The sequence below is a fragment of the Bradyrhizobium ottawaense genome (assembly GCF_900099825.1).
GTDB lineage: Bacteria > Pseudomonadota > Alphaproteobacteria > Rhizobiales > Xanthobacteraceae > Bradyrhizobium > Bradyrhizobium ottawaense_A.
The window spans coordinates 2,451,926-2,506,783 of record NZ_LT629693.1; the positions used below are offsets into that span (position 1 = coordinate 2,451,926).

The following is a 54,858-nucleotide window of genomic DNA, read 5'->3' on the forward strand; positions in this document are numbered from 1 at the left end:
TCTCCCGGCAGTTCGTGCCGAACTGTTGGTTCGAAGATGAGCGGGACAGCATAGGAAATCGAGATGCCCTCCGGCCCTCGCTCATAAGCGCGGCATAAATGCCCGCCGGGAAGACGGCTGCGCAAATACCTCTCCCCGGATTCCTATATTTTTCCTATGCGATCCGAGGCCATTCCGGCTCGCATTCCTATGACGTCGCAGGCACATCATGCGTGGGGACTCAATTCATGGGATCGGGGCAGATGGGCGCCATGCCCGTTATGCCGATCACCGGCGCGGACCCAACGCAGGGGCAATGCCAAACAGTTTGACCAACGCGATCGAGCCGCAGAGCGAACAGCCCGGTATCTCGCCAAGGGATACGCCCGCGATCGCCGCCACGCCATTTCAGGCGCTCGATTCCGGGATCGTGAACAAGGCGATCCCGACATTCTTCATCGGCCGCAACAGGGATGGCTTCTGGGTTGCCCGTGACGCCAAGGGAAGGATCGGCGGACTTTTCCTGTTTGAGAACTCCGCCCGTTCGTTCGCAAGAGCACATAGCCGGCCGACAGGTTGCGCGACGGTCTACCAATCCGAGCGGATCGAGCTCGACCTCGAAAACAGCGGCAATCCGATTGTCGGGCGTCTGGCGCTCTTGAAACATCTGTTGGTCGACCTTCAGCAACTTCTGATGTCTCGTTCGACAAGACGATGAAACGATGGAGGCTGGACTTGGCGCAGATAGCTCGACCAACACGTTAGCTCCGGCGAAAGCTGAAACTGACCCGACCGAGGGAGAGAAATGAGGATCGCTCTGGCACTGGTTGTTTTTACACTATCCGTACCCGCCATCGCGGAAGAGACGTCTTCCGACACCAAGCCGACCCGAATGCCCATCGTTTGCAGGAAATCGGCCGAACACGTCGCGGGTCTGAACAAGATCTGTCACTATAGCTGCGCGAAATCGGACGGTACCATGACGGTCCCGCCTTATGAGGCTTGTCCGCAATGGACGCCGCGCTGGCGATTGAGTCGGACCGCCCATTCCGAATCGGCCGGAACATCGCGACAATAATCCAAGGACCGCCTGACGTTGGTGTTCCACTGATTGCAAGACCAAATAGTTCGAGACGACCTGACCTCATTTTGAACCCGAGGCGGCTGGTAACCGATGATTTCTCCCTACGACCTCGCCATGGCATCCCTGCTCGGATTGGGGACGACCTCCTCTGCCCTGCTCGGGGCCGCTATCGGTCTCTACGCTCCATTCTCGAAACGTCCGCTTGCCTGCCTGCTGGCATTTGCGGCGGGCTCGCTGATCTCCGCGCTGGCGATCGAACTTGCCTACGAAGGTGCGCTGGCCCTTCACCATCAGGGCTACAACGCCTGCGCCGCCTGGGTATTCGTCAGCGCGGGATTTGCTGCCGGCGCCATCATCTACTATTCGGCATCGCTGTTTCTTGAACAGAAGGGAGCGGCCGTACGCTACGTCACCCAATTTCGTGAATATGCCCTGGCGCGCAAGAAGGCCGACGCGAGCGAGCGGATCAAACTGCTGGCGACCTGCGATCTGATGCGGCACTTGCCGGCCCAGCAAATCGAGCAAATCCTGCCGTGTATCGCCGATTGTCACCTGAAAGCCGGTGAAATTCTGTTCAACGCCGGAGACCCCGGTGATGCCCTTTACATCGTCGCGCGAGGGAAGGTGGATGTTCTGAGATCGCAGGGTGCTGGAACCAGCAGCGATGCGATCGCACAAGTCGGCGTGGGCCATGCGTTTGGAGAAATGTCTCTATTGAGCGGAGGCCCGCGCACCGCAACCATCCGCGCCGCCGAGGACACCGAGTTGATGAAAATCGGCAAGGACGATTTCGACCAGCTCGTTGCAGCCGATCCTCAATTGGCCGAGGTCGCAAAGCACATCAGCCACCAGCGGGCGATCAGCAATCTCAGCGCAGGTGGAACCGATGCCGTGCTATGGGCAAAAGTCGCCAGCCGAAGCCTCGATCATCTCAATCGGCATGAGACCGGAAAGATGCTGACCGAGGCCGGTCACGGCGCCGGGATGGCGATTGTGTTCGGAAATATTCTGGACACCATACCCGGCTGCCTCGTGATCGGGGCGAAATTTACCGCCTTCGGCAATCTGTCCCTGACGCTCATGCTGGGGATGTTTCTCGGCGGCATCCCGCCGGAATAGTCGCGGCAGCGGCCGGCAAGGCGTTCATCGGCAGCAGCGACGCGCTGACGGCCATATTTGCCCAGGCGCTGGCGGGCGGCGCCGCGCTGGCGCTGGTCGCCCACGGTATGATTCCGGTCGCCCTCGAAGAAGGCGGTTCGTTGGTGGTGCTGCCGACGGTCGCCGGTTTTCTGTTTGCACTGTATCTGGCTTTGGCCGAGTCGTTCGTTTGACCATTGGAGCCCGGAAGGATGCGTCGTTCATTGGGATGAGAACGAGACATGCATTTGACGAGGACTTTTTCAGTGCTAGCCTTTTTCGAAAACATTTGATCCGGAGCAAGGTTCCACCGCGAGCATTGAGGGACGGAAACCATGAACGTAGCTTCGCAAGCCGTCTTGACGACCGAGCCTATCACTTCGGAAGGCGTCGTTGCGGCCGGTGTCTATGTCGATGGCCGGCGTGTCGCCAACATCGCCATCGAGGAAGCCGCAAGCTGGCGCAGCCAACCCGGCCATGTGGTCTGGATCGGGCTGCACGAGCCGGACATGGCGCTGCTCAGCAGCGTGCAGCAGCAATTCCAGTTGCACGATCTCGCCATCGAAGATGCGGACCACGCCCACCAGCGGCCGAAGATCGAGCAATACGGCGACGCGCTGTTCATCGTGGCGCGCACCGCGCAGCTCGACGGCGACAGCATCGCATTCGGCGAAACCCATCTGTTCGTTGGCGAGGGATATCTTGTCTCGGTCCGTCACGGTGCCTCGACGTCCTATACGCCGGTCCGGGAACGCTGCGAAAGCTGCCCGCGGGCGCTGGCCCGCGGTGAGGACTATATCCTCTACGCCATCCTCGATTTCATCGTCGATAACTACTCGCCTGTACTGGAAATCATCCAGGATGAAGTCGAAGCGATGGAGGCGCAGGTGCTGGCGAGCGCGATGACCCGGGCGCAGATCGAGCGGCTTTATCTATTGCGACGCGATCTGTTGCGTCTGCGAAACGCTGTCGGACCACTGGTGGAGGTCTGCCGCAGGCTTGAACACGACAATCTGCCGATGGTTCGGCCCACCATGCAGCCGCTGTTCCGCGATGTCACCGACCATGTACGCACGGTTCAGGAGCAGATCGACTCGCTTCGCGAGGTGCTCGCCTTTGCTTTCGAGGCGAGTCTTCTGGTCGGACAGGTTCAGGAGACCGCGGTCTCCAAGAAGCTCGCCTCATGGCTTGCTATCATCGCTGTCCCAACGGCAATCGCCGGCATCTACGGCATGAATTTCAAAAACATGCCGGAACTGCAATGGGAGTACGGTTACTTCGCTGTGATGGGCGTGATCCTGACCGCATGCGTAGGGCTGTTCTGGCGATTCCGCCGCGTGGGGTGGTTGTAAGCGGCTCATTATCCCAAGACGCGCAAGGGCGCCGTCCGTTCCATAACCGTCATTCAGCGAATTGAGTCTTCGGAAAACATTCTAAAACCGTCGCTCCAATCTATCATTGGACGAACAATCCCGGCGCACAGGCGCCTGCCCTCCGAGTTGACGTTGAGATGCTTCGACCGTGCAGGCGAGGCAGCGATATCTCTTTCTTGCGGGGCACGGTGCCCAACAATCCAACCAACCACTACGTCGATCCCCGGGAATATATCATTTCTGTATTAACGAGGCACCCCATCAGGCTCGAATTCATATCCCCCGTGCGGCATCTCCCCCTGCGGGCGCGGGGGTTATGACAGAACAGGAAATAGAGCCATGACGACGAAAAATCTCGCTTTAGCCGCATCGATCATGATGCTGGCTACGACCTCAGGACAGGCGCTTGCGGGCACGGCCGCACCGAAAGCACAATATTGGCGCGCAGCGACCGGCCGCTCAGACCATCACGCGCTACGCGCTTTCAACGCTATCGATTTGCCGATGGCGCCACAGACGCTGGAGCCCAATGCGCACCCTTAACATGGCGGACCGAAATACAACGATTGATCGCACGACCTTGAACGGTTCGGGACGATTACCTTGGTTGGACTGCCCTCGTCGGCAGCAACGAATCGGCTCCAGCTTGGGCGTGGAAGCTGGGGCCGAAGCTTAAAAGTGCCGGCGGGGGGACCGGCACGATTCTGATGTAGGTTCGCAGTCCGCCGATCTCATTAAAATTCCGCGTGAAGGGTAGCCTGTTTCAGTTGGCGACCTCTGTTTTTATCGACCACTGTCAACCTGGATTTTGGGTGCTTCACGGGCCCTAGCGTTCAGTCATGCGATGACTATATCGCAGCCTTTTCGTCCATCTCGATTTTTTATGGCGTCTTTCGTATCTTGCAAACGCCGTCATCCGTGTCTGCTTTTCAAAAGCGAGCGGACTTCGCGACAGCGATCACTCAACGTTCGACAAACAGGCTCGGCTTGCGCGAGATGCCTGGCCGACACCACCGTCTAATTCCGCGCAGCTCCGGTAACTAGATCAGAATGGTGACGTCATGACTCCCTCTCGTGCCACTCCCGTAGGCGACCGCATCGTTGAACCGATGATTGCGCTTGCAGGTTGCTCCAAGCAGCACCGAATCGTCGTAGCGGGGTCCAAGGCCGTCGAGCTGATGTTGGAGCTGCATCGCCGCGGCTATGCTCGCACGGCAGCCACGGCAAACTGCGGCCATCCGGCCGGGCAATACGACGTAGCGCTGGTGGATTGGCGGCGGCGCACGTTCAAATCCCTCGAGATCGCGCTTGACTGGCTGGTGGACTTCCTGAGCCCCTCCGCTGTGCTGGTGGTCTGGGTTGACCCCCAAAAGGCCACGGCCAACGACGCCCTTCGGCTCTCGCTGGAACGACGCGGCTTCGTCATTGAGGGGGGAACCGTCCACGACTGCGGCTGCGCCGTTTCGGCACGGCGACGCGAACTGAAACCGGTCCGCAAAGCCGCGTAGCCTAACGTCATCCTTCTGCCGGCGCACAAGTGGCCTGACCGCCCGTGCCATCGCGAAAACGTGGTAGGCATGAGCCAGACTCAGCAAGGAATCGGCAAAAGCCGCGTCATGGAAACTAAACCGCCCGTTCCGCGCGCGATTCTCGTCGGCGTCCAGCTTCCGGGCGTGGACGACGTCGCCCATTCCGCGAGCATCGAAGAGTTGGGCCGCCTGGTGATGACGCTCGGTTACGAGGTCGTCGGAACATTGTCGCAGAAGCGAGACGAGATCGATGGCGGGACGGTGCTCGGCAAGGGGCGGCTTGAGGAACTCGCGGCGATTACCGGCGGGACGGGCGTCGTCGGCTCGATGGCATTACCCCGGAAGTCAAAGGCGCGCGAGCGCTTTGAAGACGTCGACGAGAAAAAGTCGAACGCCGTGCAGATCGAGCCTGATCCGAAGGCGCCGCCTAAGCCGGAGTTCGTGATCGTCGATCATGACATCTCGCCGAGCCAGGCGCGCAACCTCGAGCGTGCGACCGGCGCGCAAGTACTCGATCGAACCGGAGTGATCGTGGAGATCTTCCATCGTCATGCACATAGCCGCGAGGCGAAGTTGCAGGTTGAGATGGCGCGGTTGAAGTACATCGCGCCACGCCTGCGGGAATCGTCGGCGGGCGGCGAGCGGCAGCAGGGCTACGGCGCGGGCGAGTCCGATCTCGAACTGGATCGACGCAAGATCCGCGATCGCCTCGCGGAGCTGAAGGAGCAGTTGGAGGATATCCAGCGGGACAACGACGAGCGCCGTTCCGCTCGTCGCGATCAGCTCCGGGTCGCACTGGTCGGGTACACGAACGCAGGCAAGTCATCGCTCATGCGAGCGCTGACGGGTAGCGAGGTACTGGTCGCGGACAAGCTGTTCGCGACGCTTGACACGACGGTGCGCGCTCTGCAGCCCGCGGCAAAGCCGCGCGTGCTCATTTCCGACACGGTCGGGTTCATTAAGAAACTGCCGCACGATCTCGTTGCATCATTCCGATCCACGCTCGCCGAAGCGCTCGAAGCGTCGCTCCTCCTGTTCGTCGTTGATGCGTCCGATCCCACGCACGAATCGCAGCTGGAGGTGAGCCGGAACGTGCTGCGCGAGATCGGCGCGGACGTCGTCCCGTCGTGCCTGCTCCTCAACAAGATCGATCACGTGAGCGAGGCGGATCGTGCCGCCCTCCGCGCAGAGCACCCCGACGCAATCCTCCTCTCCGCGAAGTCATCCGGGGACGTGGCCGCGCTTCGCGAGACGATTGTCGCGTTTTTTGAGGCTGCAATGGTGGAGGACCAATTGGTGTTGCCGTATGCGAAGCAGGGGCTGCTCAGCGATGTGTACGAGAACGCGCGCGTGCTCTCCGAGGAGTACGACGTCACGGGCCGGATCATGCAGGTGCGCGGTTTGCCCGGCGCGATCGCCCGCCTGCGAAGAGCCCTCGCCGCGTCGTGAGTTCGAGGCCGATCGGTTGGCTACAAATGTGGGTTTTAGGCAAAAGTCGCCGGTGCTAAGTTGACGCAACGACGCAGGCGGTAGGCGCAGCGGCCCGCCGGCTGCGCGCCACGAGCAGGAGATGGGTGGCGCGATCCATGAATTCCTGGCGTGAGGCATGCGCCTCCTCAAGCCGCTCCAGTTCAACGGCAAGCTGGCCATCGCCTGGCGGAGAGACGGGATTCCACCGGGAATCCGGCATGAATCGACTGTGAAAGAGGTCGATGCCGCGCAAATCCTCGATGTCGAAACAGCCCGCGAAATAGTTTCGCAATTCGGCCGCTGTAAACTGGTGAAAGCTAAATGCAATATGTCGGCCATCGCTGAGGTCGATCTCGCATCGGTTCCGGACGTGATCTTGTTTCAATCGGCAGACTTTCTCGATCGAGTCCACAAAGGCCGTCGGAGTGCTACCAATCGGACGGACCGTCGTTATGCAATATCCCGACGTGACGCGTGCCATCTCCTTGGAGATTTCCGGCAAGCATGCAACGGGCAGATGGCTGAGCGCGCTGTACAGGCAAAGAGTCAGATCGACGGAGGCGTCGAGTTCCGGCAACCGGTCCGCAAGGTCTGCGACGTCGAACGTGAGATTCACTCCAGGAAGGCTGGAAGGATTTCCGGCGGCCAACCGCGCCCATTGTATTTGCGCTTCTGCGATGTCGAATCCACGCGCGGTAATGCTGCTGAATCCGAGCGCATGTGCGCGTATGACCAGTCGGCGCAGCCATGTACCGGGTCCGCAACCCGCATCGAGGAGCCTGATCGAGCTTGCACCGGAAGCCCGCAGGTCGGTTAGTTTCTTCTCCAATACGGCCCAGACGCAGCGATCCGCGTAAGCGTGCATTCCGTCAAAGGCAAATGGCTGCGACGGATCGCCATCGGCATAAGAGACATAATCGTCACCAGCCCGGTTGTAGATATCAGCAACGTCATCCGTTGTCTCGTTATCAACTGCGAGGATAGAATGCCCAACTGTATGTGAGATGGGCAAATTTGACGCCCATTTCCGCGCGGGAATTGAATCGTGGTCAAACATGTGAGGCCTGCCAGACACGAGGTATCTTAAGTTTCCATTTTTGCGGCTGATAAGGCTTAAGAGCCGGCCGACGCGCAGAAGATGGGCCCGGGGCTATATGAAGTCGAGACTGATTGCTGTTGCCGTTCATAAGCGCGCCATATGCAGCAATGACCGCTTTGCGCGCCACAACCAGACGTTCCCTTAGAGTCGATTTTTGACCGTTTCGGAAATCGCGGTGGACATGCCTTTTCGCCTTTATTGGCTTATCTGGGAGGCCCTTAGTAGTTTCTCATAGCGTTGGTGTCCGCTACTCTTGCACAGGCCGGGTCGCCGTCGTCCTCACGCCGCCCGTCGGCCCGATAGCTTCAGCCGTCTTGGTTGATTTCGCCGGCTGGGGATTTGTCTCGGTCGCAACCGCACTGCTTACGAAGCCATCCTGCACCGGTTTCTGCGTCAGCTCGACCACCGCTGCGTTCGGGCTGCCCGGCTCAGCAACCATATCGGTGGTGACAAGATTGGTCAGTCGCAATTCCTCCTGAGACAGTTCATGCAGATCTTCCCACGGCGGCACGTTCAGCGACAGCGATAACAGATCACCCGCGCCGCCCATGTCGAAGGTGTATTTGGCGAGACGCCCGATATCACGTTCCACAATCATCAGATCATCCGCGCTGTAGGTCGCGGCCTTGGCGTCGTCGGCGCGGTCGCCCATCCAGATCTGATGAACGCGGACATGCGCCGCCGGCGGCACGTAGCGGGTCTTGCCGGACAACAGCAGGAACACGCACATCGACTCGCAATAGGCTTCCGGGTTGACGTGCGTGCGTTCGCCCTGTGCGGTCTGAGTCCGCACCGTGGTGCCGACGGTGGTCAGTGCCCCGAGATTGCGCCAGCGCCGTCCGAGCGCGATCGAGTCGTTGACCGAACCGCCGCTGGAGTCCAGCACGATGGTCGCGCCACCGAGCTGTCGGCCGCGTGCGAATTCATCGAAGTCCCTTGGACTATCGGCGGTCACGATGCCGATCGCGCTGATCCAGCCCCGGCAATTCGGCTGGCAAGCGACCCAGCTAAACTTCATCGGCAATTTGCGTTCTTCGAGGCCGATGCGAGCATGCGCCGAACCGCACAGCAGAGGCATCAGGCCGGGCAACGCAATGTAAAGGGCGGCGGCGCCGAACAGCATCCAACCTCGCGTTGCCGCCCAATGAGCGCGAACAGAGGCTAGGTCGGTGATGCGGGCTGAGAGCGAGACTGCAAACAGGAACATCCGCATTATGAGCATGATTCCGCAACCTTCACCGGCTATCGGGCGCGGTTACCCGAGTCGCGAGGGCGCACATACACTGGCGACAGTTCGCGCTGTCCGCCCGGCCGTACGGCTTCGGACTCGAACCTTAACCTGGGCTGATGCTTGGCGCGCCATTTCGGGCCCGGGCCACGCATGTAGTGCAGCTCGGGCCGGTAGCTGTCGCGCACGTCCATGATCAGGTTGTGAACGACGCTGGCGAAGTCGGAGGCTGACTCAGCCGTCTTGCGAGCAACCCCTGACAATGCGGTTGCATCTATGATTCTCATCGGTGAACTCCTCCTGTTGTCTCGCCGCTCGCCACATCGGCGGTTACGCCCCAAGCCTAATCACAGAGAGATGGACCGGACCATTGCACGGAGGTTTGATCTGCACGTTACATTTGGTTGAGAAGGACATACCTAGGTTTAGGTGGGCCTGCATTCAGTACATCACCACCGAGGTGACAGAATGCGTAGGCACCCGGTTCCTAGATCGCAGCCTGTGCCAAAACGGGCATTTGACTGCCTATCGTTAGGAGCGCTCGCGTTCCAAGATTTCTCTGCATAGGCATTCGTGATCCTCCTCTAACTATTTCCAGAATAGCGATCTCTTCCAAACAGTCTTGATCATTCATGCGATGTCTTTGTTGAAAGTGCGCCGTTTCGCTCCGCACTTTCTGATGTCAAAGCCAAAGTTTCGGAATCCCTGCACGGTGAGGTCACCAAACAAACGACATAACGCCGGGCTGCGTAGTCGTGCAGAAGGGCGGTCATTCGCCATCGGAGCACTATCGTTATACGGGGACGCGCTGCAATCGCGTTTGAGCGCTCCAATTGAGACTGGTTCGCTGTGGCCTCAATGAGTCATCCATTTCCTGGCTGGGGTCGAACGAGATTAATTCTTGTGAATGAGACGCTCGCCGCTCTCAAGACCACTGATAGCCTTCCCAGACAGCGGCAAGCCCTTCGTCAAAGCTCGTGAAAGGATGACCGGACCTCGCGTTGATGAGCCCTTGGAAGCGCGAGAACGCCTCAAGGAAGGCGCGCGGATGTCGGCACGCCGCACAACATCAGAAGGTTCGCCAGGCTGCGAACCGTGTACGCGCCGCGGCTGAAGCCGAACAGAAAGATGCGGTCGCCCTCCTCGTAGTGATTGACGACGAATTCGTAGCAGTCGGCGATGTTGCGCTTGATCCCGTCGCCGGCGACCGACCCCAGCATCTTCTGCACGAAGCGAACCGGAGCGGTGAGGGCCGTCGCACCGACGTCGGTGCCGAGGCCGGCGTCGTAGAACACGACCTGCTGCGATGGACTGATGCCGGTGTCCGCGTGGTCGCGCGAGATGCGGTACATTTTGTAGATGTTGCTGATGCGTTGCTCCGGGCGGGCGCCGCCGTCCTGGCCGGTGCCGTCCGAGAACACCACGATGTTCTTGCTCATATCCACTCCCAGCCGTCAGGACTTCGAATCATGCGAGAAACCGTCGGATTTTTCCGGCGCGACATGGGTGGTCAGCCGTCTAAGGTTTTCCAGCAGACGATGTCGAGCTTCTTCGTCGGAGACACTCCAGATCTTAGCGAGCGCCTTCTCTGCCGCCTCCACGTCCCAAGGGAAAAGGGGACGTCCGTTGATCTGAGCGAAGGGTCCGTCCGATTCCGTGAGTATCCGATCGGGTGGCATGATGGCGGTCATCGCTCGCCCCTTTTCGCCAGCCAGCATCGCCGGCCCCACGCTGAACCAGCATCCTTGATCAACGGCTCGCTGGAGTTCTCGCCGTGTTCCGGAGAACCAGTGCAGGATGGCCGCCCCGGCTTCGCTTCTTGCGGCCAGGCTATCGAGGACCTGCGTTGCAGCCCGTCGACTGTGGATCGTCATGACCCGGCCGCCGGCGGCGCTGCACATGCGTAGGATCTCGTCGAACACCCGTCGCTGGACGTCCCATGTCCCCTTCAGTTCGGGGCCGCCATCCAGCCCGATCTCACCCACGTACCTTGTGCAGGGAAGCAATTCCTCGAAGAGCGGCAGCTCGCTCTGGCGCTCCTGCGCGATCTGAGGATGCAGGCCCAACGCTGTCCGAATGCGCGCGGCGTCCTTGGCGAGCGCGGCGGTACCGGACCAGGCGGAAGGCGTGGTGGTCACGGACAGGACGAACAGGTTGCGGTCGACACATTCCTTCGTCGTCGCGACCGGATCGGGGTAGAGGTCGATATGGGCGTGAAGGTCGATCACTTGACACCGTACTTGGCGTGCAATGCGCCGAGCTCGCCTAGGCCGCGGCGCAGCATGTCATCGAGCGCGTCGCGCTCCTGGATATGTGGCCATGTAAGCGCGCTGCCGAGCCATTCGTCGAAGCCGTCGCCCTTCGCGGCGGCCAGTGCCATGCCGACCGAACGCACGTCGTCGAAGCCGGCATGATCGGAGTCGTCGCGACCGAGCGCCTCGAAAACGTATTCGGTGGTGTCCTGGACTCCCCAGGCAAGGAACGCCGACGCGCCGTGCGGTATTCCTCGATCTCGAGACGACGGGTCTCGATCCCGTGACGGACGAGATCATCGAGATCGCCATGGTGCCGTTCGACTACTCCGCCGACGGCCGGATCTTCGCCGTGCACGACGCCTTCTGCCGCTTCCGCGATCCGGGCCGGCCGATTCCGGCGGAGGTGACGGCGATTACCGGCATCACCGACGCGATGGTAGGGGGTACGGCGATCGAACCTTCAGAGATCGAAGCTTTCGTGGAAAGCACGGTCCTGATAGTCGCGCATCACGCAGATTTCGACCGCCGCTTCGCCGAGCGGTTCTCGGGAGCGTTCGCGCGCCTGCCATGGCGTGCTCCTGGGCCGAGGTCCCCTGGGCGCACGAGGGCTTCACGGGCGGAACGCGGCTTTCCGACCTGGCCGCGGCCGGCGGATTCTTCCACGACGGCCACCGCGCCGAGCACGACTGTCGCGCCGCGCTTGAGGTCTTGTCGCGTCCGCTTCCGCGCAGCGGCCGTCTCGCTTTCGACGCGCTGCTCACGTCTGCTCGCTCCCCGCGCTGGCGCATCCACGCCGTCGGAGCTCCGTTCGAGTTGCGCGAGTCCTTGAAACGTCGCGGCTACCGCTGGGACCCCGGCGAGAACGGCCGGACCCGTGCTTGGTTTGCCGACGTCGCGGAGGCTGCGCTCGAAGCCGAGCGCGACTTCCTGATGCGGGAAATCTACCGGCGGGACGACGTCGAAATCGACGCGCGCCGCATCGACGCCTTCGACCGCTATTCGGACCGCTGCTAGATCGGGCGGACTACCCACGCCAATCGATTCGATCGAGTTGGTATCGATCTGTCGGCTATTTGCTTCGTGAAGAAAGGCAGCCACTCAATTTGCCTTTCGTAACGCGTTCGACGGTAAGGGACCGTGGCAGCCGACTCGCGTTTGCGGACCCCCCATCACTTACCGCTCGGGGAGAGATATGCTCAATATTCGTCGACGCTTCAACGAAGGGCACGACCCAGTCGCTCTCTGGCGGACCCTGGCCGAAACCGACTTCGACCAGACTATCAAAACCGAGGTCTTTGCGGCCCTAAAGAAACGGTGCCCGCTGAACTGCAACCGGTGGCGTGCGGCGCTGCGCGGGGATGCGCCGACCAAGATCGACCTTGCACTTGAAGTCTTGTCGGACGACGCCCGTCATGACCATCTCGACTTGTGCATGACTGCGGTCTTAGTCTGCGCTCTCGATGGTAATCCGGCCGCAAGGTTGGTTCTTTCACATGCCTTGAGAACGCAATTCTCGGACATTAGATCGACGCGCCTCGCCACTTCGTGGCTCATGGCAAACATCACTTGGGCTGCACGTAACGCGCGGCGCCGCAACCGGCCACATCGTCCCGAGGAGAGAGCCGCAAAAGCGAAGATCCAGATTCAGTAACTTGGCAAAGCCGCTGGACCAACCGCAAGTCCTTTGAAACGTGCGTCGATTGCTTCAGGCAGATGTCAGGCGCCCGAGCCGCATCAAAACGCGAGCCATTATTCTTTCGTGCGCGGATTCGGTCAACATCAACCAGCCGTTTCGATCGATGGCGACGAAGACTTCGCCGCGCCGCCAGCGACGATCCTGCAGATCGACTAGCAACCGATCTCCGATCGCCAATTTTCCGGCGCGGGGATCATTCGCGACCAACACTCGCAATTGGGCCCGATCGGCTCGCCACAATGCCTTCAACAGTTCGGCATCGAACGCCCAGATCGGCCCACTAGGCGGCGGCGTCTCGGGATCGAGCGAATCCTTGGACCACGAGCTTTCCCGCACGACGATCGCCTCCCGCCCGTCGAGCGAGAGCATCGTGAGTGAAGAAGCCGATGGAGACGAAGGAACGGGGCGCGGTGTGTAGTTCATTCCCTGTGCGACGCCAGCCACGGGAGGCGCAAACTTTCTATCCACCGCAATGCCGAGACCAGACGGCTGCGTTCCGTTAAGCAACCAAATCGCCGAAACGTCGTATGCCGCGGCATAGATCTCGGCCTGCTTAGCATCGATTTGGTTCGCTCCGCTTTCGTGACTATAATATGTGCTGCGATACCATCCAAAACGGGTGATCGCCTCCTGTCCCGACCTGTAGCCTCTGAAAGTTCTCGCGGTGAACAGCCTTTTCGCTTGGGCCTTACGATCGTCCGGGGCAATCGCGCGATAACCGACCGATTGGAACGCCTCCCGGTAGCGCTCGGCAGTGTCCGGATCGGCGGTTCGCGACCCGGTTTCGTGGCTGATGTAGGTGCCCACCTTCCAACCGAAGAAGAGCGCCGCCGCCTTGGCGGATGAGAATCCCGCCCGGATCCGTTCCGTCTTCAACCACTGCTTCTGATCAAATCGATGCATTCATTAACCATATCTGTTTCGAGCGTTAACGCAAATTAAGTCCATGCAAATATTTGCATGTACGCTAGTCGCGTTTCGGCTACGATGCCACCATTGCAATAGGTGCGAGGATCTTGATGACTGACCGGAACCATTCGGCCGAGGCAGCCAGACTGACGGAATACCTCGATCGCCGCGTGCGGGAAGACGGTGGAGTGCCGGCTTCGCGCGCTCGCCCAGAGAAGCCGTACATAGCGTTGATCGCCCGAGAAACTTCCGTTCCGAAAGGGTCCATCTCCAACCATGACGGCCGCCATCGGAAAATCTTGCAGACTTTCGTCAGCAAATACCCATTGGTGCCCTACGCTCACGCCAACGGCCGCGCATTCGAGGAGTCGGATCGTCTTCACGCTCGCTTGATCGAATGGCTGCACGCACGCGTCGCAGGCGGTCACGGGATTCCGGGGCTCGCCGGAAGGCCGAACTTCAAAATGATCGCACGCCTCGTTCCGATGGGCCGCACCAGCCTGACGACGGAGGGTCATCGCAATCGCTTGGCGGTGCAGGAAGCGTTCGAAGCCGCTGGCGCCGGTCCGGAGCGTTTGCGAGGGCCGATTCCCTAATGTCGATCAGTTCGCACAGCGGGGTCGCGACGATCTTCGCTTCGGTCAGGACGTCGCGCAGATTTTCCGCCTCGGGCCGCAGTTGGGCCTGATCGACGGCCTCCGACCGCGCCCTCCGCGAGAGATCCTCGCGCGCCTTCGATATCCGGTCCTCGCGGGCCGCCGCGGCGTTGTGGGCGCGTGTGAGCTCCCGCACCGCGTTGGCTCCGACCTCGTCGACGACGCGCTGCAGCGCGTCGGCGTCGGAAGCCATGGATTCGATCTCGACATCGTCCTGCGCCCGGCGGAAGTCGGCGCCGGCGTCCGCGACACGGCGGACGTTGCGGCTCTCGGCGTCCTTCATGTAGCCCACGGCGGTGCGGATCGCGTCGATGGCCTCCGCGCGGCGCTTGAGCTCCTTGCGGACCTCGCGCAATTTCGACTCGCTGCCGGCCAGATCGCGGTCGGCGTCGCGGATGCGGTTCTCGAGCGCAGCGGCGCCGGGGGAGTTGCGCGCCTCCTCGACGCGCCGGCCGGCCTCGTCCTTGCGGTCGCTCGCCGCGGTCTCGGCCTCTTCGGATCCCTCGGCCTGCGCCCGCAGCCCGGCCAGCTTCTCCTCGAGGGCGGCGATCTCGGACTGACGCTGGCCGACGGCGGCCTCGGTCGCCGCCGCCACGCGACCGCGGGCCTCGCGATCGTCCTCGGCGGCTTTCGAATAGTGATCGACGACGATTCCGAGCGACGCGATCTGCTTGTTGATGCTTTCGATGGTGCGCACGATCTCGCGGTAGAACGCCAGACGCTCGCGCATCCGGCCGATGTCGATGAATTCGGTTTCGAGGACATGGGCACGCATGAAGGCCGTGATGTCGCCGACCGGCTGGAAGACCAGCGCGCGCTTCACCGCCTTGTAGTAGGAGTGGGCGTCGGCGTGCCATGAACCGTAGGTGAGCAGGTTGAGGAGGTAGGTGGAGTAGTCGGAGGCGCTGTCGCATTCCTCCACCTTCCTGCCGGTCGCGCGCAGACCGTCCACTGCCTGGTCGAAACCCTTCGCCATCTCGCCCTCGTCGGTCGGGAACACGAGATCGGCGGTCGTCACGCCTCCTCCGGTCACGATCATGAAGCGCGTGTTGGGCCTTTCGCGGTGCTCGTGCGACACGACGTGCACGACGCCGGCGACCTCGACGCCCTCGCGGGTGCGGAACGACAGTCCGATCCAGGTGATGCAGTTCTTACGCACCACCTTGGCCTTCTCGTTCTCGTCGTGACGGACGACGCCGAGGCAGTATTCCTGCAGCGATCGGTGGGCATCCGGCCGGTTCTGCCGCACCGCTGCGGCATTGTAGACCACGAGATCGCCCGAGCCCCCCGTCAGTCCTGTCTGGATCGCGTCGATGCACGAACTCTTGCCGCTGCGGTTCGGTCCGAGGAAGACGGTGTTGCCGGAAAGCTCGATGTCCTCCCGTTCGATCAGGTAGAAGTTGATCAGGGAGAGACGGACGATCTCCGGTGCCCGGAGTTCTGGCTCGTTCATGCGTCGACCTTTTCCTCACCGGCGGCTTTGTCGCCGCCTTCGCCGGATTCGGGCAGCGCATCCCTCGCGTAGCGCTTCAGCGCCTGCAGCGGCTCTGACACCGCCACCAGGCTGATCGAAGGCCGGACCGTGAAGGCCATCCCCTCGTGGAAAGTCGGCGGCAGCGACACCTGGATGAGGCCGTGGTTCTTCAGGAACCGCAGGATGTCGAGCATCCTGACCTTGCCGGGCGGGTCCTTCCTGGTCTTTTCCTTCCAGAGGTCGTGGAGGCCGTCGGTATGCCATTCGGCGTTGCCTCACGAGCCCGGTGGTCTGGATCGCATTGTCGTAAAACGCCCGCAGAAGCAGGATGGCGATGTGGGCGCAAGCGTCAGATCCTTGCTTTCGAGGAAGGCCCGGACTTGCTCGCCGAACAGGAAGCGGCGGTGCTGAGCGGGCGTCAACGGAAATGACCGAAGCTGGCTGAGCGTCCGATCGCGCGCAATAGAGGATTCCCAATCGGCGGCCTTCCCGGGATTTCTGTGATGCTTCTCGACGGTCTCCTTGTAGAACTCGCCGGCGAGCGCGACGACCTGCCGGTAGTCCAGCTCGCGGCCCGGGGGTCGGCCTGCGGCGTGGTCCTGCCACATCCGCTCGATCTTGAGGTTCTCTTCGACGCAGCGCAGCTGCGCTTCCTCCGGATCCTTGATGCCGAGCGAGAACTTGACCTCGCGGCGGCCCATCAAGGCGACGAACCGCTCGGGCACGCGCTTCCTGAACCAGAGAAATTTGCTTCGCGGATTCTTCCAAGGCTCGATCATACGAAAACCCATCGTGGTGCCACCTTTGTGTACCACCGGTCGTTCTCGGAAGGCCCTATTTCGCGGTTAGGCCTGAGTTTTCAACGCTTTTCGGATCGAGTGGCGGAGAGGGAGGGATTCTCACCCTCGTTTGGCAAGCCTCCCACCAATCAGAAGACCCTTAGCTACGTCCTGAAAACTGCGAAGCACCGACGGCCCATTGGAAGCCACGCCCCTCAACATGTCGTAGCTGCCGCAACGGCTCGCCTGGATCGGCGCAGATTTGTACAGCCGTTGTATGGATTTCTCTGCGGGACGACTATGCGGCCCTGCGAAAATTGCGGAAGTGTCCATTTTATCGCGGTTTCTTGGGCTGGAGCGGGCGAAGGGAATCGAACCCTCGTATGCAGCTTGGGAAGAGCGGCATCGCACGCCCCAGGTGTGAAGCTGAATTCGACAGTTGCAGTGTCGAAGAACAATAACCTTGGGCGATACGCCCGACTAGTAGACACTCTCTTCCCGCTCCAGATGCGCGAGTCCTTGAGATTAGGTTGCTGCCAGTCGAATCATTGGAGGTACCGGACTTAAAGCTTCTTCCTTCACAAGACGCCTTCTAGGAATTCGAATGCTTGCAGAAAGGGCGAAACATCGTTCCGGTCGCCGACAACATTGGATTTTTCTCTCGTGTGACCCTGGCCTGCCCCCAAGAAACGACGGTTCGGTCCGTTCTGAGTTCGCAAGGGATTGGTGGAGGCACCAGACTCGAACCCATGCACCGATTAGGAGTCAGTTCGACTGAGGCAGGCACGCCCATCAGGAGGGGATCGGCATTCAAGTCGACGTGGCGAAGGATTCGAATACGCGAGTGGCTTGAAGGATTGAACTACCATCTTCAAGCCCGCGCGACGCTACGGATCTGATACCGCTGGACCGCGATCCGCGCGAGTGACAGCAAGCGGTTGATTTAATGCGGTTTTCTGGTAGCGAGAGAGGGACTCGAACCCCCGACCCCAGGATTATGATTCCCGTGCTCTAACCAGCTGAGCTACCTCGCCACGGTTCACCCTCACGGCACACCATGCCGTCGTCGCGAACGCGCGGCATATAAGGAGTGGCTCAAGGGCCTGTCAAGCAAAGCCCGCAGCGCCGCCAAGTGTCTGCAAACCGGGCTATTTCGGCCGGATCGTCGGGTCGCCGCCGGGGCTCCCGGGCGGCGGAATCACCGGGGTTTTACCGGCATCCGGCGTCGGCGCGCGCATTTCGGGATCAATCCCGGCGGGTGGGCACAATACGCCATCGGAACGAGCCAGCCTGTCACCGAGCGGCTCGGACGCTCTCCCGGTGGTCGTCCCCTCCGGAGCCGCCTCGCCAGGATGTTGTCCCGGCTGCATCGGGGCGCAGTTGACGGCAGGCGGTGGTGATGGCGGCGCGGTCTGGGCCGGGGGAGTGACCGGACCAGGCGGGGCCTGTGCGGAAGCCCCACCGGAGGCCGCCATCAATATACACGACAGAAAGATTGCGCGTTTTATTCCCATGCAGGGAAAACGGCGTGCGGCCGCGGATGTTCCCGGCCGAATCGGGGCGGTGTCAGATCTTGCGGAACCGGATCAACGAAAAATGCCCCATCGGCGGCATCGGCCGCCGCTCGGTCAGGCTGACCCCGCCATGTCTGGCGGCCCAGTCGGTCAGGCGGGCCCACGGAAATTCCGGGCGCCAGCCGAGCCGCCGCGCCAGTGGCGCGAACGCCAGCTCGAACAGGCGGCGCGGCCCGCTTTCGGCGCCGATGTGATTGACCAGGATGAGTTCGCCGCCGGGCTTCAGCACGCGGATGAAATCATCCAGTGTGCGTTCCGGATCCGGCACCGCGGTGATGACATATTGCGCCACCACCGCATCGAAAAACGAATCCCTGAACGCGAGATTCTTGGCGTCCATCACCGCCAGCGTTTCGACGTTGCTGAGACCCTGCGCGCGCACGCGCTTGAGCGCCCGGCGCAGCATCGGCTCGGAAATATCGACGCCGCATAATCTGGTGCTGCGCGAATAATCCGACAGCGACAATCCAGTGCCGACGCCGACGTCGAGAATGCGCCCGCCGATCTTGTCGGCTTCCACGATGGTCGACTGCCGGCCGGCGTCGAACACCTTGCCGAAGACGAGATCGTAGACCGGCGCCCAGCGCCCATAAGCCTTTTCGACCCCCTCGCGGTCGATGTCCCCAGCCATTTCCTGACGCCCCGAATTTTTAGCCGCGCATCGCCTCGGCCAGCGGCGCCGTTTCCTGCGCCCCTGCCCTTGCCACCGCATTCCTTGCCGTCGCGCTCTTGATGAATCCGCCGCCGAGCACGCGCGCCTGGCCTGCGGCCGCGTCGTAGAACACGCAGGCCTGGCCCGGCGACACGCCCTCTTCGCCGGCGACCAGTTCGACTTCGTAGCCGTCGTCGACCGCGCGCAGCCACGCCGGCTGCGGCGGGCGCGTCGAACGCACGCGCACGAACATCTCGATGCCGTCGCCGATGACGCGGTCCAAAGGACCGTCTCCGATCCAGTTGACGTCGCGCAACCTGATACGATCCATCCGCAGCGCCTCGCGCGGTCCCACCACGACGCGGCGGCTTAAGGCATCGAGCTTGACGACATAGAGCGGCGCGCTAGAGGCGATGCCCAGTCCCTTGCGCTGGCCGACGGTAAAATGAACGATGCCCTGATGCCGGCCGATAACGTTGCCGCCGAGGTCGACGATGTCGCCGGGCTCGATTGCGCCGGGCTTCAGCCGGCCGATGATGTCGGTGTAGCGCCCGGTCGGCACGAAGCAGATGTCCTGGCTGTCCTGCTTGTCGGCGATTTCAAGTTCGAAGCGCCGCGCCAGTTCGCGCACCTCGGGCTTGCTCATGTCGCCGAGCGGAAAGCGCAGATAATCGAGTTGCTCACGCGTGGTCGCGAACAGGAAATAACTCTGGTCGCGATCGCTGTCGGCGGCGCAAACCATCGCCCGCGATCCGTCGGCAAGCCGGCGCGACGCGACATAGTGCCCGGTCGCCAGCGCGTGGGCGCCGAGTTCGCGCGCGGTCGCCAACAGGTCGCGAAACTTGATCGAGCGGTTGCACTCGATGCACGGCACCGGGGTCTCGCCGAGCGCGTAGCTGTCGGCAAAATTGTCGATCACGGATTCGCGGAAGCGGCTTTCGTAGTCGAGCACGTAATGCGGGATGCCGATGCGCTCGGCAACGTTGCGGGCATCGTGGATGTCGCGGCCGGCGCAGCAGGCGCCCTTGCGATGGGTCGCGGCGCCGTGGTCGTAGAGCTGCAGCGTGATCCCGACCACGTCATAGCCCTCGGACTTCAGCAACGCGGCCGTCACCGAGGAGTCGACGCCACCCGACATGGCGACCACGATCCGCGTGTCCTGCGGGCGGCCTTCGAGATCGAGACTGTTTGGCATGGCAGGGGTCATCGGCTTCAATCGCGAGGATTAGCGTGGCGCACGCGGCCAGTAGCTAGAAAACCTTTTATATATAAGGCCTTATGGCAGTTTTCGGCCATCACAGGCCGGATCGGATGCCGCTCTTTAATATAGGCCGTATTCCCGCGAGGCAATCAGCCGGACCCGCATTTGGAGCGGCTCCAGACGGCAAATCTTGCCGCCGGGCAGAAAAGGCGGCCATGACGATGCCGCGGCGCTTTCCTTGATATTATTTAAGTGATTGAAATTATTGCAATATTTTTATCGGACATGGGTGGCCCGGTCCTTGCTGACTGATAGCCAGGGTTCAGCACGAGGGTTCGCCGGTGGTTGGTGTCACGTCAGAAGTATTGGCAAACGCGTCGGTGCAGAGCGCGTCGGCGAGGTCCGCCCGGCCGGATCCCAGCCCGCCGGCCGGAAACGACAGTTTCGCGGCGCTGATCGACAGCAATGCCAGTCATAGCGACAGCCGGGCCCAGGCGAATTCTCAAGACAATTCTCAGGCCCCGTCGCAGGCGCCCGCCCCGCGGCGCGCCGACAATTCGCAAGGACCCTCCGACAACCGGTCGCGCGACGCCGCCGCCGCGTCGGACAATTCGCCGCGCAACGACTCGAACGACCGCGGCACCTCCGTCAACGCCGACGCGAGCGCCAAGGCCGACGCGCCCCGCGCCAAATCGAAAGACGCGTCGAAGTCCTCCGACACCAAGGCCGATGACGCCAAGGATGCTTCGGCGAAATCTGCCAATGGTGACGCCTCCACCACCGATCAGACGGCGAAGCAGGATGCAACGGCCGCGGTGACCGCGGACGCCATTGCCGTCACCATTGCCGCACCCGCAACGCCCGCCGGCACGTCGCCCGCAACACCTGCCACCGACAAGGCGGCAGCGCCGCTCGCAATCGCCGCCGCTGGGCTCGCCGCTTCTGCTGCCGTGGTCAACGCTACGGCGCCCGGCACTGCCGACGCCGGTACAGCAGCTGCAGCAGCAAACGCGACCAAGGCCGACAGCACCAAGACCGATACACCGACCGCCGCCGGCGTGGCCGTCACCGGGCAGGCCACCACGGCCGAAACGACCGCTACCGCCGGCATTGCGCTCGCCGCATCCACGTCCGCCAAGCTGCCTGCCGCGCCGAAAGACGCTACGCCGATCAAGACGACCAAGGTCGTCAAGGAAGGCGTGACCACGGCGGCGGACAACACCTCCGACGCGCCGGCCGCCACGACCGGCGACGCAGCAACTATCGTTCCCGCCGGCACATCGCAGACGGCGGCAGCCAAGCCGAAAGCCGAGACCGGCGTCATCGATGCCGTGAAGGCCGACGCGTCAGGCAATGCCGCTCCGGCCGCCAACGCCGCCGCCCATGGACATGCGGCCACCGCCGATGCCGGGCAGACGCTGGCCAACACGTCGGGCAACGGCGTGCTCGGCGCCGGCGTCATCCAGGCGCAGCAACCGTCCGCGGCCATCACGCCGGCAACGGCGGCACAGTTGACCGCGACGGCGGCGACAAGCAACGCGGTGCCGCTGAGCGGCGTTGCGATGGAGATCGCAGCGTCGGCAAAGAGCGGCAAGAGCAGTTTCGAAATCCGGCTCGACCCCGCCGATCTTGGCCGCATCGACGTCCGTATCGATGTCGACCGCAATGGCCAGGTGACGTCGCATCTCACGGTCGAAAAGCCGGAAACGCTTTCGATGTTGCGGCAGGACGCACCCCAGCTGCAGCGCGCGCTGGACGACGCCGGTTTCAAGACCGGCGACGGCGGGCTGCAATTCAGCCTGCGCGACCAGTCCTCTTCCGGCCAGAACAGCGGCAACGACACCGGCCGCAATGCGCAGCGGCTGGTGATCGGCGAAGACGACACCATGCCTGCGACGGCAATCGCGGGACGAAGCTACGGCCGCATGCTCGGATCGAGCAGCGGCGTCGACATCAGGGTTTGAGGAGAACGACATGGCAACGACAGGCGCAGCATCAGTAGCCGCCCCGGTGGTCTCGGGAACGACGCCGCTACCGAAATCTTCATCGGGCGCGACGCTGAGTTCGACCACCGGCGGAACGCTCGCCGGCAACTTCCAGACGTTTCTGACACTGCTGACGACGCAGTTGCAGAACCAGAACCCGCTCAGTCCGCTGGACACCAACCAGTTCACCCAGCAGCTGGTGCAGTTCGCCGGCGTCGAACAGCAACTCAAGACCAACGACGAACTGGCCTCGCTGGTCACGCTGCAGCAGACCGCGCAATCGACGCAAGCGCTGGGCTTTGTCGGCAAGACCGCGGTGGTCGACGGCAGCACGGCGACGATGACCAACGCTTCGGCGACCTGGGATGTCAGCGTTCCCAAGGCCGCCAACTTGAATCTCACGGTCACCAACAGCACCGGGCAGACCGTCTTCAGCAACACCTACTCGGTCCAGGCTGGCGACAATCAGCCGTTTGTCTGGAACGGCAAGGGCACCGATGGCACCCAGTGGCCGGACGGCAAATATACGCTGACCGCCACCGCAACCGACAGCAACGGCCAAACCGTCGGCGCTACAACCCGGCTGCAGGGCACGGTCAGTTCGGTCGACCTCACCCAGACGCCGCCTTTGCTGACGATCAACGGGCAGACCTACACGGTCAACCAGATCAAGGCCATCGTCAGCTAGCCGGGCCGCCCGTCAGGCGGGCAGCGCCCCCTCAACACCACCCAGACGAGCTCGGCCCGGCATTGCCGGGCCGAAGTGCGTTCCAGGCCATTTCAAGGAGATTCGTATTGGACGCTTGGGCTTAGGCAAATTTTAAGTTGCGGGGCGTAGGTTGTTACCGTGAGTTCAGTGGTTGAGAGTTTGTGAGTACGCCATGACAGAACCCCATCGCCCGAGGGTAAAATACGTCATCGGGCCTGACGGCAGTCCGTTAACAATTGCGGACTTGCCCGCGCCCGGAACCAAACGGTGGGTCATCCGCCGCAAGGCCGAAGTCGTTGCCGCAGTCCGCGGCGGCCTGCTCTCCCTTGAGGAGGCTTGCAGCCGCTACACGCTGACGGTGGACGAGTTCCTGTCTTGGCAGTTTTCCATCGATCAGCATGGCCTGGCCGGCTTGCGGACCACCCGGATCCAGCAATACCGCCAATAAGCTCTTCTGAACCGGAAGATTTGATGAAAACCGGCTTCGCTTTGTGAAGCCGGTTTTTTTCATGCCGAACTTTCGTCGCCGTTCTTAACCTTCGTTAACCATATGGAAACCATCACCTAGGCAATAATTGCCCAGTCGGTCCCTTGGGCCGAATCCCTGGGGGCAGTTGGTGCAAAGTCTCGTTGCTTTCCTGCGAAGTCTCGGTGCCTCGCGGCTGATGGCCATGATCGCGGTCACAACCGCGCTGATCGCCTTCTTTGCGTTCGTCATCATGCGCGTCACGACGCCGCAGATGACGACCCTGTTCACCGACCTCACCTCCGAAGACTCCTCCAGCATCATCAAGGACCTGGAACGCCAGGCGATCCCGTTCGAACTTCGCAACGAGGGCGCCGTGATCATGGTGCCCAAGGACAAGGTCACCCGGCTGCGGATGAAGCTGGCCGAAAGCAACCTGCCTAAGGGCGGCGGCGTCGGCTACGAGATTTTCGATAAATCGGACGCCCTCGGCACCACCAGTTTCGTCCAGAACATCAATCATTTGCGCGCGCTGGAGGGCGAGCTTTCCCGCACCATTCGTGCCATCGACCGCATCCAGGCCGCCCGCGTCCACCTGGTACTGCCGGAACGGCCGCTGTTTTCGCGCGAAACCCCGGAGCCGTCGGCTTCGATCGTGGTCCGGGTGCGCGGCAGCCTCGAGCCGGCGCAAATCCGCGCCATCCGCCATGTGGTCGCCTCTGCCGTCAACGGGCTGAAGCCGCAGCGGGTCTCGATCGTCGACGAGGGCGGCCGGCTGCTGGCCGACGGCGCCGGCGGCGACAATGAAAGCACGGCCGGCGACGAGCGCCGCTCCGCCTTCGAAAAGCGGATGCGTAACGAGGTCGAGGGCATCGTCTCCTCGGTGGTCGGCCAGGGCCGCGCCCGCGTCCAGCTCACCGCCGATTTCGACTACAACAAGATCACCCAGACCTCGGACAAGTTCGATCCGGAGGGACGGGTGCTGCGCTCCAGCCAGAGCCGCGAGGAATCTTCCGCCACCGCCGAGAACAACGGCCAGGTGACGGTCAATAACGAATTGCCCGGCAACCAGGCCAATAGCGGGCCGGTCGCCCGCGACCAGAGCAAGAAGAGCGAAGAAACCAACAACTACGAGATTTCGCGCACCACCAAGACCGAGGTCACCGAGGTCGGACGGGTCAACAAGATCTCGGTCGCTGTGCTGGTCGACGGCGCCTATACCAAGAACGAAAAAGGCGAGATGGTCTACCAGGACCGCAGCAAGGAACAGCTCGACCGCATCGCCACCCTGGTGCGCTCGGCGATCGGCTTCGACCAGAAGCGCGGCGACCAGGTCGAGGTCGTCAACCTGCGCTTCGCCGAGGCGCCGTCCGTCCCTCCGGTGGCGGAGCCGACCGGCCTGCTCGGCATGCTGCAATTCACCAAGGATGACGTCATGTATGTCATCGAGCTCGCCGTCATGATGCTGCTCGGCCTCGTGGTGCTGTTCATGGTGATCCGGCCGCTGGTCAAGCGCATCCTGGCCGCCGAAGTCGTCCCGGCGTTGAAAACCGAAGCCGCGCCGGCCCTGACCGACGGCAGCGCCGAAGGCGCGGCCGGCCAGGCGCTGCTTCCCGTATCGCTGATCGACGTCGCCCAGGTTCAGGGCCAGGTCCACGCCCAGGCCGTGCACCGGGTCGGCGAACTGGCTGAACGCAATCCCAACGAAACCGCATCCATTGTTCGTCAATGGCTGACCGAACCCGCCGAGTAACCTGACATGGCCGTCCCGCAAACCACCAACGCCAACGACATCACCACCGTCATCTCGGCGCTGGCGAGCCGTCAGGCCACCCGGCCCAAGGGCAAGCCGCTGAGCGGCCCGAAGCGTGCCGCTATCCTGATGCTGGCGCTGGGCGAGCAATATGGCGGCAAGGTCTGGTCGCTGCTCGACGACGACGAGGTTCGCGAATTGTCGATCCACATGTCGACGCTCGGTAACGTCGAGGCTGACGTGGTCGAGGATCTCATGCTCGAATTCGTTTCCCGCATGTCGGCATCCGGCGCGCTGATGGGAACTTTCGACGCCACCGAACGGCTGCTGCAGCAATACCTGCCTTCCGAACGCGTCAGCGGCATCATGGACGAAATTCGCGGCCCCGCCGGCCGCAACATGTGGGAGAAGCTCTCCAACGTCCAGGAAGAGGTGCTCGCCAACTATCTCAAGAACGAATACCCGCAGACCATCGCCGTGGTGCTTTCGAAGCTGAAGCCGGAACACGCCGCCCGCGTGCTCGCGATCCTGCCCGAGGACCTCGCACTCGACGTGGTCGGGCGCATGCTGAAGATGGAAGCGGTGCAGAAGGAAGTGATCGAGCGCGTCGAGCAGACACTGCGCACCGAATTCATGTCCAACCTGTCGCAGACCCGCCGCCGCGATGCCCACGAGGTGATGGCCGAAATCTTCAATAATTTCGACCGCCAGACCGAAACCCGCTTCATCACCTCGCTGGAAGAGGAAAACCGCGAATCCGCCGAACGCATCAAGGCGCTGATGTTCACCTTCGACGACCTGATCAAGCTCGACTCCGCCTCGGCGCAGACGCTGATGCGCAATATCGACAAGGACAAGCTCGGCATCGCGCTGAAGAGCGCCAACGAAGAAGTCCGCAGCTTCTTCCTCGGCAACATGTCGACGCGCGCCGGCAAGATGCTGATGGACGACATGGCCGCGATGGGACCGGTGCGGCTGCGCGACGTCGACGAGGCGCAGGCGCTGCTCGTCAACCTCGCCAAGGACATGGCCGCCAAGGGCGAGATCACCCTGACCAAGAACCGTGCCGACGACGAGCTGGTGTACTGATGGCAGCACCGGCAAAATTCCTCTTCGACATGGACTTCGGAACGCCCGACAAGGCGCGCGAGCGCGCCGCCACGACGGCCGAAATCGCGGAGAAGATCGCGGCCGCCGAAGCCCGCGCCTATCGCGCCGGCTACGACGCCGCCCAGCGCGAGGCCAAGGCGGAAAGCGACCGCCGCGCGGCGCTGGCGCTCGAGGAAATCGGCATCGCCATCAAGGGCATCGCGTCGCGCTTTTCCGGCATCGAGACCCGGATGGAGACCGAAGCCGTCGACGTCGCGGTCGCGGTGGCGCGCAAGCTGTGCGACGAACTGGTTTCCCGCGAGCCGATCGCCGAGATCGTCGCCCTGGTGAGCGACTGCTTCTCGCATCTGGTGGCGACGCCGCATTTGGTCGTGCGCATCAACGATCAGCTCTACGAGGTCGCCCGCGACAAGATCGAGCGGCTCGCCTCGCAGTGCGGCTTCGAGGGCCGGCTCGTCATCCTGGCCGAGCCCGGTATCGCCACCGGTGACTGCCGAATCGAATGGGCCGACGGTGGCGTGGTGCTGGAGCGCGTCACCATCGAAGCCAAAATCAGCGAACTTGTCGGGCGCTATATGGCGTCCCGCCATCAGGCCGAAAGTTGAAGGCCATGAGGACTGAAACATGAGTGACACCGACACACAGGTACCGCTTCCCGACCTCAACGCCGCGGACGCGGCGCCGGTCGACGATCTGGCCTACAACGAAGACGAACAGGCCTCGCGGATCGCCGCCGACCTCGAGGCCGTCTTCGACGTGCCGGTGCAGGTCTCGGCGGTGCTCGGCCGTTCCAAGATGGACGTCGGCGAGCTCCTGAAGCTCGGACCCGGCACCGTGCTCGAACTCGACCGCCGCGTCGGTGAAGCCATCGACATCTACGTCAACAACCGCCTGGTGGCGCGCGGCGAAGTGGTTCTGGTGGAAGACAAGCTCGGCGTGACCATGACCGAAATCATCAAGGCAGAACGCACTTAACAATTTTGGCGATACGCGCGTAACAGGCGCGCATAGACGAACAGGAGATAAACATGCGGCTTCTCATCGTTGGCACATTGAAGGGCCAGCTCACGACGGCCACCAAGATCGCGATGGACAACGGCGCTTCGGTGACCCACGCCGAGGCGATCGAGCAGGCCATGGCCGTGCTGCGCAGCGGCAAGGGCGCAGATCTGTTGCTGGTCGACGTCGCCCTCGACATCCGCGACCTGGTGATGCGGCTGGAAGCCGAGCACATCCACGTGCCGATCGTGGCCTGCGGCATCACCAACGACGCCCGCGCCGCGGTCGCCGCCATCCATGCCGGCGCCAAGGAATACATCCCGCTGCCGCCCGATCCGGAACTGATCGCAGCCGTGCTGGCCGCCGTCGCCAACGATTCCCGCGAACTCGTCTACCGCGACGAAGCCATGGGCAAGGTGATCAAGCTGGCGCAGCAGATCGCAGGCTCGGACGCCTCTATCATGATCACCGGCGAGTCCGGCACCGGCAAGGAAGTGCTGGCGCGCTATGTTCACACCCGCTCCAGCCGTGCCAAGAAGCCGTTCATCTCGATCAACTGCGCCGCGATCCCCGAGCATCTCCTGGAGTCCGAACTGTTCGGCCACGAAAAGGGCGCCTTCACGGGTGCTGTGGCGCGCCGCATCGGCAAGTTCGAGGAAGCCACCGGCGGCACGCTGCTGCTCGACGAAATCTCCGAAATGGACGTGCGGCTCCAATCAAAGCTCCTGCGTGCGATCCAGGAGCGCGTGATCGACCGCGTCGGCGGCACCAAGCCGGTTCCGGTCGACATCCGCATCATCGCGACCTCGAACCGCAACCTCGCCGACGCCGTGCGCGAAGGTTCTTTCCGCGAGGATCTGCTGTTCCGCCTCAACGTCGTAAATCTGAAGATCCCGCCGCTGCGCGACCGCCCGGCGGACATTCTCGAACTGGCGCAGCACTTCGCCAAGAAATACGCCGAAGCCAACGGCGTCCCGATGCGCCCGATCTCGGCGGACGCGCGCCGCGTCCTGAGCGCGAACCGCTGGCAGGGCAACGTTCGCGAGCTGGAAAACACCATGCACCGCTCGGTGCTGATGGCGCAGGGTGACGAGATCGGCGCCGACGCCATCCTGACGCCCGACGGCGACCGTCTCGACCTCGCCAAGACCGCACCCGCCGTGGCACACGCCACCTTTGCCGCCGAACAGGTCACCCGCGCCCTCGTCGGCCGCACCGTCGCCGACGTCGAACGCGATCTGATCCTGGAGACGCTGAAGCATTGCCTGGGCAATCGCACCCATGCCGCCAACATCCTCGGCATTTCGATCCGTACGCTGCGCAACAAGCTGAACGAATATGCCGACGGCGGCATCCCGATCACGCCGGCCGGCGCCGGCGACTATCAGCGCTTTGCGGCGGCGGGGTAGAGGTCTCCGTTCCCCGGACGCAGCGCAGCATGTCAGCGGTGCGCTGCTGAGCCGGGGCCCAACTTCTTTCAGGTTACTCCGGCCTACCTGGGTCCCGGCTCTGCGGAGCAGCGTAAAACGCTGCCCCGCGTCCGGGACACAACTGCATCACGAATAACTCGGCGCATCCGGCTTGCGGAAAATATGAATGGGATCGCCGGGCTGCAGATCGCGCCCGGTGAAGGCCGCATAGGCATAGAGCGCGAGATAGGCGATCGCGAGCGTACCGACGCCGTAAAGAGCCCAGGCCGCAATCCGCTTCATCAGGTCTTCGTTCCGCGTAAAGGTTCCGGCAGGATTTGCCACGAGCCTTCTAACGCTCCCTCGCGCCCGGCGCCATAGCCGCCATCTTCAGCAGCGGCGCAGCCGTTCAACGCGTCGCGCGCGGGCCCGGCACGCTGACCTCGGCCAACCTCACGGCGTCCTCGTCGCGGTCGATTGCGACATATTGGCCCTGCCAGTAGGCCAGCGCCGCGGTGCGCGCCGAGAGTTGCAGGTCGAGCACGCGGCCGATGACGATCGCGTGGGAATGCCGCTCGATGATATCCTCGACCTCACAGTCGATCGCCGCCAGTGCGTCGACCAGCAACGGCACGCCGGAGACCCGCGTCACCCATTCGGCGCCGGCGAAGCGTGCGGCGCCCTTCAGCCCGCCCTTGCCGGTAAAGCGCTCGGCGACGTCGAGCTGATCCGACGTCAGAATGTTGACGCCAAAAACGCCGTGGCGCTTCACCAGCGGCCAGGACGAGGCTTCCCGGTTGATGCTGACGATCAAAGTCGCCGGCTCGATCGACAGCGACGACACCGAAGTCACCGTCATTCCCGAAATTTCCTTGCCCCGCCCGGCGGTGAGGACGCTGACCCCGCCGGTCAACTGACGCATGGCGCCGCGAAAATCGGTCGAAGTAACCTCGCGCGCGATCGCAATATGGCGAACAACGGAATTCATGGCAGCCTCACAGGTCGCAGCTTTAAAGGTCGGAGCTATCATCACCTTGCAGGAGGTTCTTCAGGATCGAGCCCTCCAGCGCAGCCAGCTCGGCCGAGCCGCGACGGCGTGGACGCGGGATGTCGACATTGATGTCGTGCGCGATTCGGCCGTCCTCGATGACCAGCACGCGATCGGCCAGAGCGACGGCTTCCGCCACGTCATGCGTCACCAGGATCGCGGTGAAGCCCTGATCGTGCCAGACCCGCTCCAGCAGCCGCTGCATCGAAATGCGCGTCAGCGCGTCGAGCGCACCGAGTGGTTCGTCGAACGCCAGAACGCGCGGCCGGCTGACCAGGGCCCGCGCCAGCGCCACCCGTTGCTTCTGCCCGCCGGACAGCACCGCCGGCCATTGCGCCCGCTTGTCGTCGAGACCGACCTCGACCAGCGCACTCTCGGCGCGCGCCTGCGCATCCGGGGAGTTCCGTTCGCGACCGAGGCCCACCTCGACATTGGAAAGCACCCGCGCCCAGGGCAACAGCCGCGGCTCCTGAAACATCACGCGGATGTCCTCGGCGCGCGCCTGCTCGCCAAAGGCGATGGTGCCCGCGGTGGCGGCGTCGAGACCGGCGACCAGCCGCAGCAGCGTGCTCTTGCCGCAACCGCTGCGGCCGACGATGGCGACGAACTGGCCCGCCGGAATGTGCAGGTCGATGCCGCGCAGCACCTCGTTGTCGCCGAACGATTTGCGGAGGTTGCGAATGGTCAGGGACAGGCCGCGCGGCGGCGCTTCCGAACCACGCTGCACGACCCGCGCCTGTTCGACGAAGTTCGAGGGTTCGACGAGCTCAGCATCGGGAGAAATGAAACGAACAGCTTGCTGCATGATGTCCTCAGTGTTTCTGGAAGGCCGGATGCCACGACAGCGTCAGCCGCTCCAGCGCGCGCGAGGCGCTGTCGGCCAGCTTTCCGAGCAGGGCGTAGATCAGGATCGAGAGCACCACGACGTCGATCAGCATGAACTCGCGCGCCTGCATCGCCATGTAACCGAGACCGGACGACGCCGCGATGGTTTCGGCAACGATCAAGGTCAGCCACATGATGCCGAGCGCGAAGCGCAGGCCGACGAAGATCGACGGCAGCGCGCCCGGAAAGATCACCCGGCGGAACAGTTCACCGTCGGTCATCCCGTAGATCCGCCCCATTTCGACCAATTGCGGATCGACGGTGCGGATGCCGTGCAGCGTGTTGAGATAGATCGGAAAGAACACGCCAAGCGCGACCAGGAACAGTTTTGCGGATTCATCGATACCGAACCACAGGATGACCAGCGGGATCAGCGCCAGATGCGGAATGTTGCGCACCATCTGCAGCGTGGTGTCGGTCAGTTTGCTGGAGAGCTCCGACAGGCCGTTGGCCAGACCAAAGGCAAAGCCGATGCCGCCACCGATCAGGAAGCCGATGCTGGCACGCCAGAAGCTGACCCAGATGTTGCGCGCGAGTTCGCCGGACAGCAGCAGTTTCCACCCCGCCAGCGCCACGTCGCTCGGTGCCGGCAGCACCCGCGCCGGCACGAAGCCGGTCACGCAGGCGAGTTGCCAGACCAGGAGGATGCCGAGCGGCACGATCCAGGGGATCAGGCCATCGGCCCGCGGCAGCTTCAGTGCACGAACGCGCGGGAGACTATCAATGAGACTCATGATTGCGACGCCTGTTTCTGCGGACGGTATTCGTTGCCGATGGTCTCGCCGAACGGACCGGTGTTGACGCGGATCGGCGTCACATTGTTCGGCTGCGTCAACGACAGCAGCGGGAACACCAGTTCGGCGAACCGGTAGGCTTCCTCGAGATGCGGGTAGCCCGACAGGATAAAGGTATCGACGCCGACGTCCTGATACTCCTTGATCCGCGCCGCCACCGTGGCGGGATCGCCGACCAGTGCGGTTCCCGCTCCGCCGCGAACCAGGCCGACGCCGGCCCAGAGGTTCGGGCTGATCTCGAGCTTGTCGCGGCGGCCGCCGTGCAGTTGCGCCATGCGCTGCTGGCCGACCGAGTCCATGCGCGAGAAGATCTTTTGCGCCGAGGCCACGGTTTCGTCGGTGACGTGCTGGATCAGTTCGTCCGCGGCCTTCCAGGCTTCCGCGCTGGTCTCGCGCACGATGACGTGCAGCCGGATACGGAACGACAGCTTGCGCCCGCGTGTGGCGGCGACCGCCCTCACACGTTCGACCTTCTCGGCCACCTGCGCCGGCGGCTCGCCCCATGTCAGGTATTTGTCCACGGTATCGACCGCGACATCGATGCCGGCGTCCGACGATCCGCCGAAATAAAGCGGTGGGCGCGGCGACTGCACCGGCGGGAACAGCAGGCGGCCGTCCTCGATGCGGATGTGCTTGCCCTCGACATTGACGGTCTTGCCCGCGAGCAGGTTGCTATAGACGTTGAGGAACTCGCGCGTCACGGCATAGCGCTCGTCGTGGCCGAGGAAGATACCGTCGCCCTTGTTCTCGACGGGATCGCCGCCGGTGACGACATTGACCAGCAGCCGTCCGTTGGTGACCTGGTCCAGCGTCGCGGTCATGCGGGCCGCGACGCTGGGGGACTGCAGGCCCGGCCGCACCGCCACCAGATAGCGCAGGCGCTCGGTCCAGGGTGCGACCGCGGACGCGACCACCCAGGAATCCTCGCAGCTTCGCCCAGTCGGCAGCAGCACGCCATAATAGCCGAGCTGATCCGCGGCCTGCGCGATCTGGCGGAGGTAGTTGAAGTTCACCTCGCGGCCACCGGTCGTGGTGCCGAGATAACGGCCGTCGCCGTGGGTCGGCAGGAACCAGAGGATATTGGCGTTGGCTTGATGGCTCATGTTCCCGGCCTCCGTGCGACGTCAGAAATCTTGATGGTTTTCGGCAACAGCCCGAGTGCGAAGAACGTGTCGGCTACTTGCTGCTGACCGGCGATGACGCCATCGGTGATCGGCTTGATCCCGTAGGACTGGCGCTTCAACGCGACTTCGACCACGGCAACCGGCAGTCCGACCGCCGGCGCGATCTGCTCGGCCACCGCGTGAATATCGTTCTTCGCCCAGTCATCGACCTCGCTCAACTGTGCGAGCACGAGATCGACGATCTTCGGATCGCTTTCCAAAAACTTCTTCGACGAGAAATAGAACTGATAGTTCGAGACGATGCCGGTGCCATCGGCGAGCGTCCGGGCGCCGGTCGCGGCTTCCGCTGCCGCCTGGAACGGATCCCAGATCACCCAGGCATCGACCGAACCGCGCTCGAACGCCGCGCGGGCATCGGCCGGAGCCAGGAACACCGGTTCGATCTCGGAATATTTGACACCCGCCTTTTCGAGCGCCTTGACCAGCAGGTAGTGAACGTTGGAGCCTTTGTTGAGCGCAACCTTCCTGCCCTTCAGATCTGCGATCGAATTCAGCTTGCTGTCCTTCTGGACGAGGACCGCCTCACCTTTCGGGGCCGGCGGCTCATAGGCCACGTATTGAATCGGCGCGCCGGCCGCCTGCGCGAAGATGGGCGGCGCTTCGCCGGTATTGCCGAAATCGATCGCGCCGACATTGAGCGCTTCCAGCAACGGCGGGCCGGATGGAAATTCCGTCCACACCACCTTGTAACCGAGCGGCGCCAACTTCTGCTCCAGTGAGCCCTTGCCCTTCAGCAGCACCAGCTTGCCGTATTTCTGGAAGCCGATGCGGACCACCTTGTCCAGTCCGTAGGAAGCACTGACCGCGGCTGCGACAATGCTGACCGACAGTACGGCGCTGGCAATCCAGCGCCGAATGAGACGCGTCATGTTGGCATTCTCCGTGTTATGTCGAAATGGGTGCTGGCCGCATCAGGTCTGCGTGTTGCGCCAGACGATGTCGCGGATCGCGATCTGCCTTGGAATCAGGCCAAGCTTGAAGAAGCGATCGGCGACGCCCTGTTGGGTTGCGATGATGTCTTCGGTGATCGGACCGACGGCGAACGCTGAGCGATTGGCGGCGATGGTCTGGATGTCGAGCGCGATGCCGGTGACGGCGCTGAGAGATTTTGCCACTTCGTCGCGGTGCTGCTCGGCCCATTTCGCCGTCGAGGTCGTGACATCGATGATCTGCTGCAGGACAGATCCGTGGTTTTTCGCGAAATCGCGGTTGGCGATATAGAAGGAATTGGTCTTGGTAATCTCGGAGGCATTGACCAGAATGCGACCGTTCTGCTTGGTTTCGCCGATCGCGAAATAGGGATCCCAGATCGCCCATGCATCGATGCTGCCATTGGCGAAGGCCGGCCCGGCATCCGGCGGCGTCAGGTAGACCGGCGTGATATCGGCGTAGGTCAACCCTGCCTTTTCCAGCGTCTGTACCGTAATGTTGTGCGCGCTCGACCCCTTGGTGAATCCGATCCGCTTGCCCCTGAGATCCGCGATCGACTTGATTGCCGAATTTTGCGGCACCAGGATGCCCTGCCCGTTGGTGATAGGCTGGCCGGCCGCATAGACGATGGCGGCGCCTGCCGCCTGTGCAAAGACGGGCGGCGAATCGCCGACCGCGCCGTAATCGATGCTGCCGACATTCATCGCTTCCATCATCGGCGGCCCCGATGAGAACTCGACCCATTTCACGTCGATACCTTGCGGCTTGAAATGTTTTTCCAGGGTCGCCTGCTGCCGTGCGATAACGAGCACGCCGTTCTTCTGGTAGCCGACACGAATTCCCTTCACGCCGGCTTCCGCCCGCGCGTGCAGCGGCACCGCGGCGACCGCCGCAGTTCCCAGCGATAGTTTCAAGAATTCGCGGCGCTTCATCACATTCTCCTGATCATGTTCGCGACATGCGCGATCATGCGACGAGAGAATGATGGTGCGGCACGGAAGACGTGTCGAGTGTACGGAGAAAATAGCAACGGCAGCACTGCCGGGTGCGATTTCGGCGATGGGTTTATTGCCGGAACACGATTGGCCGCGGCGCATTTGTTTTTAGGTCGACACCGCCTCGACTTATTAATCTTCGATTAGGCAGCACTACCGACGTGAACCAACGTCGATCGACCGGGCTGAATACGCCATCCACAGTCCCTGCTGCGCCTGCGCTACAGAAATCCGCGCGAGATAATTATCCCTCGAAACGCCTCGCGGCCGACACGATCCCGCTACGCCTTCGGCAACCTTCCACCGCCGTTGAAAAAACGATGCGATCATTGCTTGCGCGCTGAAATATTCAGTCAGCCGTTTCATTGACTGATATCCGGCCGGTCGTAGGTTTTTCAGATCGCTGATTGCCGACGCAACGCAGCCGATCAAACCGGAAAGATGACAGGCATGAATATAGACCCCTCCGACTCAAAATCCCGCTCGCGCATGCGTAACCTTGGCGCGGCGCTGTTCGGCGTCGCCGTCGGAATCGCCATGACGGCGTCGGCGATGGCCGCCGACACCATCACGCTGCGCGTCGGCGATCAAAAAGGCGGCAATCGCTCCTTGCTCGAAATCGCGGGATTGGCGAAGGACCTGCCGTACAAGATCGAGTGGTCGGAATTTCCGGCGGCTGCGCCGATTCTCGAAGCACTCAACGCCGGCGCGCTGGATGTCGGCTACACCGGCGATCTCGCGTTCCTGACCGTGTATGCCGCAGGCGCGCCGATCAAGGCGATCGGCGGCGCCCGCGCCGATGCGCGGACCCAGGCCATCCTGGTCCGCCAGGACTCGCCCATCAAGAGTGCCGCCGACTTGAAAGGCAAGCGACTGGCCGGAACGCGCGGCGGATGGGGCCAGTTCCTGATCGATGCGACACTCGAGAAAGGCGGCAACAAGATCGAGGATGCGATCTTCGCACCACTCGGTCCGGTGGATGCCAAGATCGCCCTGGTCGCGGGCTCGATCGACGGGTGGGCCGTCTGGGAACCCTACGTGTCCTATGCGACTCTGAAGGACAACGCGCGAATTGTCGCCAATGGCGAAGGCCTGACGCCGACCATCACCTTCATCGTCGCCTCGGATGGCGCCATCGCCACCAAGCGCGCCGCGGTGCAGGATCTGGTGCAGCGACTCAACAAGGCGCGGCTGTGGTCGCTGGATCATCTGGCCGAATACGCCAAAAGCACCGCCGAATTGACCAAGCTCCCGGAAGACGTGTTGCTGGGCGCCTACACCGCCCAGCGCACCAGCCCGATCGCGATCGATGAAACGATCGTCAGGGAAGTTCAGGAGGCCTCAGACCGCGCCACGCGCTACGGGATCCTGTCCAGGAAACTCGACGTCGGCAAGGCCGTCGATCGCAGTTTTACGGCGGCTGCGAACTTGAACTGACGATCCCGCCAAACGACCGCGGCGCGAGGGTAACCCGCGCGCCGCGTCAACCATCCACATCGATCGAGGCTATCCCGCCGCGACCTTCGCGGCGGGAGCCACATTCACGGCAAGCTTGCCGTAGCGATCCTTGAAGGCGTCGGTATCGATCTCTTCGAGCTTGATCGCGCCGCTCATCACGCCGGCTTTCCAGGCCTCATGCTCGGGATCGTGCTGGAATTCCGGCATCACTTCCTTGCCGAACAGTTCAAGTGACTCGCAGATATGCTCGTGGCTGTTCTTGCCGGCCTGGTTGAGCAGGATCACCTGGTCGATATGCGAGGCGCGGAACCGCCGCAGCTTCTTGCGGATGGTTTCCGGCGAACCGATCAGGCCGCCGCGCAGCGCCGCTTCCTGGGCTCCCGGATTTTCGCGCTTCCACTTGTTGTATTCGTCCCACATGTTGACGGTGCCGGGCGCCGGACGCTGGCGGTTCGTCGACGCGCCGTAGAAGCGCAGCGCGAACTGGAAGAAGGTCGCGCCGTCGGCGCGCGCCCGCGCCTCCTCGTCGGTCTTGGCACACATGAAGAACGACACCAGTGCCATGTTCGGATTGATCTGGTAGTCGGCGAGCTTCTTCAGCCGCTTGGTGATCGCATTATAATACGCATGCACCCAGGCATGCGCGGCCTCGGCGCTGACGAACTGGAAGCCGAGCGCGCCGAAACCGTTCTCGCCGGCGCGCTCGATGGTCTGCAACTGCGAACATGCCATCCACAGCGGCGGGTGCGGTTTCTGGACCGGCTTCGGCACCACGTTGCGCATGGGAATATCGAAATACTTGCCATGATGTTCGGTGCCCACTTTCGTGAACATCGGGAAGATCGCCTGCACCGCCTCCTCGAACACCTCGCGCTTGGTTTCCATGTCGCGGCCGAACGGCGTCAGCTCGGTGATGGAGGCGCTTTCGCCCATGCCGAACTCGCAGCGGCCGTTGCTCAGCAGGTCCAGCACCGCGACCCGCTCGGCGACACGGGCCGGGTGATTGGTGGTGAGCTGGAAGATGCCGTGGCCGAGCCGGATCTTCTTGGTGCGCTGGCTGGCGGCGGCGAGGAAGGATTCCGGCGAGGGCGAATGCGAATATTCCTCGAGGAAATGGTGTTCCACCACCCAGGCGTGGTCATAGCCGATCCGATCGGCGGTCTCGAGCTGCGTCAGGGCGTTCTGGTAGAGCCGCAGTTCGTCGCCCTCTTCCCAGGGGCGCGGCAGTTGCAGCTCATAGAAGATACCGAATTTCATGACGTTCTCCCGAAACCGCTTGTTGTTTTGCGGCAGTGTATTCCCCATCGGCGACAAGTCTAGCCTCGGCCACGAAACGCCAATTCCGCACCGCGGAAGCCGTCTTGCGCTGGTGGCCTGAATGGTTAGCTTGGGGTAGATGAGTCGCGGCCGATACCGGCCCGCTCTCCCCTCCACCTGGACCCCATGACCACGTTCACGCCGCATCAGGATTCCGCGCTCAAGGCCGTTGCCGACTGGATGAAGGCCAAGCCCGGCAGGAACGGCACGCCGCCGGTGTTCCGGCTGTTCGGCTATGCCGGAACCGGCAAGACCACGCTGGCGCGGCACATAGCCGACGGCGTCGACGGCGAGGTGAAGTTCGCCGCCTTCACCGGCAAGGCGGCGCTGGTGATGCGCAACAAGGGCTGCGACAACGCCTCCACGATCCACTCGCTGATCTACCGCGCGCGCGAATCCGGCGTCGAGCAGCCGAGTTTTGAGCTGTGGGACGACGCGCCGGCCTCGAAGGCCAAACTGATCGTGATCGACGAATGTTCGATGGTGGATGCGGAACTGGGCCGCGACCTGATGTCGTTCGACTGTCCGCTGCTGGTGCTCGGCGACCCCGCGCAATTGCCGCCGATCCAGGGCGGCGGCTTCTTCACTGAGAACGAACCCGACGCGATGCTGACCGAGGTGCATCGCCAGGCGCAGGACGATCCGATCGTACGGATGTCGATGGATATCCGCGAAGGCCGCGAGCTCGAGATCGGCCGCCACGGCGAGAGCGAAGTCGTCTCGCGCAACGAGCTCGATCCGGACCGGGTGATGCAAGCCGACCAGGTGCTGGTCGGGCGCAACAACACCCGCCGCGCCTACAACATGCGGGTGCGGCAGAAGCAGAACATCGAGGATCCGTTGCCGGTCGCGGGCGACAAGCTGGTGTGCCTGCGCAACAACCGCAAGAAAGGCCTGTTCAACGGCGGGCTGTGGCGGGTGAAGTCGCGGGCGCAGTCGAAATCCAAGATCATCACCATGCGGCTGTCGCCGGATGAGGATTTCGGCCACAAGGTGACCAAGGTCTCGGTGCGCGGCGACTGCTTCGGCGGCGCCATCGAGACCATCCCGTGGGAGCAGCGCAAGCCCTACGACGAGTTCGACTATGGCTACGTGCTGACCGTGCACAAGTCACAGGGCTCGCAGTGGGATGACGTCGTATTGTTCGACGAAAGCTTTGCCTTCCAGGAGAGCCGCGCCCGGTGGCTTTACACCGGCATCACGCGTGCGGCGAAACGGCTGAGCGTGGTGGTTTAGGACGCCCTCGCCACAAGCCATCCTCATCCTGAGGAGCCGCGAAGCGGCGTCTCGAAGGATGGGCCGCGGGCCTCATGGTTCGCCCGGCGATGCGAAGCATCGTCCGGAGACGGCGCTAACGCGCCTCCTCACCATGAGGAATAATCACTTCCCCGCCACGAAGTAAAAATCCTCGCGCCCGGGCGGCGAGCCGTAGGTGAACGGCTGCTGCGCGTGGTTGGTGGCCTTCCAGACGTCATCGCGGACGATGTCGAACAGTTTTCGCACTTCAACCTTGGGCTCCCTGATATCGCGCGCGAGGACGGTCGCGAACGGGCTGTTGGCGGCCTCACCGTCGAGCGCGGTTTCACCATGCTTGGCGGCCTAGACCACCATGAACCCGGCTTCCGGTTCGATGTTGGAAAGGCCCTTGCTGACCAGCTTCAGCGCTATGGTGCGCCGCATGGTTTTCTCAAAGGGATTGTCGCGGCAGGCGTCCAGCAAGACGAGCTTGAGCTTGCGCGCGCCGGCGACCGCGGCGATCACCTGCTCCAGCGCCACCGCCTGCGACTCGGCGTCGTGGTCGGTCGCGAGCCTTGCATCGGTCGGGATCAAATAATTCACCCCGCCAATCTCCATGGCGTGACCGGCATAATAAACCACCGCCCAGTCGAATTTTTCGGCCTCCGCGCCAAACGTGCGCAAGGCCGAAAAGAAATTGTCGCGGGTAAGGTCGGGCGCAAGCGTCACGGTCGCAAAGCCGATACCGCGAAACGTGTCGGCGATCAGCCTGGCGTCGCGCGGCGGGTTGTCGAGCTGCCGCACGTTCTTGTAGCCGCCATTGCCGATGATCAGCGCCACCTTGCGGAGACCCGATGGCGGCTCCGGCGCCGCGCCCTTTCCCTGAGCCGGCTTGGGAGTCGATGCTGGAGGCGGCGCGGCCGCGACCAGCGCCGCGAGCCGATCTTTCGCGAAACGGCGCGCGATCGCGGTGTCGGTATCGTCAACCTTCGTCAGCGTCGCGCTCGCGGACCGGTAATCGTAGCGCGCGGCCGCGGCGTCACCCTTCTTCTCGTAGTATTGCCCGCGCCCGGCATGCGCCCGTATGTTGTTCGGGGCGATCCTGATCGCCTCGTTGTAGTCGGCCAGCGCGGCATCGAGGTCACCCTTGGCAAGATAGGCATTGGCCCGGCTGGTCAGCACATAGACGTTTTTCGGCATTTTCGCGAGCACCACGTTGCAGTCCGCGAGCGCCTCGTCGAACCGCTTCATCTCGGTGTAGGCAATGCAGCGGTTCGACGGAACCTGCGGTCCGTCCGCGTTGAGCTTCTGCGCTTCGGAAAAATCGGCGAGTGCGGCGTCGTATTGCTTGAGCAGCGTTTCGGCGCGCGCGCGGTTGGTAAGATGGGTGTAGCGGTTCGGGCTGGTCGGGCCAAATTTGATCGCGGCATTGAATTCATCGAGGGCGCGCGGGAAGTCGAGCCTGCGCAGGAAGATGATGCCGCGGTTGTTGTAGGCGCTCGCAAAATTCGGACGCATCTGCAGACACAGGTCGTAGTCGGCGAGCGCATGCTCGTCGTCGCCCTTGCTGCTGTAGGCGATGCCGCGCGAATTGACGTATCCGACGTTATCGGGGTCGGTGTCGTGCGCCTTGCCGAAGGCATCGATCGCGCTGTGGTAATCGCGCTTCTTCATGAAGGAGTCGCCGATGACCTGATAGGCCGCCGCCCTCGGCTTCCCGGTGATGGTGTCATCCACCGTCACCGCCGAACAGGCGACAAGCCTGGCCTCGGATTCCGCGGCCGGGTCCCGGCAGGTATCAATATCCGCAGCCGCCAGCACGGGGCCCATGCCGACAAGCGCGACGATCGCTACGAACAGGGCGCGCAACATTCGCGAACGCTCCGGCGGATGCAGATTGGTCGCTGGAGGCGACCGCGAGTTCATTGTTGGAAGGGACGAACGGCCGGGTCGAGCGCGGTTCCCACCTTGTCCTGACCCTTGCTCTAAATCATTGCAGCCACGCGATTTTATTCACGAACTCGTGTGAAACGAGTCGTAACAAAACCTGTCGTCGGCCGTATCTTGGGGCATCGGGGAGAACCGTGCCGATTGCGAAACACGGCTCCCGCTCTAAACTGCCCCCCAACCCGCCCGCCCAAGAGGAAACCATGTCCCCTCGCCGCTTCAGCCGTCTTTCGCTCTGCGCCGCCGCCATCGGTGCGCTGGTCATTGCCGCGTTCGCCATCGCGCCCTCGCTTGCCGCCGAAGAGGCCGTGATCATTCCCGCCCCCACTGCCGACGCGCAAGGCGCCGGCGGAATCCAGACCGCGGTCATCGCCGGCGGCTGTTTCTGGGGCGTCCAGGGCGTGTTCCAGCACACCGCCGGCGTGGTCAATGCGGTGTCCGGCTATGCCGGCGGCAGCAAGGCCACCGCCGACTACAGCACGGTTTCGACCGGAACGACGGGACACGCGGAATCGGTCGAGATCAAGTTCGACCCGAAGAAGATCAGCTACGGCAAGATTCTGCAGATCTTCTTCTCGGTCGCGCACGATCCGACCCAGCTGAACCGCCAGGGCCCGGATAGCGGCACGCAATACCGCTCGGCGATCTTCACCACCAATGACGAGCAGAAGAAGGTCGCGGAGGCCTATGTCGCCCAGCTCAACACCGCCAAGGTGTACAAGAAGCCGATCGTGACCAAGATCGGCCCACTGGAGGCGTTCTATCCGGCGGAAGCCTATCACCAGGACTACCTGACGCTGCACCCGAACCAGCCCTATATTGCCTATAACGACATCCCGAAGGTCGAGAACCTGAAGAAGATCTTTGCGGAAAGCTACATCGAGAAGCCGACGCTGGTGAGCAACGCGAAGGTCACCAACTGACGCAACGCTTCTCGTCATTGCGAGGAGCAGAGCGACGAAGCAATCCACGGCGACAACCTCACTATGGATTGCTTCGCTACGCTCGCAATGACGATCAAACTTGAGGAGACATCATGTCCGACACCAAGACGACAGCAGCCAAAGTCGAGAAGAGCGAAGCCGAATGGCGCCGCGAGCTGACGCCGATGCAGTATGCGGTGCTGCGCGAGAAGGCGACCGAGCGGCCGTTCTCCGGCGAGTATGAGCACGAGCACCGCAAGGGCACCTATACCTGCGCCGGCTGCGGCCAGACGCTGTTCGAGTCCGACGCCAAGTTCGATTCCGGCTGCGGCTGGCCGAGTTTTACGGCACCCGCCGTCGACAGCCATGTCGACGAGGAGCGCGACGTTACCCACGGCATGGTCCGCACCGAAGTGCTGTGCTCGAAGTGCAACGGCCATCTCGGCCACGTCTTCGAGGACGGCCCCGGCCCGACCGGCCTGCGCTACTGCATCAACTCGGCGGCATTGAAGCTGCAGCCTAAATAGGTTCGAACTCTATTTTTGACGCGTTTTCTGCACGCGAACCGGTACCCACTTCGCTCGAAAACGCTATTTGCATCGAACTGACTTCCCACCCCGTGCGACCAAGAACTGGTCGCGCGGGGTTTTTCTTTGCATTTCCTTCGTTTGCCCCGCGCGCGAGCCACAAGGAAGTTCTGATGCACATGTCCAAATGTCTGCTGCTCGGCCTCGGCCTGACCGGCCTCATCATGGAGAGCGTTGTGATCCAGCCTGCCCTCGCCGCCGACAAGGTTTCGCTGTTCAAGGTCATCACCCAGAAGGACGAGATCGTGATCGGCATGTCCGACGACGAACTGGCGCAGCTCGACGGCAAAAACGCCGGTGGTATCGCCAAGATGCTGGTGGCGAAGGGCTCGATGAGCGTCTGGCAATATGCCGTGCACAAATCCGCCAGCGGCGATCTCGAACAGGCCCCGCTGCACAAGATCGGCCTGATCGCCACGGAATCGCTGCGCGTCGAACCCTATGCGAGCCCGCTCAAGGTGTTGCCGGTGGACGAGGCGAAAAGGTAATCTTCCTTCTCCCCTTTTGGGGGAAGCACGGCGACACCCCTCTTCGGCGGATCGACCAAGGACTCGCGGCCCGGATTGTGCTTTGATCCGGGCCGCGGGGGCGTTTTCCGCGCGGCCCGCGGCCTTTCGGGGAGACCGCCATGTCGCTTGGAACGATACTCATCATCATTCTGATTATTTTCCTGCTGGGCGGCTTCTCGGGCCGTTTTGGCGGCTATGGCTACGGCATGGGCCATTCCGGCATGGGGCTCGTCGGGGTGATTTTGGTCGTGCTGCTCGTCCTGGTGCTGCTCGGCAAGCTGTAATTCGCATAAACATTTGAAATTACTGGCTTTATCCGGAAGCCGGCGCAGCCATGCGTGGATTCATCATCACCCCCGATGAGCCGCCTCAGGAGTCGCATTTCTGTCAAACAGGCTTATATTGGGGGTCGAAATGACGAGCACGGCGCGCCGCCGGGATGCGGCCCACCGTCATCCAATCCACATTCGCTCCACGCAAGAGCCAAAAAGATTGAGGTCAGAGACCATGCGTCCCTTCAGTTACGATACCGCCGCCGAACTGTTCCCCGCCGCGATCCGCAAGAAGAAGCGGGCGGGCTTCGCCTATCGGCGATTTGGCACCGCGGCCGAAGCGGTTCGCTTTGCGATCGAGGAGCTGCCGGCGGATTCGCTGAATGGCGCCTATCTGCAAGTCGAGGAAGCGCGCTTCGACCAGAGCGGCATCCGCACGCTCTATGAGAGCGAAGCCTTCCCGCTCGAGCGCCGCCCCCGTGCGGACGCGCCTGCGGACGCCGACGCCGCCTAAACAATTCGCTTCAAGCAACACGCCCTCGGACGATCGCGTCCGGGGGCTTTTTTTGTGCGCGATATTCCTCCGCCTCACGCACGGGGCTGCCTGTCCATCCAGCGCTTGAGCATTCGCACGTTGCGGACATTGGCACGGAACATGACGTCGAAGGCATCGCCCGCCAGCGGCACCATGCCGACCACGCCGTCGACCGCGACATTGGCCAGCATCCGCGCCGTGATGTGCCAGGGCGCGCCCAGCGAGCGCGCCTCACGCACCAGCCACAGCGAGATCGCGGTCGTGATGAGGTCGCCGACGATGGGGATCAGCCCGATCAGGCCGTCGATGCCATAGCGGATATTGGTGCCGGGCAGGATGAAGGCGACGTCGAGCAGCTTTGCAAGCGCGTCGAGCCGCGCCAGCCGCTGCTCGCGGGTCAGGTTGGTGAACGGGTTGGCGCCGGCCTGGCCGAAATCGAAGCGAAACTGCTCGAACTGCGTGCGCGGCCCGGCGTCGCGGATTTCGTTGCCGTCCTGGTCAATGACAGGGCCGCGCCTCGGCGCACGCTCCCGGAACGGCCCTTGAGCAGGCCGCTCGGTGCGGGGCCGTTTCGGCATGATGATATCGTCGTTTGACATGGTCATCAGATGGTAACGCGAACGCGAGGCGCAAGTTGCGTCACGCCGCCGCAAATCATGGCCTGCTACCTGCCCCGCGCGGCGGTCGGGGTCAACCCGAAGCGGCGGCGGAAGCAGCGGTTGAAATAGGACAGGTCGTTGAAGCCGCAATCGAAGGCGATGTCGCTGATGCGCCGCTCGCTTGCCTGCGCCAGCCATTCCGCCGCGCGGCGCAGCCGCAGTTCCAGTAGCCGCGAGGTAAAACTGGCGCCGGCCTCATACAGCAATTCGTTGACGTAACGCTCCGACAGGCCGGCGGCGGCGGCGAGTTTCTGCGCGGAAAAATCCGGCTCGGTAAAGCGCCGTTGCAGGATCATCAGCACCGCCTTGAGCCGCACCGCGCGCAGCCCGCCGCGGCGGGCTTCGGTCGCCAGTTCGCTGCGGGCGCCGAGACCGAGTGCTGCGAGATCCATCAGATGGCCCGCAATGGCAAAACCGGCTTCGTCGACGGCGCCCGGATGGCGCAGCAGCAGATCGCTGTAATCCATCGCCAGCGACAGCGCGCCGCCGGGCTCGAGTTCGCGGCCGACCAGATCGTCGACGCCGGACACCATGGCCTTCAGCGTCGCCATCGGCAGGTGCACGTTGGTGAAACGCTTCTCGTTGACGCCATCGGCCGCGAAGAACGGCTCGTCGAGCTTGAGCAGCGCCATCGAGCCCGGCCGCATCACGAACTCGCGGCCGCGATGGGTGACGCGGGACTCGCGATGGCCGGTGTTGCGCGCCAGGCAGTAGCGGTCGTCGTTGGTCGCCAGCACCTGGCGCCGGTCGCGCCGCACGGTGGTGAAGGTGCCGTCGCAGCGGCCGAGCATGGTGGTGCCGATGTGGATCGAATTCATCGCCGCGCGAAACGGCACGTCGTCGGCCGGATCGAGTTCGCCAGTGTTGGAAAAATGCTCGAACAGCTCGGCGAAATGCATGAAGCGCTGCCGCTCGCTCAGGCCCTGCGGCAGCATGTCGGTCGACAGCATCTTCTTCAGCACGGGCATCAGCGGGGGCAGCTGGTGAGGCGATTCCAGTAAGGCGACGCCAGTCTGGCTGCCGCTGGATGAACGCCGGATGAAGGGGCAAAGGCCTTTGTTTTTGACGCGTTTTCTTGACGCGAACCGGGGTCCACCCCCGGATCAAGTCCGGGGGCATGCTTCGCTTGAAAACGCTGTTGGCGCCCGCCAGTCCAAATTGGCAAAGCCGCGGCGCCCGCCAGTCCAAGACGGCGGCACCGGCCGGGCTTAACCGTATGGCGGCCCGGTCCGAGGCCGGCGGCCGCCATCCCGCAACGGGGATGGGCTGCGAAAAAACCCAGAGGAGACCACGAGATGACGACATCTTTCGCGCGTAAGGCGCTGCTCGGCACCGCGATCGCCGCCAGCATGGGCATCGGCTATGCCATCGGCGCGCAGCCGCACATGGCCGAGACCGTCGGACTGCTGCAATCGGCGCGGGCAGAACTTGCCGCCGCAACCCCCAACAAGGGCGGCCACCGCGAACGCGCGCTCGGCATGATCGACCAGGCGATCGCCGAGGTCCGCGCCGGCATGGCCTTCGCCGGCGGCTGAAGCCTGACGATTTCGGTCAACCCAACAGGAGACGCTTCATGAACAGACTGATCGCGACGGCCTTCGTGCTTGGCACCGTCCTTGGCACCCTCGTCAGCAGCGCCAACGCGCTGCCGCTGGCGCCCGTTGCGCCGGCATCCAGCAGCGACGTCATCGCCGTCGCCGGGGGATGCGGCGCCGGCTGGCATCGCGGCCCCTATGGCGGCTGCCGGCAGAACTACGCCAACCCCGCCGCGCATGCCTGCCCGCGCGGCTGGTACCTCGGCCCTTACGGCCGCTGCCGCGCCAACGGGACCTGAAAATTGCATCACGTAAACTTACTCGCATCATCTGCGGCGGACCGAAAGGTCCGCCGTTTTTGTTTGCGTCATTGCGAGCGCAGCGACTTGTCCGCCGAAGCTCAGCGAGCGAAGGCGGAAGCAATCCATTCTTTCTTTACGTGGCGAGATGGATTGCGTCGCTGCGCTCGCAATGACGGCTAGCTCGTAGCCCGGATGAGCGCAGCGAAATCCGGGGGCGGTGTGAGAGTTGTCCCGGATGTCGCTGCGCTCATCCGGGCTACGAAATGAATACGACTTCGCGATCTCGCGGCATTTTCTGCCCGAAGTTTTGCAATCAACCTTGCCCTCGAAATAGAGAGGGCGCAGGGAAGACCGGGTGCGCGCCGCACCCGCGGTCTTGCGTGCGATAGTTGCAACAAGAGTGTGCACGCAAGCATACAGGTTTGGCGGAGGCATCCGGCCTTCCCTGCGCAATGGCTTTACGGCTTATACGTAATCGTCTTGGTGACCGGCTTTCTTGCCACCATCATCAGCTTCGGCTTTCGCTTCCGCCGACTTGACGCCAGCACCGGGGCGTCGGACCCAAACGACTTCACCGTACGCAACAACAGCGTTCGTCTTCACCGCCATCGCGTCCACCGCATCCCACCGCACGTTCGTGACGATCGCGCTCGCCCCTCTCATCGCGGGAGACGGGCGGAGTTAAACGTCTGATTTGCCCGACGGGGCAACGGAAATGTTTTTAAGCGAGGGGCTGGACAGACTTTCGGTGATTTGCCCGTCGGGTTGTTTTGCCGCACGCGCTCCCTCAACATCATCCTTGCGCGCGGAGCCGACTCATACTTGTGAGGGCATCCACACCGTAGTGATACGGATTAGCCAGACCACCACGCACAACCTACAAATCCTTCGCCGCAGCGGGGGACAAGCATTCGCACATGTCGAATGGATGGGCTGTTGCAGTTACGAGGCCCGGACGCTGGGGGGCACTCCGGGCCTCGTCTTCGCTGCCATTGCTGACGCCGCCAAGCGCTCAGTATCAACGTCAGGACATGCGGCAGGCTGTTGCACCGAAGTAACAGGCTTTCTGTTCCTGCATCGGAACCGAAAATTCTATTTGGCGCCAATTTCGAAGTTGCGTTAGTTTTGGTCCAGCCGGGGCTACCGGCTATTTGATACGCTTTTATTTTCAATAACCCCGTGACCGCAGAGCGGAAATGCCTGCGGTCGTTTTTACCGGAGGCTTATTGTCATGATATTCGACATCATCAGCGTTATAATTCTATTTCAGACCATAAGAGTTCTTTCCCGGTTGATCAGGCAACGGCACGGCGACGTGCTCGACTACGTTCCAAGGCAAAAGTCTACTCTGTTCTAAGCGTTGCCTAGCCTCGCTTCCAGAGGTGCTACGGATGAAGAGATTTTTGATCGCCTCGACCATTATCGCCGCCGTCCTTTATTTTGCCGACCAGTATTATGCAGCGGGCAAGTACACTAGCGCCGCCGGGCAGTTGGCGACGCAGATGCGGCATTCGTTCAGAATTTAGGCCCGCAGTTACGTGATACTGTGTCCGACGGCGACTTCGGCTTTACTCCCGGCGGGGAGAGATCCGACAGCCAAGCTTGCAGCCTGACTTCCGAAAATGACCCAAAGAGACGTCCCGTTTACAAGGTCCTGTAAACTATGGTCTCGGCCCGATAGCCGCCGAGTAAAGTAAGCTCCACACAAGTGAGTCGTAATTCGCCGAGTCAAATTCGAGCGCAATTCCGGGCCCTTTCGGGAGACACTGATGGCACGCAAGCTGGCCTTCGTTCTTGCTTCCTCCAATCACGGGACAATGATCGTTAACCGATTGGACTATCGGATGGTCGATGCCACCCAAGGATACGGCGTCGGCTTCCAGATTCTTGAGACCGGGACATTCGACCTCGGCGAGGTCAAGATGGCGCTGAAAGTGCTCGGCCGCCGGCGTCATCATCATGGCGACGGGGTCGTGGCGATTGACTGCGGCGCCAATATCGGCGTCCACACTGTGGAGTGGGCCAACGCGATGACCGGATGGGGATCCGTGCTTGCGATCGAAGCGCAGGAACGAATTTTCTATGCCCTGGCCGGCAATATCGCGATCAACAACTGCTTCAACGCCTATGCGCTGCACGCCGCGGTGTCGTCCGAACCCGGAACCTTGAAAATCCCCAATCCCAACTATCTCGTCCCCTCCAGCTTTGGCAGTCTGGAACTGCGTCAGCGTGCCGGGAATGAGTTCATCGGGCAGATTATCGACTATGAAGAAAACACCGTCATTGTCCGGAAGTTGACGATCGACGAGATCAATCTGCCGCGGGTGGACTTCATCAAGATCGACATCGAGGGCATGGAAATGGAGGCGCTGGAAGGCGGACGCGCAACCATTGAAAAATGTCTCCCGGTTATGCTGATCGAGAAGATCAAGGCAGACTCCTTGCAGCTCGTGGGATGGCTGGAGGCGCGCGGCTACAAGGTGATGCAAGCAGACATCAATCTGCTGGCCATTCATAGCAGCGACAAAACGCTCAGCGACGTCAAATAGAGCTGACGTAGCGACCCTGACGAACCGAAGCGAACGCCGAGCAGCTGCGAGGGAGACGGGAAAGCTGTTGGGGCAGCCGGTTCTTCCGCTTGGAAACGTCAGGGTTACGGGTGTCATGCATCGGGCGAAAAGGCTTGCCGCTTAAGGCAGGAAGCTCGGTGGCAATCTCGCCGTCTGCCGACATGTTGCGTATCATCGGCAGGTCGAAGGAAGAGGCACTCTCCCTCGGCTCTGCTCCTTGAGCCGAGGGCCTTTTTGGCGAACGGCTCAGCGCCGGACAACGATTTCCAAGAACTCCTGCACCGAGCGCGGCACCTCGTCGAATTCAGCAAAGCGTCGGCGCAGCTCGTCGGCAATATCGACCGTGACGTCGCGCGACCAGCCCTCGGCGGTGTTGAAGGCGACAATGCGAACGGGGTGACTATACTGGTCTTCCATGAGACGTTGGATCAGCGTCTTCCGGTCAGCGCTTTGCTCATCTGCTTCGCACCAAGCGCGCCCGAGCTTGCCAAAATCGTTTAGCACCACATAGGTGTCGCCGTCGGCGCCATGCGGCACGATGGAGGGGGAGCGACGCATCATCTTTGGCTCCAGCAAGTCCCGCACAAAGCGACCTCACTTCGCGGGCAGGGTCGCCTGCTTCCGGGCCGGGGACTGGGGCGTGAGCCCGGCCGCGACACTGTATCCGAGGAAACTTGATGGAATGACTGCTAAAAAGGAGCACCCCTTAAGTTCCATCCACCTTCCGGACGCGCGAGCGGGGACGAACGATTCCTGCTGCGACGCTGACCGGCTGGGCTGGGCGCCTCGATGGGCGCACCCTCGCCAAAAGATTGTTGAGCACGGTCATCGCGCCGGCGGCATCGTTCGGAGCCTGCTGCAGCACTCGCGCGGAAGCAGTGGCGATTGGCTTGCTACCGATCCCATCAGCCGTTGCCGAAACGGCGGCGCTCTAAGTCGAATGCGCCGGCTGCGGCTCGACGTCATATTTGCGCGCGAGCCAGGACGAGATCGCCGCCGGCACCAGGCCAACCATGCCGTAGAGGACGAACTGCAACGCACCGGTATCGGGCCCGCGCGAGCCGTAGAGCAATTCGGCGAGCGCGAATCCGAGGCAGGCCATGATCACCACCCGTCGCGCGGGCTTGATGCGCGGCACATGGAACAGGATGTCGTCGATCGCGCCCATCATCAGCGTCGGCACGACGCCGAACAAATAGCTGTAAGGCAGCGTCTTGCCGAACGCGGCCAGGAATTTTCCGACCTCGCCCCAATTGGTCTCGGTCCAGTACCCCGACGACACCGTGGTCGCGAGCAGCAGCAGGAAGCCGCCGATGAACGGGCCGATGGCTGCGAAGATCAGATAGCGTCTCATGGCGACCTCTGCGTGAACCCGTGTATCAGGCCGACCTTGTTCCGTTGACCCGACATGATCCGGTTCCTGATCGGCAACTCGGCGCGTGCAATTTCGAATTCAGTCAAGGCGGAGTCAAGGGCCAACCAGCTTCGGTTACACCGTGTGAAACTGTCAGGTCTAATTCCGGCTCGCGAGAGTGATCAACCGGGCCGCTCAGCCGACTTTCACGGCCACGGCCGCGGAGCGGCCGCCGCCGTACCAATCCGGTCAGCCCAGTTTCTTGCCGGCCGTCGCTTGAGCGAGCAGCCGATCGGTGCCCCATCTGACCGTCCATTGCGCCACCGACAGCAGCAAGGATTCATGGATCGCAACGCACTGGTCGAGCTCGCATTGGGTCGGCGGCGGGCAGCCGGGCCGGTTGCGAACGATCATCGTCGTTGTCGACCAGGTCAGCCGGGCAGCCTTGCAGGCCACGATCAAACCATACAGCCGTTCGCTATCGAGCAAGGGTTCAATGGCTTCCGGCTTGACGTCGGCCTTCAATGCGAGCGCGGCCACCACATTGATGTATTCGCCCCTCACCGCGAACCGGTTCACGGCTCCATCACTGAGCTTGCCCGCGCGATTGAGCGTGGCGAGTTCGGTTTGCACCGCGGTGTAGTCGACCTTTGGCCGGGTCACGCGCGGCCGTTCGACGGCTGCAGCTACCGACCCTTCCGCTTTCGGCTTCACAACAGGTCGCGGAGCCGTGAGGAACCGCGCCAGCACCACGTCGGCAACCTTGCCAAGCAACTCCCGCAGCAGGTTCGCGGGAAGGTCCAGCCGCAGGCCGATCTTTTCGGCGAGGCTCTCGTCGCGCTCCGCCCGTCCGACCAGCGTCGCGTAGCCGCATTCGGAGAAGCGTGCGCCGGCGTTCCGCGCCAGCGCATTGGAGACGCTGACGTCGCCAAGCCGCATCAGCGCATCGGTGAGTTTCTCGCTGAGCGCTTTACGGTCGCAGATCGCCAGCAAATGTTGCTGACGACCGCTGTTGACGATTTCAAGCAGGTCCGCTTCCGACAGGCAGTTGGACCTTCGCAGCACCGGCCTGGCGACCAGGGGATCGTCGTGAAAAGCAAGCGCACGGATCGTCCGGCGTGGCGCCGGTGCGATCGCGGACAAGTCTTCGCTGAGATCGACCAGCATGGTCGCCTCGACGCGCCCGATCAGGGGAGCGAGGACACCATCGACAGAATTGATCTGGGATTCGCTGAGGTGATCGACGTTGGACAGGAACAGGTCCGTCACCTGCCCGAAAATCTGGGCATCGTGCTCGGGTCCGCCCTTTTCGGCGCCGTTCAATTCCGCGCGCAGGTTCGGCGATACGGCAGCCATCATGCGTTCCACTGCGGTTAAGGCATCGCGCGGATCACTGGCATGGCCAGGAGCCCCTTCAATGAGGGCAACGTCGATGCGAGCAGGCAATAATTGCGGAGTTTACGCAGAGTTCCCTAATGGGAAGTTGCCGGCCAAACCCGGCTTGTCAGCATTTGTACGGAGGGCAGCCCCTACTCCCCCCACGCCGCGAACGCGTCGTTGAACGCGCGCTCGCCGGGGGCGCCCTTTTCGATCGCGATGATGGCGCGGCGCTGGTTGACGTAGACCAGGGGCACGTCGAACCAGGAGCGCTCCTTCAGGAGCTGCAGGTTGCGGGTGCGGTCGGCATCGACATTGGACAGGCCGACCAGGAAGAAGCCGTCGGTGACCTTGACCGCGAGGCCGGCCAGCGGCGTGCCGCGCGCCTGCTCGTTCGACTTCATCAGGATGCCGGGTACGTTGCCGACGCCGCCGCCGGTGAAATCCTGCGGCAGGATGAACGTCAGTTCCGCGGTGTGGCTCGCCGGCAATGAGCTATCGGTGTTGCGGCGGAACGACATCGTCATCTTGAACTTGCGGTCGGGAATCTCGATGTCGGCGCGCACGGCGATATCAGGCTTCGCGTTGCCGGTCGCCTTGATCTGTTCGGTGCGCCAGATCACCGAGCCGACATATTGCTTGCCCTTGGGATCGCCCGGATCCTCGTCATACAGCACCACGCGCTGCGCCACCGGCGCCACCGTGTCCGACGACGAGGGCTGGCCGACGCGATCGGGAATCTTCGGTTTCGACTGCGGCGCCGAGGCATCCTTCGGCGCTTCCACCATCGTGGGCTGTGATTTGAACAGGCCGCTGACGCCCGACAGCACCGAGCGGCCCCACAGGATTCCGGCACCGACTAGGATCAGCACGATGCCGATCGCGATCGCGCTCTTGAACGGGAACACCGCCGGAGCGCGGGTGCGCTTCTTCGGCTCGCGGTCGCTGCCGAGCCCGATCCGCGAACGCTGCTGCGGGGGCGGCATTTGCGGCGGCTGGGTTGCGTAGCGGTCCGCCTCCTCCTGCGACTCGTCATAGGAATAGGGCTGTTCGGGATCGGCGCCGCGGTTTTCCATGCCGGGCTCGATCCGGTCGAATTCCGGCGAGGGCGACGGCACGTTGGCGTAGGTTTTGCGCGCGTTGCGGTTGGCGGTCGCGGCGGCGCGGCCGAGATCGTCGGCATCGGCGGCGATATCGCGGAAGCCGCGCATGCCGGGCGGCTGCGGCATCTGCGGCGCCGAATTGTCGGGGCCGCGGCGCGGCGCGCCCGATCGTTCGCGGGTCGGCGGCAGCACCGGCTCCTGCATCGGCAGTTGCGGCGGCTGCGGGCGCGGCGGCGGCGTTTCGGCGCGGAGATTGCGGTCGGAGCGCTGCGGATCGTCCTGGCCGAGCGGCGGGCGGGCGTCGCGCGATGGCGGCGCCGGCGGACGCGGGCGCAGGGCCGGCGAATCAAGCGAAGACGGGCCGGATTCCGGCGGCCGGGCGTTGGCACGGCGGAAGGCATCGCCGCTCGAGGAGCGCGGGGGGCCGCCGGGCCGCGTGGCGTCGCGGGCGCGCTGGGCGGCCTCGGATTCGACCTTGCGGACAGCCTCTTCCAGCGACAGCCGTTCGCGGGTGATCTCGGATTCGCTCAGGGGCGGCTGCACGCTGCGCAACTGCGCGATCAGCGCCGAGCGGGCCCGTTCATACAGGGCACGGCGGCTCTCGCCGGGGGCGCTGGGGTCCAGGCCGGCAATAGCACGCGCGATCAGCGGGTAATAATCAGCCATATCAACTCAATCATGCACCCTTGCCGGTAACATCCCGTTAAGCCTCAAACGGGTTCTGCACCAGAATAGTATCCTCGCGTTCGGGGCTGGTGGAAAGCAAGGCGATTGGGCAGCCCACCAGTTCCTCGACCCGCCGGACATATTTAATGGCCTGGGCCGGCAACTCCGCCCAGGAGCGGGCGTTGGCGGTCGGTTCCTTCCAGCCCTCGATGGTCTCGTAGATCGGCACCACCCGGGCCTGGGCGCCCTCGCCGGCCGGCAGATGGTCGATTTCCTTGCCGTCCAGCATGTAGCCGGTGCAGACCTCGATCGAATCGAAACCGTCGAGAATGTCGAGCTTGGTCAGCGCCAGGCCGGTGATGCCGCAGGTCCGCACCGTCTGGCGCACCAGCACGGCGTCGAACCAGCCGCAGCGCCGCTTGCGCCCGGTGTTGACGCCGAATTCCTTGCCGCGGCGGCCGATCTCCTCGCCGATCTCGTTGTTGAGCTCGGTCGGGAACGGGCCGAGGCCGACCCGGGTCGTATAGGCCTTGCAGATGCCGAGGACATAGCCGACCGCGCCCGGACCCATGCCGGTCCCGGTCGCCGCCTGCGCGGCCACCGTGTTGGACGAGGTGACGTAGGGGTAGGTGCCGTGGTCGACATCCAGCAGCGCGCCCTGCGCGCCCTCGAACAGGATGCGCTTGCCTTCGCGGCGCTTGATATCGAGCAGCCGCCACACCGTCTCGGCATAGGGCAGCAGTTTCGGCGCGAAAGCCGTGAGTTCCTTCAAGATGCCGGCGCCGTCGATTTCGTCCAGGTTGAAGCCGCGGCGCAACGCGTTGTGGTGCGCCAGCAGGCGGTCGATCTTGTGCGGCAGCGTGTCGAGATCGGCGAGGTCCATCAGGCGGATGGCGCGGCGGCCGACCTTGTCTTCATAGGCCGGGCCGATGCCGCGCTGGGTGGTGCCGATCGCGGTGGCCTTGTTGCCGGACTCCCTGAGCGCATCGAGTTCGCGATGCAGCGGCAGGATCAGCGTGACGTTTTCGGCGACACGCAGATTGTCGGGGCTGATGGCGACGCCCTGGCCCCTGAGTTTCGCGACCTCGTCCAGGAAGGCCTGCGGATCGAACACCACGCCGTTGCCGATGACGGCAAGCTTCGAGGGCCGCAGCACGCCGGACGGCAGCAGCGCCAATTTATAGGTCTCGCCGTTGATGACGAGCGTATGGCCGGCATTGTGACCGCCCTGGAAGCGCACGACGATATCGGCCTGCTCCGACAACCAGTCGACGATCTTGCCCTTCCCCTCGTCGCCCCACTGGGCGCCGACGACGACAACATTGGCCATTTCTAAGGTGTTCCCTGCAACTCGGTTGATCCCAGCATGATATTTCCGGAAGGAGTGCCCGTCTTTCCGGATCGTGCTTTATCTCTCGTTCGAGCATAATCCTTGCGGAAAACCGGTACCCACTTTTCCGGGATCATGCTGCCCAGCCAAAATCACGGCCGGGGGCCGTTTGCATGCGAGGCAGTCCAACCGGATAAAGGAAGCGGGCAACCGACGCAAGCAAGAAGGCAGCTTTCGGGGGTGCTTAGAGGGCCTCCAACCCATTGATATCCCCGGAAAATTTGTGGCGGCGCCGGGGCAAAGAGATGAACACGGAGTAATCCGCCCGATGTCCAAAATCACGAGGGCAACCCAGGCGCTGGAAAAGGCCGGCGTGCGGTTCACCCTGCACGCTTACGAGTACGATCCGGAGGCCGAAAGCATCGCCCTGCAGGCGGCGGAAGCGCTTGGCGTCGAGCCGGGCCGCATGCTGAAGACGCTGATGGCCGAGGTCGACGGCAAGCCGGTCTGCGCCGTGGTGCCGTCGGACGCCGAGGTCAGCATGAAGAAGCTCGCCAGCGCCTTCGGGGCCAAGGCCGCCAGGATGATGCGCCCGGCCGATGCCGAACGGCTGACCGGCTACCATGTCGGCGGCATCAGTCCGTTCGGCCAGAAAAAGCGCGTGCCGGTCGCGATCGAGGCGGCGGCGCTTGGCCATGCCGCCGTGTTCCTCAACGGCGGCCAGCGCGGATTGCAGGTCGAGCTCGATCCCAACGATGCCGTCAAGGTTTTGGGCGCGATCGCGCGGCCGCTGACGGCGTAAGTTTGACCTAACAA

General features: G+C 63.0%; 55 protein-coding genes, 1 tRNA gene and 3 pseudogenes. 29 read left to right on the plus strand and 30 right to left on the minus strand.

Going from position 1 to position 54,858, the window contains the following annotated elements:
- Positions 1-295: 295 nt before the first annotated feature.
- From BLR13_RS11365 to hflX, 6 genes are all read left to right on the plus strand, one after another.
- Positions 296-697: a hypothetical protein gene (locus BLR13_RS11365; protein WP_143039746.1), complete on the plus strand. Its 402-nt coding sequence runs from the start codon at positions 296-298 to the stop codon at positions 695-697.
- Positions 698-1,177: 480 nt separating this feature from the next.
- Positions 1,178-2,182 (plus strand): cyclic nucleotide-binding domain-containing protein, encoded by a 1,005-nt coding sequence (locus tag BLR13_RS11370; RefSeq protein WP_074824304.1) that lies wholly within the window; start codon positions 1,178-1,180, stop codon positions 2,180-2,182.
- 353 nt (positions 2,183-2,535) lie between these two features.
- Entirely contained in the window at positions 2,536-3,552 is a 1,017-nt protein-coding gene (corA, locus tag BLR13_RS11375; RefSeq protein ID WP_074824300.1) for a magnesium/cobalt transporter CorA, read from the plus strand.
- A gap of 360 nt (positions 3,553-3,912) precedes the next feature.
- Entirely contained in the window at positions 3,913-4,116 is a 204-nt protein-coding gene (locus tag BLR13_RS11380; RefSeq protein ID WP_074824297.1) for a hypothetical protein, read from the plus strand.
- A 566-nt stretch (positions 4,117-4,682) separates the two neighbouring features.
- Positions 4,683-5,081 carry a hypothetical protein gene (locus BLR13_RS11385; protein WP_074824294.1) on the plus strand — a complete coding sequence of 133 codons (399 nt, stop codon included), beginning with the start codon at positions 4,683-4,685 and terminating at the stop codon, positions 5,079-5,081.
- Between the two features lie 69 nt (positions 5,082-5,150).
- Complete coding sequence (gene hflX / locus BLR13_RS11390) at positions 5,151-6,551, plus strand: GTPase HflX (RefSeq protein WP_197679545.1); 1,401 nt, start codon at positions 5,151-5,153, stop codon at positions 6,549-6,551.
- A gap of 55 nt (positions 6,552-6,606) precedes the next feature.
- Here the strand turns inward: hflX and BLR13_RS11395 are convergent, their stop codons facing one another.
- The 6 genes and pseudogenes from BLR13_RS11395 to BLR13_RS41350 all read right to left on the minus strand — a co-directional run bounded on the left by BLR13_RS11395 (position 6,607) and on the right by BLR13_RS41350 (position 11,279).
- Complete coding sequence (locus BLR13_RS11395; RefSeq protein WP_074824290.1) at positions 6,607-7,629, minus strand: class I SAM-dependent methyltransferase; 1,023 nt, start codon at positions 7,627-7,629, stop codon at positions 6,607-6,609.
- Positions 7,630-7,918: 289 nt separating this feature from the next.
- On the minus strand, positions 7,919-8,794 hold the full coding sequence (locus BLR13_RS11400) for a hypothetical protein (RefSeq protein ID WP_074824288.1): 876 nt from the start codon (positions 8,792-8,794) through the stop codon (positions 7,919-7,921).
- Between the two features lie 119 nt (positions 8,795-8,913).
- Entirely contained in the window at positions 8,914-9,186 is a 273-nt protein-coding gene (locus BLR13_RS11405) for a hypothetical protein (protein ID WP_074824286.1), read from the minus strand.
- A gap of 762 nt (positions 9,187-9,948) precedes the next feature.
- A pseudogene (locus tag BLR13_RS11410) lies at positions 9,949-10,338 on the minus strand (phospholipase effector Tle1 domain-containing protein); the annotation flags it as partial.
- Positions 10,339-10,353: 15 nt separating this feature from the next.
- Positions 10,354-11,127 carry a Qat anti-phage system TatD family nuclease QatD gene (gene qatD, locus BLR13_RS11415; RefSeq protein ID WP_074824283.1) on the minus strand — a complete coding sequence of 258 codons (774 nt, stop codon included), beginning with the start codon at positions 11,125-11,127 and terminating at the stop codon, positions 10,354-10,356.
- Positions 11,124-11,279, minus strand: a complete 156-nt coding sequence (locus tag BLR13_RS41350) for a hypothetical protein (protein ID WP_197679546.1) — start codon at positions 11,277-11,279, stop codon at positions 11,124-11,126. Before BLR13_RS41350 ends, qatD begins: the two co-directional genes overlap by 4 nt.
- A gap of 155 nt (positions 11,280-11,434) precedes the next feature.
- Here BLR13_RS41350 and BLR13_RS41660 point away from each other — a divergent pair.
- The 3 genes and pseudogenes from BLR13_RS41660 to BLR13_RS11425 form a co-directional block, all read left to right on the plus strand.
- Positions 11,435-11,632 (plus strand): annotated as a pseudogene (locus BLR13_RS41660) (exonuclease domain-containing protein); the annotation flags it as partial.
- 89 nt (positions 11,633-11,721) lie between these two features.
- Positions 11,722-12,168, plus strand: coding sequence for a hypothetical protein (locus BLR13_RS41665; protein ID WP_074824280.1), 447 nt, complete (start codon positions 11,722-11,724; stop codon positions 12,166-12,168).
- Between the two features lie 178 nt (positions 12,169-12,346).
- The gene (locus BLR13_RS11425; protein WP_074824277.1) at positions 12,347-12,805 is read left to right on the plus strand and encodes a hypothetical protein; all 459 of its coding nucleotides are present in this window, start codon (positions 12,347-12,349) and stop codon (positions 12,803-12,805) included.
- Positions 12,806-12,859: 54 nt separating this feature from the next.
- On the opposite strand, the gene BLR13_RS11430 is transcribed toward BLR13_RS11425, so the two are convergent.
- From BLR13_RS11430 to mnmA, 8 genes are all read right to left on the minus strand, one after another.
- Entirely contained in the window at positions 12,860-13,753 is an 894-nt protein-coding gene (locus BLR13_RS11430) for a hypothetical protein (RefSeq protein ID WP_074824275.1), read from the minus strand.
- A gap of 465 nt (positions 13,754-14,218) precedes the next feature.
- Positions 14,219-15,868 (minus strand): ATP-binding protein, encoded by a 1,650-nt coding sequence (locus BLR13_RS11440; protein WP_079586396.1) that lies wholly within the window; start codon positions 15,866-15,868, stop codon positions 14,219-14,221.
- Positions 15,865-16,083, minus strand: coding sequence for a hypothetical protein (locus tag BLR13_RS11445; RefSeq protein WP_074824269.1), 219 nt, complete (start codon positions 16,081-16,083; stop codon positions 15,865-15,867). The genes BLR13_RS11440 and BLR13_RS11445 overlap by 4 nt, the downstream gene beginning before the upstream one ends.
- An 81-nt stretch (positions 16,084-16,164) precedes the next feature.
- Positions 16,165-16,680, minus strand: coding sequence for a DUF6538 domain-containing protein (locus BLR13_RS11450; protein ID WP_074824266.1), 516 nt, complete (start codon positions 16,678-16,680; stop codon positions 16,165-16,167).
- Between the two features lie 945 nt (positions 16,681-17,625).
- Positions 17,626-17,702, minus strand: a tRNA-Met gene (locus BLR13_RS11455).
- A 114-nt stretch (positions 17,703-17,816) separates the two neighbouring features.
- Complete coding sequence (locus tag BLR13_RS41670) at positions 17,817-18,182, minus strand: hypothetical protein (protein WP_074824263.1); 366 nt, start codon at positions 18,180-18,182, stop codon at positions 17,817-17,819.
- 52 nt (positions 18,183-18,234) lie between these two features.
- On the minus strand, positions 18,235-18,873 hold the full coding sequence (locus BLR13_RS11465; RefSeq protein ID WP_074824260.1) for a class I SAM-dependent methyltransferase: 639 nt from the start codon (positions 18,871-18,873) through the stop codon (positions 18,235-18,237).
- A gap of 19 nt (positions 18,874-18,892) precedes the next feature.
- On the minus strand, positions 18,893-20,089 hold the full coding sequence (gene mnmA, locus BLR13_RS11470) for a tRNA 2-thiouridine(34) synthase MnmA (protein WP_074824257.1): 1,197 nt from the start codon (positions 20,087-20,089) through the stop codon (positions 18,893-18,895).
- 347 nt (positions 20,090-20,436) lie between these two features.
- On the opposite strand from mnmA, the gene BLR13_RS42235 reads away from it, so the two are divergent.
- From BLR13_RS42235 to flbD, 8 genes are all read left to right on the plus strand, one after another.
- Positions 20,437-22,059, plus strand: coding sequence for a flagellar hook-length control protein FliK (locus BLR13_RS42235; protein ID WP_074824254.1), 1,623 nt, complete (start codon positions 20,437-20,439; stop codon positions 22,057-22,059).
- A 10-nt stretch (positions 22,060-22,069) separates the two neighbouring features.
- Complete coding sequence (locus tag BLR13_RS11480) at positions 22,070-22,768, plus strand: flagellar hook assembly protein FlgD (RefSeq protein WP_074824251.1); 699 nt, start codon at positions 22,070-22,072, stop codon at positions 22,766-22,768.
- Positions 22,769-22,961: 193 nt separating this feature from the next.
- Positions 22,962-23,237: a DUF1153 domain-containing protein gene (locus BLR13_RS11485; RefSeq protein ID WP_002714638.1), complete on the plus strand. Its 276-nt coding sequence runs from the start codon at positions 22,962-22,964 to the stop codon at positions 23,235-23,237.
- Positions 23,238-23,406: 169 nt separating this feature from the next.
- The gene (gene fliF / locus BLR13_RS11490; protein ID WP_074831635.1) at positions 23,407-25,008 is read left to right on the plus strand and encodes a flagellar basal-body MS-ring/collar protein FliF; all 1,602 of its coding nucleotides are present in this window, start codon (positions 23,407-23,409) and stop codon (positions 25,006-25,008) included.
- 6 nt (positions 25,009-25,014) lie between these two features.
- Complete coding sequence (fliG, locus tag BLR13_RS11495) at positions 25,015-26,097, plus strand: flagellar motor switch protein FliG (RefSeq protein ID WP_074824248.1); 1,083 nt, start codon at positions 25,015-25,017, stop codon at positions 26,095-26,097.
- Positions 26,097-26,723, plus strand: coding sequence for a FliH/SctL family protein (locus tag BLR13_RS11500; protein ID WP_074824245.1), 627 nt, complete (start codon positions 26,097-26,099; stop codon positions 26,721-26,723). Before fliG ends, BLR13_RS11500 begins: the two co-directional genes overlap by 1 nt.
- A 19-nt stretch (positions 26,724-26,742) precedes the next feature.
- Positions 26,743-27,093 (plus strand): flagellar motor switch protein FliN, encoded by a 351-nt coding sequence (gene fliN / locus BLR13_RS11505; protein WP_074824243.1) that lies wholly within the window; start codon positions 26,743-26,745, stop codon positions 27,091-27,093.
- Positions 27,094-27,146: 53 nt separating this feature from the next.
- Entirely contained in the window at positions 27,147-28,526 is a 1,380-nt protein-coding gene (flbD, locus tag BLR13_RS11510; RefSeq protein WP_074824239.1) for a sigma-54-dependent transcriptional regulator FlbD, read from the plus strand.
- Between the two features lie 147 nt (positions 28,527-28,673).
- On the opposite strand, the gene BLR13_RS41060 is transcribed toward flbD, so the two are convergent.
- The 7 genes from BLR13_RS41060 to BLR13_RS11540 all read right to left on the minus strand — a co-directional run bounded on the left by BLR13_RS41060 (position 28,674) and on the right by BLR13_RS11540 (position 34,299).
- Positions 28,674-28,829, minus strand: a complete 156-nt coding sequence (locus BLR13_RS41060; protein WP_171944972.1) for a hypothetical protein — start codon at positions 28,827-28,829, stop codon at positions 28,674-28,676.
- Between the two features lie 106 nt (positions 28,830-28,935).
- Positions 28,936-29,514, minus strand: coding sequence for a flavin reductase family protein (locus BLR13_RS11515; protein ID WP_074824236.1), 579 nt, complete (start codon positions 29,512-29,514; stop codon positions 28,936-28,938).
- 22 nt (positions 29,515-29,536) lie between these two features.
- Positions 29,537-30,379, minus strand: coding sequence for an ATP-binding cassette domain-containing protein (locus BLR13_RS11520; protein ID WP_074824230.1), 843 nt, complete (start codon positions 30,377-30,379; stop codon positions 29,537-29,539).
- Between the two features lie 7 nt (positions 30,380-30,386).
- A complete protein-coding gene (locus BLR13_RS11525) occupies positions 30,387-31,193 on the minus strand; it encodes an ABC transporter permease subunit (RefSeq protein WP_074824227.1) in 807 nt (268 codons plus the stop codon).
- On the minus strand, positions 31,190-32,356 hold the full coding sequence (ssuD, locus tag BLR13_RS11530) for an FMNH2-dependent alkanesulfonate monooxygenase (RefSeq protein WP_074824224.1): 1,167 nt from the start codon (positions 32,354-32,356) through the stop codon (positions 31,190-31,192). Before ssuD ends, BLR13_RS11525 begins: the two co-directional genes overlap by 4 nt.
- Positions 32,353-33,306 carry a sulfonate ABC transporter substrate-binding protein gene (locus tag BLR13_RS11535; RefSeq protein ID WP_074824221.1) on the minus strand — a complete coding sequence of 318 codons (954 nt, stop codon included), beginning with the start codon at positions 33,304-33,306 and terminating at the stop codon, positions 32,353-32,355. Before BLR13_RS11535 ends, ssuD begins: the two co-directional genes overlap by 4 nt.
- Positions 33,307-33,348: 42 nt before the next feature.
- Complete coding sequence (locus BLR13_RS11540; RefSeq protein WP_074824219.1) at positions 33,349-34,299, minus strand: sulfonate ABC transporter substrate-binding protein; 951 nt, start codon at positions 34,297-34,299, stop codon at positions 33,349-33,351.
- A 513-nt stretch (positions 34,300-34,812) separates the two neighbouring features.
- Between BLR13_RS11540 and BLR13_RS11545 the strand changes: the two genes are divergently transcribed.
- Positions 34,813-35,799, plus strand: a complete 987-nt coding sequence (locus tag BLR13_RS11545) for an ABC transporter substrate-binding protein (RefSeq protein WP_074824216.1) — start codon at positions 34,813-34,815, stop codon at positions 35,797-35,799.
- A gap of 69 nt (positions 35,800-35,868) precedes the next feature.
- On the opposite strand, the gene BLR13_RS11550 is transcribed toward BLR13_RS11545, so the two are convergent.
- Positions 35,869-37,077, minus strand: coding sequence for an LLM class flavin-dependent oxidoreductase (locus tag BLR13_RS11550; protein WP_074831634.1), 1,209 nt, complete (start codon positions 37,075-37,077; stop codon positions 35,869-35,871).
- 186 nt (positions 37,078-37,263) lie between these two features.
- On the opposite strand from BLR13_RS11550, the gene BLR13_RS11555 reads away from it, so the two are divergent.
- The gene (locus BLR13_RS11555) at positions 37,264-38,373 is read left to right on the plus strand and encodes an ATP-dependent DNA helicase (RefSeq protein WP_074824213.1); all 1,110 of its coding nucleotides are present in this window, start codon (positions 37,264-37,266) and stop codon (positions 38,371-38,373) included.
- 144 nt (positions 38,374-38,517) lie between these two features.
- On the opposite strand, the pseudogene BLR13_RS11560 reads toward BLR13_RS11555, so the two are convergent.
- A pseudogene (locus BLR13_RS11560) lies at positions 38,518-40,245 on the minus strand (caspase family protein).
- Between the two features lie 278 nt (positions 40,246-40,523).
- Between BLR13_RS11560 and msrA the strand changes: the two are divergent.
- The 5 genes from msrA to BLR13_RS11585 all read left to right on the plus strand — a co-directional run bounded on the left by msrA (position 40,524) and on the right by BLR13_RS11585 (position 43,125).
- Positions 40,524-41,243: a peptide-methionine (S)-S-oxide reductase MsrA gene (msrA, locus tag BLR13_RS11565; RefSeq protein WP_074824208.1), complete on the plus strand. Its 720-nt coding sequence runs from the start codon at positions 40,524-40,526 to the stop codon at positions 41,241-41,243.
- A 113-nt stretch (positions 41,244-41,356) separates the two neighbouring features.
- Positions 41,357-41,770 carry a peptide-methionine (R)-S-oxide reductase MsrB gene (gene msrB / locus BLR13_RS11570; RefSeq protein ID WP_074824205.1) on the plus strand — a complete coding sequence of 138 codons (414 nt, stop codon included), beginning with the start codon at positions 41,357-41,359 and terminating at the stop codon, positions 41,768-41,770.
- Between the two features lie 173 nt (positions 41,771-41,943).
- Positions 41,944-42,318, plus strand: a complete 375-nt coding sequence (locus tag BLR13_RS11575) for a hypothetical protein (protein ID WP_074824202.1) — start codon at positions 41,944-41,946, stop codon at positions 42,316-42,318.
- A 140-nt stretch (positions 42,319-42,458) separates the two neighbouring features.
- The gene (locus BLR13_RS11580) at positions 42,459-42,623 is read left to right on the plus strand and encodes a DUF3309 family protein (protein WP_074824198.1); all 165 of its coding nucleotides are present in this window, start codon (positions 42,459-42,461) and stop codon (positions 42,621-42,623) included.
- 223 nt (positions 42,624-42,846) lie between these two features.
- Positions 42,847-43,125, plus strand: coding sequence for a hypothetical protein (locus BLR13_RS11585; protein ID WP_027536864.1), 279 nt, complete (start codon positions 42,847-42,849; stop codon positions 43,123-43,125).
- 74 nt (positions 43,126-43,199) lie between these two features.
- Here the strand turns inward: BLR13_RS11585 and BLR13_RS11590 are convergent, their stop codons facing one another.
- Both BLR13_RS11590 and BLR13_RS11595 read right to left on the minus strand, forming a co-directional pair.
- A complete protein-coding gene (locus tag BLR13_RS11590) occupies positions 43,200-43,751 on the minus strand; it encodes a DUF4112 domain-containing protein (protein ID WP_074824196.1) in 552 nt (183 codons plus the stop codon).
- Positions 43,752-43,810: 59 nt separating this feature from the next.
- Positions 43,811-44,773, minus strand: a complete 963-nt coding sequence (locus BLR13_RS11595) for an AraC family transcriptional regulator (RefSeq protein WP_074824193.1) — start codon at positions 44,771-44,773, stop codon at positions 43,811-43,813.
- Positions 44,774-45,100: 327 nt separating this feature from the next.
- Between BLR13_RS11595 and BLR13_RS11600 the strand changes: the two genes are divergently transcribed.
- From BLR13_RS11600 to BLR13_RS11615, 4 genes are all read left to right on the plus strand, one after another.
- Positions 45,101-45,340 carry a hypothetical protein gene (locus tag BLR13_RS11600; RefSeq protein ID WP_074824190.1) on the plus strand — a complete coding sequence of 80 codons (240 nt, stop codon included), beginning with the start codon at positions 45,101-45,103 and terminating at the stop codon, positions 45,338-45,340.
- 38 nt (positions 45,341-45,378) lie between these two features.
- Entirely contained in the window at positions 45,379-45,639 is a 261-nt protein-coding gene (locus BLR13_RS11605; RefSeq protein WP_074824187.1) for a GCG_CRPN prefix-to-repeats domain-containing protein, read from the plus strand.
- Between the two features lie 1,394 nt (positions 45,640-47,033).
- Positions 47,034-47,168 carry a hypothetical protein gene (locus tag BLR13_RS42240; RefSeq protein WP_283806913.1) on the plus strand — a complete coding sequence of 45 codons (135 nt, stop codon included), beginning with the start codon at positions 47,034-47,036 and terminating at the stop codon, positions 47,166-47,168.
- Positions 47,169-47,411: 243 nt separating this feature from the next.
- The gene (locus BLR13_RS11615; protein ID WP_074824180.1) at positions 47,412-48,191 is read left to right on the plus strand and encodes an FkbM family methyltransferase; all 780 of its coding nucleotides are present in this window, start codon (positions 47,412-47,414) and stop codon (positions 48,189-48,191) included.
- Between the two features lie 267 nt (positions 48,192-48,458).
- Here BLR13_RS11615 and BLR13_RS11620 read toward each other — a convergent pair whose 3' ends face one another.
- The 5 genes from BLR13_RS11620 to BLR13_RS11640 all read right to left on the minus strand — a co-directional run bounded on the left by BLR13_RS11620 (position 48,459) and on the right by BLR13_RS11640 (position 54,042).
- Positions 48,459-48,773, minus strand: coding sequence for a hypothetical protein (locus BLR13_RS11620; RefSeq protein WP_244525157.1), 315 nt, complete (start codon positions 48,771-48,773; stop codon positions 48,459-48,461).
- Positions 48,774-49,143: 370 nt separating this feature from the next.
- Positions 49,144-49,566, minus strand: a complete 423-nt coding sequence (locus BLR13_RS11625) for a DUF5413 family protein (protein ID WP_074824175.1) — start codon at positions 49,564-49,566, stop codon at positions 49,144-49,146.
- 249 nt (positions 49,567-49,815) lie between these two features.
- Positions 49,816-50,922 (minus strand): DUF2336 domain-containing protein, encoded by a 1,107-nt coding sequence (locus BLR13_RS11630; RefSeq protein ID WP_244525158.1) that lies wholly within the window; start codon positions 50,920-50,922, stop codon positions 49,816-49,818.
- A 173-nt stretch (positions 50,923-51,095) separates the two neighbouring features.
- Positions 51,096-52,712 carry a hypothetical protein gene (locus BLR13_RS11635; RefSeq protein ID WP_074824167.1) on the minus strand — a complete coding sequence of 539 codons (1,617 nt, stop codon included), beginning with the start codon at positions 52,710-52,712 and terminating at the stop codon, positions 51,096-51,098.
- Positions 52,713-52,749: 37 nt separating this feature from the next.
- A complete protein-coding gene (locus BLR13_RS11640; RefSeq protein WP_074824164.1) occupies positions 52,750-54,042 on the minus strand; it encodes an adenylosuccinate synthase in 1,293 nt (430 codons plus the stop codon).
- Positions 54,043-54,370: 328 nt separating this feature from the next.
- Between BLR13_RS11640 and ybaK the strand changes: the two genes are divergently transcribed.
- Positions 54,371-54,844: a Cys-tRNA(Pro) deacylase gene (gene ybaK / locus BLR13_RS11645; RefSeq protein WP_074824159.1), complete on the plus strand. Its 474-nt coding sequence runs from the start codon at positions 54,371-54,373 to the stop codon at positions 54,842-54,844.
- The last annotated feature ends 14 nt before the right edge of the window (positions 54,845-54,858 follow it).

What these genes read in the sequence shown, in the direction of transcription:
- BLR13_RS11365 (WP_143039746.1), top strand. Translation starts at nt 296, where the DNA reads ATGCCAAACAGTTTGACCAACGCGATCGAGCCGCAGAGCGAACAGCCC.
- BLR13_RS11370 (WP_074824304.1), top strand. Translation starts at nt 1,178, where the DNA reads ATGGCATCCCTGCTCGGATTGGGGACGACCTCCTCTGCCCTGCTCGGG.
- corA (WP_074824300.1), top strand. Translation starts at nt 2,536, where the DNA reads ATGAACGTAGCTTCGCAAGCCGTCTTGACGACCGAGCCTATCACTTCG.
- BLR13_RS11380 (WP_074824297.1), top strand. Translation starts at nt 3,913, where the DNA reads ATGACGACGAAAAATCTCGCTTTAGCCGCATCGATCATGATGCTGGCT.
- BLR13_RS11385 (WP_074824294.1), top strand. Translation starts at nt 4,683, where the DNA reads ATGATTGCGCTTGCAGGTTGCTCCAAGCAGCACCGAATCGTCGTAGCG.
- hflX (WP_197679545.1), top strand. Translation starts at nt 5,151, where the DNA reads ATGAGCCAGACTCAGCAAGGAATCGGCAAAAGCCGCGTCATGGAAACT.
- BLR13_RS11395 (WP_074824290.1), bottom strand. Translation starts at nt 7,629, where the DNA reads ATGTTTGACCACGATTCAATTCCCGCGCGGAAATGGGCGTCAAATTTG.
- BLR13_RS11400 (WP_074824288.1), bottom strand. Translation starts at nt 8,794, where the DNA reads ATGCTGTTCGGCGCCGCCGCCCTTTACATTGCGTTGCCCGGCCTGATG.
- BLR13_RS11405 (WP_074824286.1), bottom strand. Translation starts at nt 9,186, where the DNA reads ATGAGAATCATAGATGCAACCGCATTGTCAGGGGTTGCTCGCAAGACG.
- BLR13_RS41350 (WP_197679546.1), bottom strand. Translation starts at nt 11,279, where the DNA reads ATGGCACTGGCCGCCGCGAAGGGCGACGGCTTCGACGAATGGCTCGGC.
- BLR13_RS41665 (WP_074824280.1), top strand. Translation starts at nt 11,722, where the DNA reads ATGGCGTGCTCCTGGGCCGAGGTCCCCTGGGCGCACGAGGGCTTCACG.
- BLR13_RS11425 (WP_074824277.1), top strand. Translation starts at nt 12,347, where the DNA reads ATGCTCAATATTCGTCGACGCTTCAACGAAGGGCACGACCCAGTCGCT.
- BLR13_RS11430 (WP_074824275.1), bottom strand. Translation starts at nt 13,753, where the DNA reads ATGCATCGATTTGATCAGAAGCAGTGGTTGAAGACGGAACGGATCCGG.
- BLR13_RS11440 (WP_079586396.1), bottom strand. Translation starts at nt 15,868, where the DNA reads ATGAACGAGCCAGAACTCCGGGCACCGGAGATCGTCCGTCTCTCCCTG.
- BLR13_RS11445 (WP_074824269.1), bottom strand. Translation starts at nt 16,083, where the DNA reads ATGCTCGACATCCTGCGGTTCCTGAAGAACCACGGCCTCATCCAGGTG.
- BLR13_RS11450 (WP_074824266.1), bottom strand. Translation starts at nt 16,680, where the DNA reads ATGGGTTTTCGTATGATCGAGCCTTGGAAGAATCCGCGAAGCAAATTT.
- BLR13_RS41670 (WP_074824263.1), bottom strand. Translation starts at nt 18,182, where the DNA reads ATGGGAATAAAACGCGCAATCTTTCTGTCGTGTATATTGATGGCGGCC.
- BLR13_RS11465 (WP_074824260.1), bottom strand. Translation starts at nt 18,873, where the DNA reads ATGGCTGGGGACATCGACCGCGAGGGGGTCGAAAAGGCTTATGGGCGC.
- mnmA (WP_074824257.1), bottom strand. Translation starts at nt 20,089, where the DNA reads ATGCCAAACAGTCTCGATCTCGAAGGCCGCCCGCAGGACACGCGGATC.
- BLR13_RS11480 (WP_074824251.1), top strand. Translation starts at nt 22,070, where the DNA reads ATGGCAACGACAGGCGCAGCATCAGTAGCCGCCCCGGTGGTCTCGGGA.
- BLR13_RS11485 (WP_002714638.1), top strand. Translation starts at nt 22,962, where the DNA reads ATGACAGAACCCCATCGCCCGAGGGTAAAATACGTCATCGGGCCTGAC.
- fliG (WP_074824248.1), top strand. Translation starts at nt 25,015, where the DNA reads ATGGCCGTCCCGCAAACCACCAACGCCAACGACATCACCACCGTCATC.
- BLR13_RS11500 (WP_074824245.1), top strand. Translation starts at nt 26,097, where the DNA reads ATGGCAGCACCGGCAAAATTCCTCTTCGACATGGACTTCGGAACGCCC.
- fliN (WP_074824243.1), top strand. Translation starts at nt 26,743, where the DNA reads ATGAGTGACACCGACACACAGGTACCGCTTCCCGACCTCAACGCCGCG.
- flbD (WP_074824239.1), top strand. Translation starts at nt 27,147, where the DNA reads ATGCGGCTTCTCATCGTTGGCACATTGAAGGGCCAGCTCACGACGGCC.
- BLR13_RS41060 (WP_171944972.1), bottom strand. Translation starts at nt 28,829, where the DNA reads ATGAAGCGGATTGCGGCCTGGGCTCTTTACGGCGTCGGTACGCTCGCG.
- BLR13_RS11515 (WP_074824236.1), bottom strand. Translation starts at nt 29,514, where the DNA reads ATGAATTCCGTTGTTCGCCATATTGCGATCGCGCGCGAGGTTACTTCG.
- BLR13_RS11520 (WP_074824230.1), bottom strand. Translation starts at nt 30,379, where the DNA reads ATGCAGCAAGCTGTTCGTTTCATTTCTCCCGATGCTGAGCTCGTCGAA.
- BLR13_RS11525 (WP_074824227.1), bottom strand. Translation starts at nt 31,193, where the DNA reads ATGAGTCTCATTGATAGTCTCCCGCGCGTTCGTGCACTGAAGCTGCCG.
- ssuD (WP_074824224.1), bottom strand. Translation starts at nt 32,356, where the DNA reads ATGAGCCATCAAGCCAACGCCAATATCCTCTGGTTCCTGCCGACCCAC.
- BLR13_RS11535 (WP_074824221.1), bottom strand. Translation starts at nt 33,306, where the DNA reads ATGACGCGTCTCATTCGGCGCTGGATTGCCAGCGCCGTACTGTCGGTC.
- BLR13_RS11540 (WP_074824219.1), bottom strand. Translation starts at nt 34,299, where the DNA reads ATGAAGCGCCGCGAATTCTTGAAACTATCGCTGGGAACTGCGGCGGTC.
- BLR13_RS11545 (WP_074824216.1), top strand. Translation starts at nt 34,813, where the DNA reads ATGAATATAGACCCCTCCGACTCAAAATCCCGCTCGCGCATGCGTAAC.
- BLR13_RS11550 (WP_074831634.1), bottom strand. Translation starts at nt 37,077, where the DNA reads ATGAAATTCGGTATCTTCTATGAGCTGCAACTGCCGCGCCCCTGGGAA.
- BLR13_RS11555 (WP_074824213.1), top strand. Translation starts at nt 37,264, where the DNA reads ATGACCACGTTCACGCCGCATCAGGATTCCGCGCTCAAGGCCGTTGCC.
- msrA (WP_074824208.1), top strand. Translation starts at nt 40,524, where the DNA reads ATGTCCCCTCGCCGCTTCAGCCGTCTTTCGCTCTGCGCCGCCGCCATC.
- msrB (WP_074824205.1), top strand. Translation starts at nt 41,357, where the DNA reads ATGTCCGACACCAAGACGACAGCAGCCAAAGTCGAGAAGAGCGAAGCC.
- BLR13_RS11575 (WP_074824202.1), top strand. Translation starts at nt 41,944, where the DNA reads ATGCACATGTCCAAATGTCTGCTGCTCGGCCTCGGCCTGACCGGCCTC.
- BLR13_RS11580 (WP_074824198.1), top strand. Translation starts at nt 42,459, where the DNA reads ATGTCGCTTGGAACGATACTCATCATCATTCTGATTATTTTCCTGCTG.
- BLR13_RS11585 (WP_027536864.1), top strand. Translation starts at nt 42,847, where the DNA reads ATGCGTCCCTTCAGTTACGATACCGCCGCCGAACTGTTCCCCGCCGCG.
- BLR13_RS11590 (WP_074824196.1), bottom strand. Translation starts at nt 43,751, where the DNA reads ATGACCATGTCAAACGACGATATCATCATGCCGAAACGGCCCCGCACC.
- BLR13_RS11595 (WP_074824193.1), bottom strand. Translation starts at nt 44,773, where the DNA reads ATGCCCGTGCTGAAGAAGATGCTGTCGACCGACATGCTGCCGCAGGGC.
- BLR13_RS11600 (WP_074824190.1), top strand. Translation starts at nt 45,101, where the DNA reads ATGACGACATCTTTCGCGCGTAAGGCGCTGCTCGGCACCGCGATCGCC.
- BLR13_RS11605 (WP_074824187.1), top strand. Translation starts at nt 45,379, where the DNA reads ATGAACAGACTGATCGCGACGGCCTTCGTGCTTGGCACCGTCCTTGGC.
- BLR13_RS42240 (WP_283806913.1), top strand. Translation starts at nt 47,034, where the DNA reads ATGAAGAGATTTTTGATCGCCTCGACCATTATCGCCGCCGTCCTTTAT.
- BLR13_RS11615 (WP_074824180.1), top strand. Translation starts at nt 47,412, where the DNA reads ATGGCACGCAAGCTGGCCTTCGTTCTTGCTTCCTCCAATCACGGGACA.
- BLR13_RS11620 (WP_244525157.1), bottom strand. Translation starts at nt 48,773, where the DNA reads ATGATGCGTCGCTCCCCCTCCATCGTGCCGCATGGCGCCGACGGCGAC.
- BLR13_RS11625 (WP_074824175.1), bottom strand. Translation starts at nt 49,566, where the DNA reads ATGAGACGCTATCTGATCTTCGCAGCCATCGGCCCGTTCATCGGCGGC.
- BLR13_RS11630 (WP_244525158.1), bottom strand. Translation starts at nt 50,922, where the DNA reads ATGGCTGCCGTATCGCCGAACCTGCGCGCGGAATTGAACGGCGCCGAA.
- BLR13_RS11635 (WP_074824167.1), bottom strand. Translation starts at nt 52,712, where the DNA reads ATGGCTGATTATTACCCGCTGATCGCGCGTGCTATTGCCGGCCTGGAC.
- BLR13_RS11640 (WP_074824164.1), bottom strand. Translation starts at nt 54,042, where the DNA reads ATGGCCAATGTTGTCGTCGTCGGCGCCCAGTGGGGCGACGAGGGGAAG.
- ybaK (WP_074824159.1), top strand. Translation starts at nt 54,371, where the DNA reads ATGTCCAAAATCACGAGGGCAACCCAGGCGCTGGAAAAGGCCGGCGTG.